The organism is Brevundimonas sp. KM4, from assembly GCF_000964075.1.
Taxonomy (GTDB): Bacteria; Pseudomonadota; Alphaproteobacteria; order Caulobacterales; family Caulobacteraceae; genus Brevundimonas; species Brevundimonas huaxiensis.
The window spans coordinates 1-54,891 of sequence record NZ_JZRG01000010.1 but is presented as its reverse complement, the minus strand read 5'-3'; the positions used below and the strand labels follow the sequence as shown (position 1 = coordinate 54,891).

Genomic DNA, 54,891 nt, shown 5'->3' with positions numbered 1-54,891 from the left:
TGGCGCTGCTGAACGAACCCGAAGCCGACGACGCCCTGCTGGCGCTGGATCGCGCCCTGGCCGAGGCGGTGCGGGCGCGGGTCGCCGCCGGTCCGTGCGACCGAGCCGACGCCTCGGCCATCGCCCTGCGTCAACTGCTAGACGGCGCCTCGGCGGATGAGGCTGCGACGGTCAAGGCGGTGTGGGGCCGGATCGAGGCGGCAACCGGACCCGCGCTGGTCGTCTGTGGCGGCGTGGCCCAAGCCCTGGCCACGGACCGCTACGGCCTGCGGTCGCGACCCTTGTTTGCCGACGAAGCGCTGAAGGCGGCTGAGGCGGGCTCGCGCGCCGTGATCGACCTGTCGCCCGACCGGCCGTGGTGGGGCCGCCTGCTGGCGCGGCCCGAACTGAAGATCGTCGCCGCCCTGCCGGACAACCGGCGCGGACGGCCCCAGGCCTTCGTCGTGTCCAAAGAGACATCCGGCCCTACGGGCGACGACCGCAGCTTCTGGGTCACCGACAGCGGCTGGTCCGAGACCAAGATCGTGGACGCCTTGGGCGACGCGGGACTGATCGCCGATCCGCTGGCGGCGGCGGGCGGGTTGAAGCTGTTTATGCTGACGGGCTATGTGCAGATCGACGACGGGCGGCTGAAGAGCGCGCCCGGCCGAATGAGCGGCGTGATCGGCGCCGCCCCCATCTTCTGAGATCAAGGCTTTCCATGACCGACGCGACCGCGCCACACGGCCCTGCCCCCAAGCCCGGCATCCTCGACATCGCCCCCTATGTCGGCGGCAAGTCGTCCATCGCCGGCGTCGCGGAGCCGATGAAGCTGTCCTCCAACGAGAACATGCTGGGCGCGGGCGAAAAGGCGCGTGCGGCCTATGAGGCGGCGATCAAGAACATTCACATCTATCCCGACGGCCGGGCGACCAAGTTGCGGAATGCGGTGTCGGAACTGCACGGGTTGGAGCCTGAGCGGCTGATCTTCGGCAACGGCTCGGACGAGGTGTTCGCCCTGTTGAACCAGACCTATCTGACGGCGGGCGACAACATCGTCTGCGGCCAGTACGGTTTCCTCGCCTACCGCATCAGCGCCCTGGGTTGCGAGGCCCAAGTCAAGCTGGCGCCCGAGCCGAACTTCAAGGCCGAGGTCGACGCCCTACTGGCCCAGGTCGATGACCGCACCAGGATCGTCTATGTCTCCAATCCGTCCAACCCCACCGGCAGCTACAACACGGGCGAGGAAATGCGCCGCCTTCACGCCGCTCTGCCGGCCCACATCATCCTGGTCGTGGACGAGGCCTATGCGGAATATGTGACCGAGGCCGACTGGGAGACCGCCTTCCCGCTGGCCAAGGATGCCGAGAATATCGTCGTCACCCGCACCTTCTCGAAGATCCACGGCCTGGGCGGCCTGCGCATCGGCTTCGGCTATGCGCCGCTGAAGGTCGCCGAGGCCATCGACCGCATTCGCCTGCCCTTCAACGTCTCGGTGCCGGGGCTGGAAGCCGCAACGGCCGCCCTGTCGGACGAGGCGCACCAGACGGCGTCGCGCGATCTGATCTCTAACTGGAAGCCGCGCCTGACCCAGGCCCTGCGCGGCTTTGGGCTGAACGTCCTGCCCAGCGCCGGCAACTTCGTGCTGGTGCTGTTCGACGGCGCCGAGCGCGCCGCCGCCGCCAACGATTATCTGAACAGCAAGGGCATCATCGTCCGCCCGGTCGGCGGCTACGGCCTGCCCCAGGCTCTGCGCATCACCATCGGCACCGAAGACCAGAACCGCGCCGTCATCGACGCGCTGAGCGAGTTCGCGGCAACCTGATTGAAGGGAAAAAGCGGCAGCCGCATCAGCAGCCGCCGCCTTGCTATCAGCCGCCGAAGCGACGGGCGATGAAGACGCCGGTGCGGACCGCGTCGTCGCTCTGCGACAGGGGGCTGTCGGCCACGTCGCCCAAGCGGCGTTCGTAGTTGAGCAAGGCCCCGGCGCCCCATTTGTCGCCGACCGGGACCAGCAGGACCAGGCTGGCGCCCGCGCCCTGAAGCCCGCCGCCGGGGGAATAGGCGCCGATGCCGTTGGCGGCCGCCTCGGCGGTGCTGACGCCATAGTAGGCGTCGGCCAGTTTGGAATCGCCGCCACGCACATAGGCCGAGGCGTTCAGCAGGCCGACGGACGTCACGCGCTGATGGCCGATCGAGGCGTAGTATTCCGTGCCCTCACTGACGTCGGACACGTCGCGGCTGATCCGGCCGCCGACCACCACATTGCCGGGCAGACGCTTGTAGGCGTAGGCGGCCAGGTCCGCGCCGAAGCCCGGACGATCCAGCGTCAGGCCTTCGATATCATCGGCCGAGAAGCGCGGGCGAAGTTGCAGGCCGGCGCGGAAGTCGTCGGTCTTGATCGCGTTCCAGCCCAGGCCGTCGATCGGGTTCAGGTAGACTAGGTCGCGATAATTGGCCGACACCCACGGGGCTATTGTCGTCTTGGAGCCCGTGTCGCCGTTGGAATCGTTGCGATAGAGAACGCCCGCGCCGAGATCGACGGTCCAATTCTGGGGGGCGGGTCTGATCTGCTCATAGGGTTGCGACTGGGCCAGGGCGGAGCCGGCGACGGCGGCGAAGGCGACGGAGAGCAGAAGGGGACGAAGCATCGGGCGTTTCCATGAATGGCGCCCGAGCGGGGAGGTCAGGCCGGTCCAGAATGCGCAAGCTGGGCCTTTGGCTCCAGCAGCGCCAACGACGCCGTCTCTATGCGACTTTCCAGCAACGCCATCATCGCGCCGCGCTTCAGCTGGGCCGGGATCGGCTCAAGGAATTCGAACACGACCGTCCCGGGATAGCGGCGGAAGCCGTGGGCCGGCCAGTGGACGCCGGAGTTCGTGGCGACGGGCCAGCAGGGGCCTTCCAAGTCGCGATAGATGGCGGCGACGCCGGGCTTGTAGTCGCCGGGCACCCCCGGATCGTTGCGCGTGCCCTCGGGGAAGATGACGATCTGGCGGCCTTCGGACAGGCGGTCGCGCGCCTGTCGCGTCATGTCCTTCAGCGCCTTGGCGTGGCCCGCGCGATCCACGGCGATCATCTTCGACTTCCAGGCGAACCAGCCGAAGAAGGGCAGGGGCATCAGCTCCTTCTTCATCACGAAACAGGCGTCGGGCAGGACGGCCAGCAGGGCCACGATGTCCAGCATCCCCTGGTGTTTGGACGCGATCAGGGCGGCGCCGGACGGGGCGTGCTCCAGCCCGCGCACCTCGACCTTGACCCCCGCGATCCAGCGCAGGCCGAACAGGACGATCTTCGCCCACAGCTTGCACACGCCCTGAACATAGCGATGCGGCAGCAGCAGGACCGGCGACAGGCCGATGGCGATGATCGGCATAGACAGATAGAGCCAGGCGGTGAAGATCAGGGAACGCAGGGTGTTCACTTAGGACGCGGCCTTTTCGTCAGGGGCGGTTTCGGTCTCGGCCGTGACGGCGGCGGGCCGGTCGCGGGTGATGCGACGCACGCCCTCACGGCCCAGGACGGCGAGGTATTTCATATATTCCAGCGTCATCCGCCGCGCGGTCACCGCGGCCCGCCACCAGCGCGCATTGTCCAGCGACGGGGTGGAGATGGCGTAGGGCGTCAGTTTCACGCCCGGCAGCTGGCCCCGGATTTCCACCAGCGATCGCGGCATATGATAGTCGGAGGTGACGACGATCAGGCTGCGATAGCCCTTGGCGCGGGTCCAGGCGGCGATCTCCTGGGCGTTTCCGACAGTGTCCTCGGCCTCGAAGCCCAGGTCGACGCAGCAGTTGAACAGACGGCTGGAGCCGGGCGTCAGCTCGCGCAGCTCCTGACGGCGCACCTCGCGATTGACGCCGGAGATCAGCACCCGCTCGCCCTTGCCCTGTTCCAACAGGCGGATGGCGGTGTTGACCCGCTCGGACGACGGACCGGTCAGGGCCACGATGGCGTCGGCGCGCGCGGGATCGTCGGCCGGCGTCAGCTCGCGCACCCGGTGGGCGAAGGCGAACAGGCCGACCAGCCAGATCAGACCGGCGATGAAGATGACGCTCAACAGTCTCATGCGCCCCCTCCCTGTGTCGGCCGTCCTGAAGCCAGCATTCGCATGGCGGCGAATCTCGCCGCGAGAAAGGCAACCGTAGCCGCGAGCAGCGGGCAAGGCGAGAGCAACGCCAGGTCGCTCCAGCTGATGGGCAGGGCCGCCGTGAGGCCGCCCGATCCGCCGATGAACCGCAGGAGGATCAGAAGGACCGCCGCCAGCCCGGCGCCGATCGCGCCTGCGCCGGCCGCCATCAGGCCGAACCGCCGCTGGAAAAGCCAGGCGATGGCCCCGTCGGTCGCGCCGTTCAGGCTCAGGGTTTCGATCACGCCTTGACCGGCCGCCAGGCCCGCGCGGGTCGCATAGGCGATGGCGGCGGCCGCAGCGAAGGCGACGGCCAGGAAGGCGGCGCCGGCCAGGACCGTGATCATGCCGGCGGACCGCTCGACCTCGCCGCGCCACAGGCTGTGATCGTCCACCGTGGCGTCCAGCCCAGCCTCGGCCAGGGCGCGGCTCAGGGTCACGGCGCTGGCCGGCGCCTGGGCGTTCAGCCGCACCGTTACCAGATGGGGCAGGGGCAGGTCGGGCAGGACCGCGTCGCCCAGCCAGGGGCGCAGCAGATCCTCCGCCGCCTTGCGGCTCAGGGCGGCGGCCTCCTCCACGCCATCCACGCCGGACAGGGTCTCGGCCGCGCGGGCGGCGGCGGTGTCGCCGGTTTCGCCGACGCGGGGACGGACCTGCACGGTGGCCTCGGCGCCCAGCTGTCGGGCCCAGCCGTGCGCGGCGCGGTCGGCGGCCGAGGCGGCGACGGCGGCGAGGCAGGCCAGAAAGCACAGGACCGCGATGACCGTCATCAGCCAGGGCTCGCCGGCCGCGGCGGGCGGCAGCAGGCCGGGCCGGCGGCTGGAGAGGCTGAAGTCTGACAGACGGATCATGCGGCGGCCCGCGAGGGTTCGCTGAGCCGTCCGGCCTCCAGCCTCAAGACGCGCGCGCCCGACCGCTGGGCCAGGGCCTCGTCGTGGCTGGCGATCAGGACGGTGGCGCCCAGCTTGTTCAGCGACTGGAACAGCCGCAGCAGCTTGTCGGCCATGACGGCGTCCACGCTGCCGGTCGGTTCGTCGGCCACGATCAGGCCGGGGCGGGTGATGACGGCGCGGGCGATGGCCAGCCGCTGCTTCTCGCCGCCGGACAGGGCGGGGGGACGGGCCTCCATCCGGCGACCCAGGCCCACCCATTTCAGCATCTCGCGCACGTCGTCGGCGTACTCGGCCTCGGATAAGCCCGTGAGGCGCAGCGGCAGGGCGACATTGTCGAAGGCCGACAGATGATCCAGCAGGCGGAAATCCTGGAACACCACCCCCATCCGCCGCCGAAAGGCCGGGATGTCGCGCCGATCAATGCGCGTGACATCCGATCCGAACAGGCGGAGGGTTCCCGTCCGGGGTTGGTCCGCCAGCGTCAGCAGACGCAGCAACGAGGACTTTCCGGCCCCCGACGGCCCGGTAAGAAAGTGGAAAGAGCCGCGCGGCAAAATGAGGTTAACGTCCCGCAGCACGTCGGGCGCGCCGACATAGCCGAAGCCGACGCCAGACAGGCGAACGGTCTCGGTCATAGCGGCGGGTTCGGCGGGCGAGGACGGCATGGTATGTGTTTCAGGAACAGGGCGCGGCGTCGCGCCTTACGGGAGGGGGCGACAGCCTCGCAGTCAGCCACATGATACTGACCTGCCCCGCCTGCGCCACCAGCTATTTCATCCGTGACGAAGCCATAGGCCCCGAAGGCCGCAAGGTGCGCTGCCAATCGTGCGGCGAAGTCTGGCGCGCGACCCCCGACGAGCCGCTGGAACTGACCCTGACGCCCGAGCCGGTGGTCGCCGCCGTCGCGCCCGCAGCCCCGCCCGAACCTGATCCCGCGCCGGCGGCGGCCAGCCTGGCCGAAACGCCGGCGCCGGAGCTGCCTCGCGCCTTCCGCGCCCGCGCCGATCGCCAGAAGAAGCTGCGCCGCGCCGCCACCCAGGGCGTGATCTGGGCGGGTCTGGCCAGCGTCTTCATCGGCCTGATCGTTTCGGCCTTCCTGTTCCGCGTCGAGATCGTCCAGGCCTTCCCCCGGGCGGCTTCGGCCTACAAATTCTTCGGCGCGCCGGTCAATCCGGTCGGGCTGGACTTCGAGGCCCTGACGGCCAGGGCTGCGCCGAACCATCCCGGCATGGTCGTGGTGTCCGGCGCGATCCGCAATGTGCGCGACGTCGAGATCGTCTCACCGCCGATTCGCGTGGCCCTGCTGGACGCCGCCGGCGCCGAGGTCGGGTTCAAGATCGTAAAGATCGACGCGGCGCCGGTCCTGCCGGGCAAGGTCCAGGGCTTCGCCGCTCTGATCCCCGATCCGGGCGGCCATGGGGCCGGGATCGGCGTCGACTTCGCGCCGGCCAGCCCTTCGCCTGTAAAACCCCAAGCTGAACACGGCGGCCATGAGGCGAAGGCCGCGCCCGCGCACGCGGCGCAGCCCGCTGCCGAAACTTCGCAGGGTCTGCGCTCGGCGACGGCGCCCGGCGCCGAGGCGCCGAACACGGCCGCGCCGATCGACGCGCGACCGGTCGGGGCTGTGGACAAGGGGCATGGTGAGGCGGTATCGCCCTCGCATCATGGCTGATCCCTCCCCGACGCCGACCGTTCTTCTGTCCGAGACCGAGGTGGCGCGCATCGTCGCCGACCTGGCCCAGCGCATCGCGCCCGTCATCGACGACGACACGGTCGCCGCCGTGCTGCTGACCGGCGGCCTGTGGTTCGCCGCCGACCTGACCCGCGCCCTGTCGCGCGTCGGCCGCAACGTCCGTTTCGACGCCCTGTGGCTGGCCTCCTATGGCGACGAGCAGACCAGCCGGGGCCGGATCGACGTCTATGCGCCGTTCCAGCGCCCGATCGCGGGCCGCCGCGTCCTGATCCTGGACGACGTGTTCGACACCGGCCTGTCGCTGGCCGAGGCCGTGCGCATCGCCAAGGACGCCGGCGCATCCGAAGTCCTGACCTGCGTCTTCGCCAGGAAGCCCTGGCCCAAGCCCCGCGCGCCCGAGCCGGACTTCGTCGGTTGGGAGGCGCCCAACCGCTTTCTGGTCGGCTATGGCCTGGATCACGCCGGGACGCTGAGGGGCCTGCCGGACATCTGCGCCCTCGACTGAGTTCAAGGCGCGGCGACAGCGGGGATAATCCGTCCGGGGCTGAATTTCCGCCCGGTTCGGCGTTGACTCTCCGACACCCTTCCGTATATGTCGCCGCTCTTCGCCGCCGGGGCCCTCTCCGGGGGCGTATCTTTTTTTGCGTTTGCGCTGAGGCTTCAACATGTACGCGGTGATCAAGACCGGCGGCAAGCAGTACCGGGTCCAACCGGGCGACACCATCGTCGTCGAAAAGCTCGACGGCGACGCCGGCGCTGAGCTGAAGTTCGACAGCGTCCTGATGCTGGGCGGCGACAAGGGCGTGACCCTGGGCGCCCCCCTGATCGACGGCGCCTTCGTCGGCGCGACCCTGGTCGAGACCCGCAAGGGTGAGAAGATCAAGATCTTCAAGAAGACCCGTCGCCAGGGCTATCGCCGCACGAACGGCCATCGCCAGATGGAATCGGTCCTGCGCATCACCGGCATCGAAGGCGCCGGCGAGACCGCCAAGTGGGAAGGCAAGGTCGATCTGACCACCAAGGCCGAGATCAATCTGCGCGCTCGCAACCTGGCCGCTCGTGACGCTGCGTCCTCGCTGGGTTCGACCGAGACGGTCGTGACCGACGTGGACGGCGCCGAGGTCAAGGGCGTCGTGGTCGAGAGCTCGGCTCCCGCCAAGAAGGCCCCGGCCAAGAAGAAGGCTGCGCCCAAGGCTGAAGCCGCCGGCGACGAAGCCTAAGACATTCACCGGCGCCTCGGCGCCAGACCTGAGTTACGGACGCGCTCAAATAGGCCGAAAGGCCGGTAGCGCACCAAGAAAGTACGGAGCGGCAAGATGGCTCACAAGAAATCCGGTGGTTCGTCGCGTAACGGTCGCGACTCCGAGTCGAAGCGCCTTGGCGTGAAGAAGTATGGCGGCGAGCGCGTGCTGGCCGGCAACATCATCGTGCGCCAACGCGGCACCACCTTCCACGCCGGTGAGAACATGGGCATGGGCCGCGACCACACCCTGTTCGCTCTGACGAACGGCGCTGTGAAATTCACCACCAAACGTGGTGGCCGTTGTTATGTGTCGATCCTCGCGGCCAACGACGACGCCGCTCAGGCGATGGCCGCCGAGTAACGCAGTCTGGACCTTCCCGGATCGCGTTGCTCCTGCCAGCAGCCGATCCGGACCAGGGATTATAATCCGCGGGGAGTCTGGATCACCAGGCTCCCCGTTTGCGTTTCCCCGCCTCGAAGACCGTCCGAGCCCTTCAAGGAGATGGTCGACAATCCGAGGCAACGCCCATGTGCGTCATCGAAACCTCTCCTGTCGTCGAGACCCGGCGCCTGATCCTGCGCGCGCCCGCGCCCCAGGATGCGCCGCGCATCGCCGCCCTGGCCAACGACCTGGACATCGCGCGCATGACCAAGCGGATGCCGCATCCGTTCCAGATGCGCGACGCCGACGACTTCGTGTTGCAGGTCGCCTCGCAGGACCCAAGACGAGCCAACACCTTCGTCATCGACCATGAGGACGTGGGGCCCATCGGCGTCATCGGCCTGTTCGAGGGCGAGGATCGGGTGCCGGAAACCGGCTATTGGATCGGGCGTGAATACTGGGGTCGGGGCTTCGCCACCGAGGCGCTGGACGCCGCCCTGGTCTGGGCCAGCCGCAAGTGGAAGCGCCGGGCTCTGGTCGCCGGGCATTTCGCCGACAATCCGGCCTCTGGCCGCGTGCTGGAAAAGGCGGGCTTCCTCTACACCGGCGAGACGCGCCGGGCGTGGAGCCGGGCGCGTCGTGCCGAGGCCGATACCCGCATGATGGTGTGGCTGGCCTGACGGCCAGCCCGCAGGGTCAGCCGCCCGCCAGGGCGGGGCCATAGACGGCCGCGACGGCGACGGCGCCCACCACCAGCATGGCGCCCGCGCCGGCGATGAAGGTGGCGATGGTCTTGGACCGGCGACGCCGCATGCCGCCCGCCTTGTACTTACGGATGATGACCGACGGCCCTCGCGTAAAGGCCTCGGATCCTATGATGTTGTGTTGGGACAAGAAAAAAGCTCCCCGAACTCTCGCACAGAAGCCGCGATCAGTCCGGGGCGCTCGTGGTCAGAAGATGGCGATCCGCGTTACCGGGGTCGCATCTTCGTGAGACGGGGCGTGCGGGTCACAGGGTGACGGAGACGACCCGGCCGCCGCGCGTCTGCACCGACTGCATCAGCACTAGGGGTGCATCGCCCGAGGTGACCGGCACGATCAGGAACCAGCCGCCGTCGGGCAGACCGTCGAAGCGGAAACGGCCGTTCTCGCACCGCTCGGAGCGGACATAGTTGCGATAGTCGGCGTTGGCGTCGGCGACGGTCCGGGCGCGAACGACCGCGGCGGGCACGGCCGCGCGCTGGGTCGAGCCGTACAGGGTGCGAATGCGCGCGCGCGTATAGGGGGTGTCCGGCGTCAGGCCGACGCTGGCGACGCAGTCGAAGGCCTTGCCGTCCCGGGCGAAGGCGATCTGGCCCTGAATGCTGTTGCGGCCGGGCATTTGGGACCAGCCGAAATCCGCCTCGTTGAAGGCGGCCGGTCCCCCGTACGGCAGGCCGCCGCCGGCGGTGGGCGCACAGGCGGAGAGGGCTGCGGCGGTCAGGGCGAGAGCCAGGCCAGGGGCGGCGAACGAACGGATCGACATGGGGCTTCCTCCGGGATTTCGGGGTCGTGGGGGACGACGTTCCCCACTATCGCACGACAGGCCGGGCGACTTCCACGCTCAAGATTCCCCCTCTGGACCCGGACCCCACAACGCGCGAAACAGGCCCGACAACGCGCCCAGTCGTCGAGGCGCGACAGCTCGGAAACGCCCTGCATGACCGTCACCTTCGCCGATATTCAAGCCGCGCGCACCCGGATCGCCGGCGCGGTCGACCGCACCCCGACCCGCTATTCCAGAAAGCTGTCGCAGCTGACGGGCGCCGAGGTCTGGGTGAAGTTCGACAATCTGCAATTCACCGGCAGCTTCAAGGAGCGCGGCGCCTTGAACCGGCTGCTGATGCTGAGTCCCGAGGAGATGAAGCGCGGCGTGGTGGCCGCCAGCGCCGGCAACCACGCCCAGGCCCTGGCCTATCACGGCGGACGGCTGGGCGTGCCGGTGACCATCGTGATGCCCGAAGGCACGCCCTTCGCCAAGATCAACGGCACCCGCTCGCACGGGGCGACCGTGGTGATCGAGGGGCTGGATTTCACCGGCTCGACCGAGGCGGCCAAGCGGCTGGAGGCCGAGAAGGGCTACGTCTTCGTCTCGGCCTTCGATGACGAAGGCATCGTGGCGGGCCAGGGCGTCTGCGCGATCGAGCTTCTGGAGGATGCGCCCGAGGTCGAGGCCCTGATCATCCCCATCGGCGGCGGCGGGCTGATCGCCGGCTGCGCGATAGCTGCAAAGGCGATGAAGCCGGACATCAAAGTCTTCGGCGTCGAGGCCGCGCGCTATCCCTCGTTCACCGCCAAACGGGCGGGCAAGCCGCCGGTCTGCACCGGACAAACCATCGCCGAGGGTATCGCCATCAAGGCGGTGGGCGACATCCCCTTCGCCCTGGCCGATCCGCTGGTGGACGAGGTCTTCGTCTGCCAGGAAGCCGACTTCGAACGGGCCGTCGCCACCTATGTCACCTATGAGAAGACCGTGTCCGAGGGCGCGGGCGCGGGGGGGCTGGCCGCGCTTCTGGCCTATCCCGACCGGTTCAAGGGGATGAAGGTCGGGCTGGAGCTGTGCGGCGGAAACATCGATGCGCGGATGCTGGCGGTCGTCTTGAACCGCGAGATGGTCCGTGAGCGCAGATTGATCGTCTATCGCATCCTGGGCGACGATCGGCCGGGCATGTTGTCGGCCATGGCGGCGGTGATCGGCGGCCTGGGCGGCAATATCATCGACGTGGTCCACAACCGTCTGGCGCTGGACGTGCCGGCCAAGGGCGCCGAGTTCGACATCATGGTCGAAACGCGCGATAGCGCCCACGCCGACGAGATCGGCGAAGCCTTGAAGGAACGCGGCTATGAACTTCGGATGGGGTAAGGCGGCAATCGTCGCGACCTTCTTGCTGGCGGGCTGCGGCCAGGCCGCGCCGGTCGATCCGAACGCGGGCAAGGTCGAGGCGGCCGCCTTCATGGCCAAGAACGCCAAGGAAGCGGGCGTTCAGACCCTGCCCAGCGGCCTGCAATACAAGGTGGTGCAGGCGGGACCGGCCGACGGCGTCAGCCCCGACCGCAACGACCTGGTCAAGGTCGACTACGAGGGCAAGCTGGTCGACAACAGCGTGTTCGACAGCTCCTTCGCGCGCGGCGCGCCGGCGGTGTTCACGCCCGAGGAAGTGGTCAAGGGTTGGACCGAAGCCTTGCAGATGATGCGCGTCGGCGACGAATGGCTGCTCTATGTCCCGCCCGAGCTGGGCTATGGCGAGCAGGGCAATCCCAAGATCCCCGCCAACTCCGTACTGATCTTCCGCCTGAAACTGCTGGACGTCGCCAAGGTGCCCGGCGGCGGATCGGGCGTCGGCACGGCGATGGGGTGAGGCCGCGTGATCCGTCTCCTCCCCACTTTGTGGGGAGGTGGCGCGGCGCGTCTTCAGCGCCGTGACGGAGGGGTTCTGTGCCGCATCACAGGCGCCTGTGGGACTTCAAGAGCCCCTCCACCACGCTACGCGCGGTCCCCCTCTCCGCTTCGCAGGGAGGAGACCTTAAGCGCGCCGCCACTCCACCAGAACCCGGGAGTCGGTCTCGGTCGTCGCCTCGGCCAGGGCCGCGAACGCGCCAGCCGGCATCAACTGCGACAAGGCCCAGACGGCGGCGCCGCGCACAAGGGCTGAGGGGTCGTCCAGCAGGGCTTTCGTCGGGGCGACGAGGGTCGCGTCGCCCGAGTTGCCGACGGCGTAGAGGACATTCCGCAGGAAGCGGTCGCGGCCGATCCGCTTGACGGGGCTCTTGGTGAACAGGGCGCGGAAGGCGGCGTCGTCCAGCGCCAGCAGGTCGTGCAGACGCGGGCTTTCAAAGGCCGGGCGGGGCGCCAGCCGGATCTCGCGCGCTTCCTGTGCGAACTTGTTCCACGGGCAGACCGCCAGGCAATCGTCGCAGCCATAGAGGCGCGATCCGGTCAGGGTGCGGAACTCGACCGGCCAGGGACCGGCGAACTCGATGGTCAGGTAGGACAGGCAGCGCCGGGCGTCGAGCTGGAACGGGGCGGGAAAGGCCTTGGTCGGACAGGCGTCGAGACAGGCGGTGCAGCGGCCGCAATGTTCGGTCTCGGCCGCGTCGGGCGCGATCTCGGCGGCGGTCAGTATGGTCCCGAGGAACAGCCAGTTGCCGTGGGTGCGGCTGAGCAGATTGGTGTGCTTGCCCTGCCAGCCCAGGCCGGCGCGCTGGGCCAAGGGCTTTTCCATCAGGGGGGCGGTGTCGACGAAGACCTTGATGTCCGCGCCGTTGCGGGCCGCGATCTGGCCCGCCAATTGTTTCAGCCGGCCCTTGATGACCTCGTGATAGTCGTCGCCGCGCGCATAGACCGAGATGTAGCCGGCCGAACGGTCAGCCAGCTGATCCAGCGGGTTCTGCTCCGGGCCGTAGTTCATGCCCAGGACGATGGCGGTCCGGGCCTCGTCCCACATGGCGGTCGGATGCTGGCGGCGAGCCAGCGTCGTCTCCATCCATTCCATGTCGCCATGCCGGCCTTCGTCCACGAAACGCCGCAGCCGCTCGCCCGCCGGCCAGGCGTCGGCCGCCGAGGCGAACCGGCAGACATCGAAGCCCAGCTCGGTCGCGCGCTGGCGGATGAAGGTTTTCAGGCGGTCGGACACGGGGCGGGGATAGCATGAGAGCGCGGACGCGTCTTGAGAGGAGCGACTTGAAGACTGTGCTCGAGTCTGCCTTCGACCCTTAGAGGACCTTCGTCGGCGAGCTTATCAGCAGGTCGGAGGAGCCCGCGTTTTGAAGCTGTCGACATATTCTGCAACCGGCCCGAGACCGACCAAAGCTCGAAATTCGTCGACGCGCTCCGCATCCTCAAGCCGCCAAAGCGTCCACTGACCGGTGCCGTAAGGGCAGGTCATCTGTGTCCCGTATCTCTGAGGTTGATCCCTCGTCATCTGCAGCCGGTCATACATCATGGCGTACTCCGAACCTGCGACTTCCCCGCTAGGCACAAGGTCGGCGAGAATAGGCAGAAAGCGCTCCCACAGCGTCTCATCGCCATGCTGCACAACGAGGAACGCCGACGCGGCTGCGTTGTCGCCGTAGCGACTTTTTCTGAACCAGCCGTCCTCGGGCACCATCGCCAACAACTGCTGCTGGTTTTCGACATCGACCGCCCGTACCTCGGGCCAAAGCGCGCGTCGAACTCGCGCGCGTTCGGGCGGCGGCACGTTCGCCAGAGCCTTCCAAAGACCTTGTCGAGCGGCCTGGTCGATAGCCCCCATGCGCTCCAGGCGTTCTTGATCCGTCTGTGGCGGAGGCAATGCGCTCTGTGCTTCTTTTGCCTCCGCGATGCTGGCGCGTAGCGCGTTCAGGGCCGCTTCAGTTAGGGGATCGGGCGCCGTCGCCTGCGCGACCACAAGCGTAAGCGCTGCAAGATTATGGATCATGACGCCCTCCTTAGAACACCCAATCAGATGGTGCTTAGGATGAGCAGTCAAGGATTGTAAAACTGCGTTTGGTAATGTCCGCTTCCCACCCTAAGCGGTCATCAAGCACGTCGGCTTTGAGTCTAGAAATCCAGGTCCGCATACCACGCCGACGGCGGCACGCCGACGAAGCGGTCGGCGAGCAGGGGGCGGAAGCAGGGGCGGGATTTGACCTTGGAGTACCAGGTCTTCAGGCCGGGCCAGGTCTTCCACTGGATCTCGCCGAAATAGTCCAGCACCGACAGGTGGGCGGCGGCGATCAGATCGGCCTGGGACAGGCGGCGGCCGGCCAGCCAGTCGCGCGCGGCGACCAGGTCCTCCAGCATGGCGAGGTGGGATTTCAGGGCGTCGCGGCCGTCACGCAGGGCGCGGGCTTCGGGCGGGCCCAGCTTGAGCAGGGGTTTTTCCATCCGCTCGTGCAGCAGGACGGCGTCGACCTCGTCCATGAAGCGGCGCTCGAACCAGCCGGTCAGTCGGCGCGCCTCGGCCCGTTCGGCGAGGTCGGCGGGCAGCAGCAGAGGGCCCTTCTGCTGATCCTCTATCCAGCCCAGGATGGCGGGCAGTTCGCACAGCACCAACGGACGGCCGCGATCCATCGTCTGGATCACCGGCGGCAGACCGGACGGGTTGAAGTCATTGACCGGGCAATCGTCTTCCCACGGACGGACCGGCGCATCCGTCCATTCGATCCGCGCCTCTCCCAGCGCCAGTCGCGCGGCGCGCGAGGCGGGCTGGAAGGCGAAGTGGAAGAGAACGCAAGGGTCGGCCATCAGGGGTTGATGCGCCCGGACCCGTTAATGCGCGTTTACTGCATTGAAATTGGACGCAAGGTCAGGACCACGGCCCCTTGGGCGCGGGGCCGGTCGAGGCGGGGGCGGCTTGCGGCTCGGCTGGAGCGGCGGCCGGGAGCGCGGGCTGCGGACGGGCGTGGCCGCGCGGGTCGGCGTGGATCAGGATGTCGGCGGCGGGATACTGGGCCAGCACCCGGTTTTCGGCGGCGACGACGATGGCGTGGGCGGCGTCCAGCGTCTGGTGCGCGTCCAGGTCGACATGCATCTGGATCATCATCACCTGACCGGACATGCGGGTGCGCAGCTGGTGCACGCCAAAGACCTGGGGGTCGGCCAGGACGGCCTTGGTGATGGCGGCGCGGTCGGCCTCGGGCACGGCGCGATCCAGCAGGTGATCGGCGGCGGCCTTCAACATCCCCGTCGCGCCCCAGAACAGCCAGACGGCGACGACGATGCCGGCGGCCGCATCCAGTCCCGGCGCGCCCAGGAAGGCGCCCGAAATCACGCCGATCAGCACCACGACGTTGGCGGCGAGGTCCGCCGCATAGTGGGCGCGGTCGCCGGCGACGGCGAGGGAGCCGGTCTTCTTCAGCGTCTGGGTCTGCATCCACACCAGCCAGGCGGTGATGGCGATGGCCGCGACCATGACCCCCGTGGCCCAAAGGCCGGCGGTGACGGGACGGGGATCGAAGATGCGCTGCACACCCTCCCACGCGATGAAGAGGGCCGAGGCGAAGACCAGTCCGGCCTGGACCAGGGCGGACAGGGCCTCGCCCTTGCCATGGCCATAGCGATGGTTTTCGTCGGCCGGGGCGGCGGCCCAGCGCACGGCGAAGAAGGTGGTCAGGGACGCCGCCAGATCCAGCACCGAATCCGCCAGGGTCGCCAGGATGGAGACCGAGCCTGAAGCGCCGAGCGCAAAGGCCTTCATCGCGATCAGCGCCACCGCGACCCCGACCGACAGGCGGGTGATGCGGCGCGTGGCCAGATGGGCGTCGTCAAGCGAGGCGGGGGCGGGGGCGGGGGTCGTCATTGTCGGCTTCTTCTCGCGCAATCGTGGCTGAAAGCCAACCGCTGGCCCAAACGGGTCGTTCCGTCCGAAACGATCATGCTCTAGGGGGAAGGCATCCGGGCGCGGCGCGTTCCGGGCGCATTGGTTTTCGAGGGTCTCATGTCGGACTGGCTTGCCGCCATCATTCTGGGTCTGGTCGAGGGGCTGACCGAGTTCATTCCCGTCTCGTCCACCGGCCATATGCTGCTCTTGGGCCACTTCATGGGCTTCGAGAGCGCGGGCAAGACGTTCGAGATCGTGATCCAGCTGGGCGCTCTGCTGGCCATCGTCAGCGTCTATTTCAAGAAGCTGTGGACCTTGGCGACGCGCTGGCCCTTCGACGCCGAGGCGCGCCGATTCCTGATCGGGCTGCTGGTCGCCTTCGCGCCGGCCGTCGTGATCGGTTTCCTGGCCTATGACTTCATCAAGACGGTGCTGTTCGAGACGCCCCAGGTGGTGTGCATCGCCCTGATCGTCGGCGGGGTGATCCTGCTGCTGCTGGATCGGATGGACAAGAAGCCCAGGTGGCTGGACGCCGAGGCCTATCCGATGCGCATCTATTTCCTGATCGGCCTGTTCCAGTGCCTGGCCATGATCCCCGGCGTGTCGCGGTCCGGCGCCACCATCGCCGGCGGCTTGCTGCTGAAAACAGACAAGCGGTCGGCGGCCGAGTTCAGCTTCTTTCTGGCCCTGCCCACCATGGGGGCAGCGGTGGCCTATGACCTGCTGAAGAACCACAAGACGCTGGATTTCAGCGACATCGGCCTGATCGCCGTGGGTTTCGTCGTGGCCTTCATCTCGGCCCTGGCGGTGGTGCGGTTCCTGCTGGATTTCGTATCCAAGCGGGGCTTCGGCGTCTTCGCCTGGTGGCGGATCGTGGTCGGCGTCGTTGGGTTGGCGCTGTTGCAGGCGGGGTTCTGAGATCATGACCACGCTATTGTATGGCCGTCCGCCGGTCGTTTTCGATCCGCCCGGCGATGCGATCCAGACCTCGCCCCTGATCCCCGACTCGGCTGCGCTGGAGGCGCAGGAACCGGGCTCGGCCGACAGCGTCATGATCTTCGCCCCGCCCGGCGTGCTGGAGCGGCGCTATGTGCTGGCCCTGGCGCTGAAGGCGCTCAAGGTCGGGGGACGGCTGGACGTCATGGCGCCCAAGGACAAGGGCGGATCGCGCCTGGGCAAGGAGTTGAAGACGTTCGGCGTGGAGGTCGCCGAGACCGCCAAGGCGCACCATCGCCGCTGCATCGTCATTCGACCCGAAACGGTCGAGGGGCTGGACGAGGCCATCGCCGCGGGCGGTCCGCAGATCGTGCCGGGACTGGAAGCCTGGTCTCAGCCCGGCGTATTCGCCTGGGACCGGATCGATCCGGGCTCGGCGCTGCTGGCCGAACATCTGCCGGCGATGAAGGGCGAGGGGGTCGATCTGGGTTGCGGCTATGGCGCGCTGTCGATCGTGGTGCTGCGCTCACCCGCCGTGACCAAGCTGAAGATGGTGGATCTGGATCGCCGCGCCATCCAGGCCGCTCGACGCAATATCGAGGACGACCGCGCCAAGGTGTGGTGGTCGGACGCCCGCATCCTGGAGGGCCAAGGCGACAAGGATTTCGTCGTCAGCAATCCGCCCTTCCACGACGGCGGCGCCGAGGACCGGCGGCTGGGTCAGGCTTTCATCCGCAAGGCGGCGGAACTTCTGAAAAAGGGCGGCGTCGCCTGGGTCGTGGCCAACCGGCACCTGCCGTATGAGGCCGAGCTGAACGCGGCGTTCAAGCGGGTGCGGCTGGTCGCCGAGGCGGGCGGCTACAAGCTGTTCGAGGCGGTGAAGTGACCGCGCTCAAGCAGTCCGAAGGGCGGTAGCGCATGAAGAAAGTCCCGACGTCGAGGGTCGACCGTCTGCTGGGCTCGATGGGCTATGGATCACGCGCCGAGATGGCGCGGATGGCCAAGGCGGGCGGCATCGTGCTGGACGGGGCGGACCTGACGGACGTGTCCAAACGCATTGCCGTGACGCCCGACCTGTCCGGCCGAATGGAGATCGACGGCGAGCCGCTGGACCCCGTGCAGGGTCTGGTGATCCTGCTGAACAAGCCGCTGGGCATGACCTGTTCTCATAAGGAAGAGGGGGCGCTGGTCTATGACATCCTGCCGGGACGGTGGCGGGCGCGCGATCCCGCCATCTCGACCATCGGACGGCTGGACAAGCAGACGACGGGTCTGCTGCTGCTGACCGACGACGGCGATCTTCTGCACCGGGTGATCAGTCCCAAGCGCCATGTGGCCAAGGTTTACCGGGCGGGTCTGGCGCGGCCGCTGACCGGAACGGAAGGCGCGCTGTTCGCCTCGGGCGAGCTGGTGCTGGAGGGCGAGGACAAGCCGTTGGCGCCGGCGGTGCTGGAGGTGGTGTCGCCGACCGAGGCCCTGCTGACGGTGACGGAAGGCCGCTATCATCAGGTGCGCCGGATGTTCGCCGCAGCCGGCAACCATGTCGAGACCCTGCATCGCGAACGGCTGGGCGGGCTGGTCCTACCCGCCGATCTGGCGCCCGGTCAGTGGCGCCTCGCGACGGCGGACGAGGTCGCCTCGATCTTCACGGCGCCCGAGAGCGTGGGTTGAGGCTCTTGACGCCTGCGGGATCGGACGCGCAGGTCGAGGGATGACCACCAAGATCAAGATCTGCGGAGTGACCACGCCCGACACGCTGGACGTCGCCCTGGAGGGCGGGACGGATTTCGTTGGGGCGGTGGTGTTCCCCAAAAGCCCGCGCCATCTGGATCCCCAAACCGCCGCCGCTTTGTTCGAGCGGGCGCGGGGGCGGGCCAAGATCGTGGCGGTGACGGTCGATCCCGACCACGCCCTGCTCCAACAGATCGCCCGGACGCTGAGGCCCGACTTCATCCAGTTGCACGGGTCTGAGACGGCGCAGCGGGCAGAACAGGTGCGGGCGCTTACGGGGGCGGGGGTGATCAAAGCCTTGCCCATCCGCCAGGCGGACGACTTCGCGGCCGCCGATGCGTGGGATGATCATGCCGATCATCTGATGTTCGACGCCAAGCCGCCGGAGGGGTCGGCGCTGCCCGGCGGGGTGGGGCACAGTTTCGACTGGACCCTGTTGGCCGGCCGCGCCTTCCGCCGTCCGTGGTTCCTGGCCGGGGGGTTGAATCCGGACAATGTGGCCGAGGCGCTGAAGATGACGGGCGCGCCCATGGTCGATGTGTCCTCTGGCGTGGAAAGCGCGCCGGGTGTTAAGGACGCCGACCGGATCGCGACCTTCATCCAAAACGCGCGCCGGTCGTAATTGCGACGCCTCTCCGCGTGAAAGTCGAAACCGTGAACGCCCAGACCCCCATCGTGGCCCCCATCCAAGCCGCCGATTCCACCCAGCCGCTGTCGAACGCCTATGCCTGGCCGGACGCGCAGGGTCGTTTCGGTCCGTATGGCGGTCAGTTCGTGGCCGAGACCCTGATGCCGCTGATCCATGAGCTGGACGCGGCCTATAAGGCGGCCAAGGCGGACCCCAGCTTTCAAACCGAGCTGGACGGCTATCTGGAGCATTACGTCGGTCGCGAGAGCCCGCTGTATTTCGCCGAACGCCTGACCGAACATTTCGGCGGGGCCAACATCTGGCTGAAGCGCGAGGACCTGAACCACACGGGCGCGCACAAGATCAATAACTGCATGGGCCAGATCCTGCTGGCCCGCCGCATGGGCAAGACGCGCATCATCGCCGAGACCGGCGCGGGGCAGCACGGCGTCGCCTCGGCGACCGTGTCGGCGCGGTTCGGCCTGCCTTGCACCGTCTATATGGGCGCGGTGGACGTGGAGCGGCAGCAGCCGAACGTCTTCCGCATGCGTCTTCTGGGTTCGGAAGTCTTCTCGGTCACGGCCGGCGCCGCGACCCTGAAGGACGCGATGAACGAGGCGATGCGCGACTGGGTCACCAACGTCTCGGACACCTATTACATCATCGGCACGGCGGCGGGTCCGCACCCATATCCGGCCATGGTGCGCGATTTCCAGTCGGTGATCGGCAAGGAGATCAAGAGCCAGTCGATGGCCCGGATGGGCAAGCTGCCCGAAGCGGTGGTCGCCTGCATCGGCGGCGGGTCCAACGCCATCGGCGCCTTCCACCCCTTCATCGAGGACGAGGGCGTGCGCCTGATCGGCGTCGAAGCGGCCGGCCATGGTCTGGATACGCCGGATCACGCGGCCTCGCTGAAGGGCGGGCGGTCGGGCGTGCTGCATGGCAACCGGACCTATTTGCTTCAGGACGAGGACGGCAACATCGTCGAGGGGCACTCGATCTCGGCCGGGCTGGACTATCCCGGCATCGGGCCGGAACACGCCTGGCTGCACGACATCGGCCGGGCCGAATACCGCTCGGCGACGGACAATGAGGCGCTGGAAGCCTTCCAGCTGTGCTCGAAGCTGGAAGGCATCATTCCGGCGCTGGAGCCCGCCCACGCCCTGGCGCGGACGGGCGAAGTGGCGCGCGAAGTCGGCAAGGGCGGCGACGTCGTTTTGTTGATGTCGGGGCGCGGCGACAAGGACATCTTCCAGGTCGCCAAACATCTGGGAGTGAACCTGTGATCCGTAGCCTTCTTGCGGCGACCGCCGTACTGAGCCTGTCCGCCGTCGTTGCGCAGGCCCAGACGCCTACCCGAACGCCGGCCCCTGCTGCGCCGCAGTCGGCGCAGCAGGGCGGTCCGGCCGACGTCGGGCTGCTGCCCGGCGCCGAGTTGTCGCCCGATTGCGGGGGGCTGAACAATCTGACGGGGCGGGCCTGGTGCGTGACCGCGCATCTGGGCCAGATCGGCGCCCTGGCCGATGCCTATATCGCCGATCTGGAAACCAAGAACTGGCTGGCCGCTGGCGGCGACGATAACCGGGTCGTCTTCATCAAGCGCCGCGAGGCCGGCGGCTGCGACGGGATGCAGATGGTCGCCTTCTACGACACCACCAAGACCGCCGTCGCCGAGTTGCCCGGATATCTGGGCTTCGCCACCATTCCGGGCGACGTGTGCGCGGCTGCCGCGGCCGCGACCCCGCCTGCCGCCGCCGGAACGCCGCAGCAATGACCACCGCCCGTATCGATGCGCGCTTCAAGGCGCTGAAGGCCGAGGGCCGTGCGGCCTTCATTCCCTATGTGATGGGCGGCGATCCGTCGCGCGAAGAGGCGTTGGCGATCCTGAACGGCCTGCCGGCTGCGGGCGCCGACATCATCGAACTGGGCTTTCCGTTCAGCGATCCGATGGCCGAGGGGCCGCCGATCCAGCGGGCGGCGATCCGGGGCATGGCGGCGGGGTTCGGCCTGCGCTCGACGATGGATCTGGCCAGGGAATTCCGTCAGGGCGACGACGCCACGCCCATCGTGCTGATGGGCTATCTGAACCCGATCGAGAGCCTGGGCTATGACGCCTTCGCCGTCGATGCCGCAGACTGCGGCATCGACGGGCTGATCGTCGTGGACTGCCCGCCGGAAGAGGCCGGGCCGCTGATCGAGGCGCTGGACAAGGTGTCGATCTCGCTGATCCGGCTGGCGACGCCGACCTCGGACGACGAGCGGCTGAAGATCGTGGTCCAGGGCACCTCGGGCTTCGTCTACTACGTCGCCGTCGCGGGCGTGACGGGCGTCAAGGAAGCCGACGCGGATGTGGTGGCGCCGGCCGTCGAGCGGGTGCGCAAGGCCTCTGGCCTGCCGGTCGCGGTCGGGTTCGGGGTCAAGACGCCTGAGCGGGCCGCCGAGATCGCCCGTGTCGCCGATGCGGTGGTCGTGGGTTCGGCACTGGTGGACGAGGTGGCGGCGGCGCTGGAGGCGAACGCACCCGTTGCGCCGCGCGTTCTGGCCCGGGTGAAGGCGCTGGGCGATGCGGTTCGATCCGTCGCCGCTAGTGCTTCCGTGGCGGAAACCGTCTAAGAGCGCCGGGATGAACGACAAGACCAAGCCTCAGGAAAAGCGCGGCGGCTGGCTGAGCCGCTTTGCGCCCGGCGTGCGCAAGATCGTGTCGCGCCGCGACACCCCGGACAATCTCTGGGTCAAGGATCCCGACAGCGGCGAGATGCTGTATCGCTCGGACCTGGAGGCCGCCCTTTGGGTGACGCCGTCGGGCCGGCACATGCGCATCGATGCGCCGACACGCCTGAAGGCCACCTTCGACGGCGGCGTCTTCCAGTCCATCGACACGCCGGACGTGCCGGAAGATCCGCTGAAATTCTCGGACGGCAAATCCTACAAGGATCGTCTGAACGCCGCGCGCAAGGCCGCGGGCCGCAAGGACACCATGGCCATCGGCTATGGTTCGGTCGGCGGTCAGGACGCGGTCGTGATCGTCCAGGACTTCACCTTCATGGGCGGGTCGCTGGGCATGGCGGCGGGAGAGGCCTTCATCAAGGCGGCGCGCGAGGCGGTCAGCCGCAAGGTTCCGCTGGTCTGTTTCACCGCCGCCGGCGGCGCGCGGATGCAGGAGGGCGCCCTGTCGCTGATGCAGATGGCGCGCACCACCCTGGCCATCGAAGAGCTGAAGGACGCCAGACTGCCTTACGCCGTGGTCCTGACGGATCCGACGACGGGCGGGGTGACGGCCTCCTACGCCATGCTGGGCGATGTGCATCTGGCCGAACCCGGCGCCCTGATCGGCTTCGCCGGTCCGCGCGTGATCGAGGCGACCATCCGCGAGAAACTGCCGCCCGGCTTCCAGCGCGCCGAATATCTTCAGGAAAAGGGCATGGTGGACCGGGTCGTGACCCGCGCCGACCTGCCGCGCACCCTGGGTCAGATCCTGTCCATGCTGATGGGCGGCACGCGCGCCGCCGCCTGAGACCGCCTGAAGGGCCAGTCGATCGCGGTCGAGGCCCACAGGCACCACCAGACGATGACCGGATGAAACAGCAGGCGCGGGCCGTGATAGGCCCAGCCTAACCCTGCGCCCGACGTCATGAAGTTCACGGCATGCTGGATGTTGGCCGGATAGACGCAGACGGCGTAGGCGGCCAGCGCCCAGCCGGCGGCGATCCGCAGGCGCGGGATCATCAGACCCGCCGCGCCCAGCAGTTCGGCGATCCCTGTCAGGGCCACGACCAGGGCCGGCTGCGGAACCCACGCCGGCGTGATCCGCACGAAGGGGCCGGGGACCATCAGATGCAGCACGCCTGCGCCCAAAAAGACGGCCGCAAGGACGAGGCGCGCCGCGGTTCTGATCTGCGGCCTGGAAGTCATGTCGCGGTTCTCGAAATCAGGGGGTAAAGGAGGCGGATGGATCCCGTCTCCGAACGACTACGCGCGCGACACCCCCAGCGGATCGACCTTTCGTTGGAAAGAATGCGCGCGCTGTGCGCGGCCTTGGGCGATCCGCAGCATAGGCTTCCGCCGGTGATCCATGTGGCGGGCACCAACGGCAAGGGATCGACCGTGGCCCTGATCCGCGCCATCGCCGAGGCGGCGGGGCTGAAGGTGCACGCCTATACCTCGCCTCACCTGGTGCGGTTCAACGAGCGGATCCGGCTGGCTGGAACGCTGATCGAGGACGATCATCTGAACGCGATCCTGGACCGGATCGAGGCGGTCATGGCCGAGACGGACAGCGAGGCCACGGTGTTCGAAAGCACCACCGCCGCCGCCTTCCTGGCCATGTCCGAGACGCCCGCCGACCTGGCCGTCATCGAAGTGGGTCTGGGCGGGGTGCTGGACGCCACAAACGTCATCGAACGGCCGCTGCTCAGCGTCATCGCCCCGGTCGACTACGACCATGCGGAGTTCCTGGGCACGGATCTGGCCGCCATCGCCTCGGAAAAGGCAGGGGTGCTGAAGGCCGGAGCGCCGGCCGTGATCGCGCGCCAGAAGGAAGAGGCGATGGCCGCCATCGAACGGCGCGCCGCCGACGTCCATGCGCGGCTGACCGTTTTGGGCGTAGATTTCGACGCCTGGGCCGAGCGGGGCGGTCTGGCGTTCCAGACGGCCGAACTGTTCATGGACCTGCCCGCGCCGGCCCTGGCAGGCGCGCACCAGATCGACAATGCGGCCCTGGCCGTGGCGGCGGCGGTCGAACTTGACCTGCCCGAGGCTGCGATCGCCGAGGGGCTGAAGCGCGTGCGCTGGCCCGCACGGCTGCAACGGATTTCGGGCGGCCCCTATGGCGCTGCGGCCAAGGCGGCGGAGGCGGAGCTATGGCTGGACGGGGGGCACAATCCGCATGCGGCGCGGGCGCTGGCGGCGTTTCTGGCCGAGCGTCAGGCGCGGGCGCCGCGTCCCCTGGCCCTGATCTGCGGCATGCTGAACAACAAGGATGCGGGCGGCTTCTTCGCCGCGCTGAAGGACAGCCAGGCCACCGTCTTCACCGTCGGCTTTGACGGTGCGGCGGCCGAGCCGACGGCCCTGGCGGCCGTAGCGCGCGGGCATGGGCTAGCGGCGACCCCGGCGGGTTCGGTTGCCGAGGCGTTGGACCTGGCGCTGCGCCTGGGCGCCGGCCGGGTCGCCATCTGCGGATCGCTGTATTTGGCCGGCGAGGTCCTGGGCGCCAGCGAGGAAACCTGGCCGGTCTAGCGCGTCATCCAGGGCTTGGACTTGCCGGCGGCGATGCGGGCGGCCTGTTCGCGCTGGAAGCGACCGCCGCGCGGCGGCTTGGCGCGCGCATCCAGCTTGGCGGTCTTCAGGCGCAGAGCCTTCTGGACCGGGGTCTCGCCGGGGATGTCGTCAGCCGGGTTCGGGGTGTCTTCGTCGCTCATGACGCCATCCTAGCATGAAAAACGCACGCCGGTCGGACCGGCGGGCGCTTGATCTGACAGGGTCGAAAAGGCTCAGGCCTTGACGCCGGCCTCGGCCAGCCATTCGACGATCTTGCCCTTGGGCATGGCGCCGACCTTCATCGAGGCCATCTGGCCGTCCTTGAACAGCATGAGGGTCGGAATACCCTTAACGCCCAGCTTGGACGGGGTAATGGGGCTGTCGTCGATGTTGATCTTGGCCACGGTGACCTGACCGCCCAGTTCGTCGGCGATCTGTTCCAGCGCCGGGCCGATCTGTTTGCAGGGGCCGCACCATTCGGCCCAGAAGTCGACCAGGACAGGGGTCGAGGATTTCAGGACGTCGGCGTCAAAGCTTTCGTCGGTGACTTTTACAGTCGCCATGAATGGCTCCTTGGGCGCTATCGCTCGGCGCGCGGCGCCTCGCTGCATGAGCGCGTGTTGGTGTTGGCCGGATGTGTCCGGGTTCGATGGCAGATGTGGGAGCGAATCGCGGGCAATTCAACTGCTGGCGAGCGCCGCCGCCAGCAAGGTTTCCGGAATGGGCATCAGCTTGGGTCCGTCGGTCCAGACCAGGGCGGCCTCGACCGGGCGGTCGGGATAGAGGCGCTTCAGCACGGCGACATAGACGGCGGCCTGCAGCACATAGGCGGGATCGACCGCCTCGATGGCGTCTGGCGCGGGGCGGTTGGTCTTGTAATCGACGACCAGAACCTTCTCGGGCGTGACCACCAGCCGGTCGATGCGGCCGTTGATAGCGACGCCGGGCGGCAGGTCGGGCGCTGAACCCGTCAGCGCCACCTCGGCGCGGGAGCCGGGACCGAAGACGGGGGCGAAGCGGGCGTCGTCCAGTACCGAGAAGGCGGCGGCGATCATCTCGGCGCGTTGGGCCTCGTCCAGATCGGTCTCGCGGGTCAGCAGGCGACGGGCGGCGTCGGGGCGGTCGGCGGGCGCGATCTCGGGCAGGCGTTCCAGCAGCCGGTGGATCAGGTCGCCGCGCCGGAACCGGCCCAGCGCCGCCCCGCCCGCCTCGGTCCTGGCCAGGGGCGAGGGGGCGGGAATGCGGATCGAACCCTCCATCCGCGACGGCGAGGCGAAGCGGGCGGCGGCGTCGGCCGGCGGCGGCGAGGCGGCCCAGGTTGGCAGGGCGGCGGCGGACCGGATTTCATCGGCGGCGACCGGGCGACGCTCGGGATCGAGGCCATACCGACGCACGCCGTTCTCGACTTCGCGCACCTGATCGCCCAGGCGGTCGAAGGTTTCGGAGAGGATCGACCACCAGCTGCCGGCCTCGGCGCCCCGGCTGGAGGCGCGGCCCATGACGATGACGCGGTCCCGCGCGCGGGTCAGGGCGACATAGAGCAGGCGCAGGGTCTCGTCGTCGGTGCGGGCCTGGCGTGCGGCGCGGGCGTCGGCCGAGGCCGGGCAATCGTCCTTCGCCGAGCCGGGCGCCATCAGCCAGGCCTCGCCTTCGCCCTCCGGCGTGACGGCGGGCATCAGGGACGGACCTTGCGCCTTCGCCTTCATGGTCGTGTCGGGCAGGATGACGATGGGCGCTTCCAGCCCCTTGGCGCCGTGGACGGTCATGACGCGGACCTCGCCGCGCGCGCCCTCCAGTTCGCGCTTCACCTCGACGTCGGCGGCCTCCAGCTGGGCCAGACAGGTCTCCAGATCGATCGCGCCGCGGTTCTCGGCGGCCAGCACCTGGTTCAGGGTCTCGTCGATGGCTTCTTCCGCCTCGCGCCCCAACCGGGCCAGGATGCGGGCGCGGCCGGAGAGCCCTAAGTCGTCCACGCGGTTCAGGGCCTGGGAAAAGAAGGCGAACGGGTCGCCGCCGCGCGCTCCGATGGCGGCCTGAAGCGCGTCGCGGGCGCGGGCCCATTCGGGGCTTTCGTGCGCCCGGTCGCGCAGGTCGCGCCAAAGTTGGCCCGCCTTGCGATTCTCGCGCCCGGCCAGCGCGTAAAGGCCGTCCTCGTCCACATCGCACAGCGGGCTGCGCAGCACCTCTGCCAAGGACAGGTCGTCGTCGGGGAAGAGGGCGAAACGCGCCAGCGAGATCAGGTCGTCGAAGACAATATGGCTGGACAGTTTCAGCCGGTCCGCGCCGGCCACTGGCAGCCCTTCCGTCTTCAGCGCGCGGATGATCTCCTCGAACGTCGCGTCGCGGCGGCGGACCAGGACGATGTAGTCGCCATAGCCGGCCGGGCGCAGGTCGCGGGCGCCACGGTCGAAGACGGCGACGCCGCTTTCGACCTGGCGGCGGATCTCGCGGGCCAGGTCGCGGGCCAGGCGCTTGCGGGCGCTGCCGGTGCTTTCCTGATCGACGGGATCGTCCCAGGCGTCGGTCTCGGGCGCGGGCTCGTCCAGGAACAGGGGCCACAGGTCTATGGCGCCGTGCTGGCCGATGCGGGCGGGCAGGTGTCGTGCGATGTCGCCCTGGGGGCCGGTCAGGGCGCGGGTGCGGTCGGGATCGGCGAAGACGGCGTCGACGAAGGCCAGCACCTCTTCGGTCGAGCGGTAGGAGGTGTTCAGTTCCGGCCCGGCGAAGGGCTCGCCGGCGCCCTCGGCCAAGGCGAGGAAGGCGCCGCGCTCCTGACGCAGCCGTTCGGGCCGGGCGCCCTGGAAGGAGTAGATCGACTGTTTCTCGTCGCCGACGGCGAAGACGGTGCGGCCGGACTTTTCGCCGGAGTAGAACTCGCCGGTCAGGGCGCGGACGATGGCCCATTGTTCGGGGGCGGTGTCCTGGGCCTCGTCGATCAGGACGTGATCGACCCCGCCGTCCAGCTTGTACAGCACCCAGGCGGCCCCGCTTTGGGTCAGCAGGGCGGCGGCGCGCGCGACCAGGTCGGGGAAGTCCAAAGCCCCGCGCTTGGCCTTGGCGGTTTCGTAGAAGGCGGCGTGGGCGCGGGCCAGGGTCAGGACCTTGACCGTATCATCCGCGACCTTGGCCTTGCGCAGGGCCTCGCGCGTGGCGAGGAATTTCGTCTGGAGGTCCAGCAGCCAGCCGACCGCGCCCTGCGGCGCCGATTTGGTGCCCATGCTCTTTCGCGGCTCGCCCGCCTGGGTGCAGAAGACCCCGGCCAAGGCCGCGAACCCGGCATAGGGCGGGGCGGCGACGCTCATGGCGTCGGCGATCTTCTTGTCATTGGCCGAGCCGGTTTCCATGGCCTCGGCCATGCGGTTCCATTCGCCGGGATCGATGAAGGCGACGAAGTCCCGTTCCAGATCTTCCGGGCTGCGGTCGCGCTCTGCGCCGGTCAGGGCCCAGGGATCGGGCGCGGTTCCCGCCTCGGCGCGGTCGATATAGTCCAGTAGATCGGCGCGTTTCGCCTCGATCATCGACAGCAGGGCCTGGAACCGCTGCCAGTCCAGCTCGACGGCGAAATGGCTGTAGGCCTGGCCGATTGGGCCGTCCGGATCGGCGACGGCGGCGCGGGCCAGATCTTCGCGCGCGGCGTGGCTGAGAACGGTCGCGGCCTGGTCTTCCAGCACGGTGAAGCGGGGCGAGACCCCGGCTTCCAGCGGGAACCGGCGCAGCAGCTTTTCGCAAAAGGCGTGGATGGTCTGGATCTTCAGCCCGCCCGGCGTCTCCAGCGCGCGGGCGAACAGCTTGCGCGCGCGGGAAAGCGCGGCGTGATCCATCGCCTGCGGGTCGCCGTCGTCCAAACGGGCCAGTTCGCGCGACAGGGCGGCGTCGTCCAGCACGGCCCAGCCGCCCAACTGGTCGAACAGCCGGGCCTGCATCTCGGCGGCGGCGGCCTTGGTGTAGGTGACGCACAGGATGGCGCCGGGGTCGACCCGATCCAGCAGCAGCCGCGCCACCCGGTTGACCAGGGTGGTGGTCTTGCCCGAACCGGCGTTGGCGGTGACGAAGACGGTCAGGCGCGGATCGGCGGCCAAGATCTGCGGGGCGACGATCTGGGGGGCGATGCTCATTCTTCGTCCCCGTCGCCGATCACCGACCACTCCCAGACGCGGGCCAGATGGTCGTAGTTGCCGCCTTGATTGCCCATGAACTGAGGTGCGGCCCAAGAAATGTAAGGCGTGTTCTCGTCGTCGAAACGAGCGACGCGGCGCTTCAGACCTTCCAGCGCCGCCTGGGCCAGGTCGACGGCCTCGAGGCCCGAGGCGCGGGTGACGACTTCGCCCGCCGTCTTTCGCCCGACCACGCGGACATAGGTCAGTTCGTCGGGCGTGACCGGGCCGTTGGTGTCCTTGAACCCCCCGTCGGCCAGGATGGCGGCGGTCAGGGTCAGCTGGGGGGCGAAGCCGGATTTGACCTGTTTGGCGGACGGCGCCGCCCCGGTCTTGAAGTCCATGACCGCCGCGCCGTCCGACGCCAGCTCGATCCGGTCGGCGAAGGCCTTGACGGTGAAGGGGCCGGCCGGGGCGTCGAAGGTCATCGTCCCCTGCTGTTCCACCAGGATGTCGACGCCGCGCGCCCGACGTCGACGCTCGAACTCGGTCAGCCAGCGGGCGCAGTTGCGGGCCAGCGGCGCCTCGCGCGCCATGGCCGCGTCCTCGAACCCGCGCGCGCCCAGTTCGCGCAGCAGATGGTCGTGCAGGATGGCCTCGCAGTCGTCAGGCAGGGCGTTCGGCCAGTCCAGCGTCAGCCGTTCGATGGCGGCGTGGACGGCGTTGCCGCGAGCCAGCGCTTCGGCGGACGCGCCAGGCCGCTCCATCGCCTCCAGCCCCAGCACCCAAAGAGCGTAGATGGCGTAAGGGTCGCGCACCCAGCGTTCGATGCGGGTGACATAGAGGCTGCGCGGACGGCGATGCACGGGCGGGCGCGGCTCTGGGCGTTTCGCGAACTGGGGCGGGCCGGGCGGGGGGGTGTCCAGGGCGCGGGCCCAGTCCAGCACGGTCGTGGGACGCGGTAACGCCACGCCGGCCCCGCGCGTCAACATCTCAAGCCGCCACAGCCAGCGCGAGCGGACAGCGGGCTGGCCGCCGCGCCGCTCGCTGTGGATCAGGATGACCTCATCGGCGCAGGCGGCTTGGACGAAGTCCTGCGCCGTCTGGCCCAGTCGACGTTCGGGCGGCGGCAGGCCCAGCGCCTTGCGCATCGGGCGCGACAGGAAGGGATCGGTCGGGGCCGCCTGGGGCCAGACGCCTTCCTCCAGCCCGGCCAGGATCATGCGGTCGGCGCGCACCAGCCGCGCCTCGATGGCGCCGAGAATGCGCAGCGATGGGTGGGTCGCCCCGCCGGTCCGCACGACGTTTTCCTTGACCAGGGACGTGACCAGTTCGGCCAGTTCCGCGCGGCGGATGCGGCCGAGCGACGCCCCGCCCTCGATCAGGCCGGACAACAGGGCGGCGGCGGCCTCGCCGTCGGAACCCGCCCAGGCGTTCTGGCCGGCCAGGGTTTCGATCAGCCGGGTCAGGGCCGAGGCGCTGACGTTCAGATCCGCGTCGGGCGCGAAGACGGCAGTCGCGGCCTCGATGGCGGCTTGAAGCTGATCGACCAGACGGGTCGCGGCCGACAGCCGGGCCTGTTTCCACTCGGGCGGGGCCTTGCCACGCCGGTCGGGCTGGACCGCCTCCAGCAGACGGCGATGGATGGCGGCGAAGTCGCGCGGGCGGGGACCGCGCAGGGCGTGTTCTTCCAGCGCGGCGACGGCTGCCGCTTGAGAGGCCTCGCCCAGGTCGAACCGGGCCAGCGGATGTTTGACGACGGCGAGCAGCAGATGCGGCTGGACCGGATCCGCGATCCAGCGGGCGCACAGATCGACCAAGGCGCCGGCGGGCAGACGCGACAGGGGTGCGCCGGCGGACGAATCGGGAATGACGCCCCAGCGTTCCAACCGGGCGGCGACGCGGCGACCCAGGGCTTGATCGGGCGTGACAAGGGCGCAGCTCTTGCCCGGCGTTTCCAAAGTCTCGCGCATCATAAGGGCGATGGCGGCGGCGGCCTCTTCCTCGGCACGGACGGTCAACAGGGACAGGCCCTGCAAGCCCTCGGCGATCGGGTCCCGCGCCTCGCTGCGTGCAACGGCGGCCGAGCGGATGTCGCGGATGGCGCGGCGCCAGTCGTCGGTGGCCTCGGCCGGACGCAGGGCTTCGTTGACAAGCCGCTGGCGCGCCAGTCCGCGCGCCTCGACAGCCGCAGGAACGGTGGGGCGGAACCAGGGGCGGACGCTCTCGCGCGCGATCTCGCAGCGGTCCAGCAGCCGCTTCATCGCGCTTTGCGGATGCTGTTCGTCCAGCCGGTCCCAGACGCCGGCATCTAGTTTCAGGTCGAGGCCGGGCAGGACGACGCAGCCCAGCGGCGCCCTGGCCACGGCCTTCAGCACGTCGCCGGCGGCGGGGACGGTGCCGGTCGAACCGGCGGCGATGACGGGCTGGCGCGGCGGTTCGCGGTCCCACAGCTCGGCGAGGCGGCGCAGCAGGGTCGCGCGACGCCAGGCCGGATCGACCAGGCCCAGTTCGGCCAGACGCTTCGGCCAGGCCTCGACCGCCAGACCCAGAAACTCGGCCGATCGTTCCCAGTGTTCAGCCATTTCGCCATCGACCAGGGTCGCGATCCGCTCGGGGTTCTGAATCTCTTCCAGTTGGCAGGAATCGAGGAAGCCGCCCAGCGCATCGGCCAGATCCAGCGCGCGCATCGGGCTCAGGGACGCATCGAACTGTTCGACGATCAACCGCGCCATCTCGAACCGGCGGGTCAGGGCGGGAATGGCGGGCGGCAGGTCCAAGCCCAGGGCGCCGGGCGTAAACGGCGGCTCGTCCTCCTCCAGATCACCCAGCGGCAGGACCTGGGGCAGCAGGATGGGGCGACCCTGCGACAGCTTGGACAGGGCGCCGGTGAAGGCGCGCGCGGCCCGGCGGTTGGGCAGCAGGATGGTGGCGTCGGACAGGCTTTCGGGCGGCAGATCGCCCAGCCAGGCGAGGACGCCTGCGGCCAGGTCTTCGAGGAACGGCCTGTGCGCCGGGATGGCGTACCAGCGGGGCGTGTCGCCCAGGAATGGGTCGAAGACGCTCACCCTTCTCCCGCCAGTTTCGCCTCGGCGTCATCGCGCGCCTGCGGGTCGCCGACGTGCATCCAGGCGCCGTCCAGGACGCAGCCGAACAGACGTCCCTCGGCGGCGGACTTGCGCCAAAGGGGGCTGAGGGAGAAGGGGCCGTCGGGGCCGTGATCGGCATAGCCCGGCCGGGTGATGTGGACGCCCATATAGGCGAACGGCGCGGACGGGGCGTCGCCGCGGAAGGTCAGCTTTCCGTCGTCGGCCATGAAGAAATCGCCATCGCCCTCGAAGCCGATGGAGCCTTCGCGGCGGGCCAGCAGCAGGGCGGCGTCCATGATCTCGGGATTCCACAGGCGGATCAGATCGGTCAGGGCATCGCCGCGATCGATCCAGACGCTGTCGATATTGGCGACGAACACGGGATTTTCGCCCAACAGGGCGTGGGCCTTCTTCAGACCTCCGCCGGTCTCCAGCAGTTCGGCGCGTTCGTCGGAAATCACGATCTCGGGACCCCGACTTTTAGGGTTTTGGCCGCGCGCGGCCAGATGGCCTTCCAGCCGGTCGGCGAACCAGTGGACGTTGACCACCGCCTTCTCGACCCCGGCCTCGGCCAGCCGGTCCAGCACATGGTCGATCAGGGCGCGGCCCTGCACCTCGACCAGGGCCTTGGGCCGGTCGTCGGTCAGGGGGCGCATCCGGGTGCCTAGGCCGGCGGCCAGCACCATTGCGGTCTTGGGGGCCGTCTTGGGGGCGGTCATGCGCGCACCTCGGCAGGGACGTAGCGATCGAACCAGCGGGCGACGGGCGCCAGAGCCGGCTGGTCCAGATTGGCGTTCAGGTGTCGCCACATGCGCGGCAGGAACTGGCGGTAACGGGGCTTGCCGTCGCGTGCGATCAACCGGGCGAAGATGCCGATGATCCGCGCCTCGTTCAGCGCCGCCAGACCCGCATAGTCGGCCATGAAGGCGGCGCGATCGACGCCGGGGCGCAGCGCGAAATAGCGGTCCAGCGCCTCGGCCTCCAGCGCGGGCGATACGTCGCGGCGGGCGTCTTGCAGCAGGGAGTGAAGGTCCCATGACGGGTGGGCGCGCACCGCGTCCTGGAAGTCGATCATGCCGACGCGGGCGGCGCCGTCGCGCTGGGGCAGCCAGATCAGGTTTTCCGCATGATAGTCGCGGTGGGCCATGACCGAGGCCCCGGCCGCGCCCGAGGCGACGATCGGCGCCCAGGCCGCGCGCCAGTCGGCGACGGCGGCGGTGTCGAAGCGGACCCGATCGTCGAGCTTCGGCAACCATTCGACGAACAGATCGGCCCCGCCCTGAAGCGCCGTCTCGTCATAGGTCAGCAGCGGCCAGTCGCCGCCGGGGCCGTGCAGGGTCTCGGGCGGAGCGCCGGCTTCGTGCAGAACGGCCAGGGCCTCGATGGCGGCCAGATAAAGCGGCGTCTCATCGGCGCCGTCCGCGATCACGCGGGCGAACAGGGCGTCGCCGAAATCCTCCAGCACGGCCAGGCCGTTGGCGGCGTCCAGCGACGGGATTTCGGGAGCGGAAAGGCCCAGGGATTTCAGATGGGCGGCGACGGCGGCGAAGGCCTCGATCCGGCCGGCGGACAGGCGGGCGACGGCGTTCCAGCCGGCGGCGTGACGCTGCTCGGGCGTCCAGCGCGGATCGCACGGCCGGTTTTCGGCGGCGGGCGCCTGATCCATCAGCATCAGGGTTGGGCCGGTCGTCGGCGTCAGCCGCTCATACCGCCGCGTCGAGGCGTCGCCGGGCAGGGGGGCGCGCACGGCGTCGGCCAGGCCGGCGGCCTTCAGGAAGTCGAGACGGAGGGTTTCGCGGTCAGACATGCAGATCCTTCAGCCCCGTCTCCCATCGGCCTACGCCGGAAACGGTCGCAAGCCTTCCTTGCAGAGCCCTATCGACGGGCTCGCGGAGCCCGTCTGCTTGAGGGCGTTCCGAGGCCGCGTCGAGCGTGATCTCGGACAGATGAATGATGAGCTGGTCCGGCCCCAGAAACCGGCCGGGATCGTCGCCAAGACGCTCGGGCCATTCGATGACGGCGCATCCCTCGTCCAGCGCCTCGTCCAAGCCGATCTCGAACGCCTCTTCCGGCCGGGTCAGGCGATAGAGGTCGAAATGGGCGACGGGCGGGTCGCTTTCGTAGAACTGAACCAGGGTGAAGGTCGGGCTGGGCACGTCCTCGTCCGGCGTGGTCAGGGCGCGGATCAGGCCGCGCGCCAGGGTCGACTTGCCCATGCCCAGCGGACCGTAGAGCAGCAGACTGTCGCCCGCCGCCAGCAGGGGGGCGATGGCCTGGCCCAGGGCGGTGGTGGCCTCGGCGTCGGGCAGTTCGATCTTCATGGGAACACCGCGTCACGATCGGCGGCCAGGGTGCGTTCGGTGAAGGTTTTCAGCGCCTCGGTGGCCTTGGCCGCGTCCACGTCCAGCCGCTCGGACGGAATGGGCAAGCCGACATCGACGCCGAACGGCTTGCCTTCCTTGTTCAGCAACTCGTGGAACAGGGTCACGTCGCGCAGCTCCTGCGAGACCTTGTCGAACAGGTGAAACAGCCGGCTGTACGGGCCGGTGACGTGAATGGGTACGACCGGCGCGTCATACTTGCGCGCCATCGAGGCGGCGGTCGGGGCCCATTCGGGATCGGTCAGGACGCCGTTCTTCTCGCGCGCCAGACGGCCGGCGGGGAACATGACGACGCAGCGTTCGGCCTCGAACGCTTCCTTGGCGGCGTTCAGGGTGGCGCGGGTCTTCTCGCGGGTGCGTTTGTCGTGGACCCATTCGACGGGGATGATGGTCTCGTTCAGCCGGGGCGAGACGCGGATGGCGTCGGCGTTGGCGAAAAAGATCATGTCTGTGCGTCGTTGTTTGATCGCGTCGAACACGGCGACCCCGTCGGCGATGCCGGTGGGGTGGTTGCAGACGACGACGCAGCGGCCGGTCGCCGGCAGACGGTCCAGGTTTGTCGTCGTCACCTTCAGCCTCAGCAGGTCCCAGACGTAATCGAAGGTCTCGGTCCCCGACAGGTCGCGGATGGCGTCGGCCATTCGCACCGCCGCCCCATAGCCCAGCACGCCGTAAAGCGCCGGCCGCACGACCGGCCACAACGGCGAGGCGGTCAGGCGCGGCGCGCGTTCGGCGATCAGCACATCGACGATGTGGGGCTGACGGCGGGCAGGAAGGGTGGCGGCGGTCATGAAAGATCGCTTGTCGCCGGTTCGGTCGGAGGGGGCAAGATGCGCGGCGTCCTAGACGCTTGGCGATCGGGCGGGCGGCCCCTATCACTGGAGAAAAGCTGTGGGGAATGAAGACATGACGCGTTCACGCTGGATGGCGGCGGTCGCCTTTGGAAGCCTGATCCTGGCCGCGGCGCCCAGCCTGGCGCAGCAGGCCTCGTCCGCGCCGGCCGCCGCCCCCGCCCCCCAAGCGCCCGCATCGCGCGGCCTGTCGCTGAAAGATCTGGCGATGATGGAGCGGGTCAGCGAGCCGCGCGTCTCGCCGGACGGCCGCCAAATCCTCTACGCCGTGCGCACCACCGACTGGGACGGCAACAAGGGCGTCAACGGCCTGTGGCTGGCGGACGTGTCGGGCGGCGAGCCGCGTCGGCTGGCGATTTCCGAAGGCGGCGCCTCGGGCGCGCGCTGGGCGCCGGACGGCGGTGCGATCTATTTCCTGTCGTCGCGGGGCGGATCGAACCAGGTCTGGCGCACGGATGCGGCCGGCATGGCGGCGGCCCAGGTGACGACCCTGCCTTTCGACGTGTCGGGCTTCCGCATCGCGCCGGACGGCAAGTCGTTGGTCCTGGCCGTCTCGGTCTTCGTCGATTGCGACACCCTGGCCTGCACCAAGACCCGGCTGGACGCCCGAGGCAAGTCGACGCTCCAGACCTATGACCGTCTGCCGCTGCGCGACTTCGACCACTGGGTCGATACGCGCCGCACCCATCTGTTCGTCCAGCCGCTGAACGGGTCGGGTTTGAGTGGCGGCGAACCGCGCGATCTGATGGCGGGCCTGGATGCCGATGTCTCGGCCGGCGATTCCAGCTTCGACATTTCTCCGGACGGCCGGACCCTGGTCTACGGAACCCAGACGCAAGGGGCGGGCGAGGCCTTCACCAGCAACAGCGACGTCTTCCGCGTCAGCCTCGACGGCGGCGCGCCGGTCAATCTGACGGAAGGCAACAAGGGATCGGACGGCAATCCGGTCTTCTCTTCGAACGGTCGCCAGCTGGCCTGGCTGTCGGCGCCGCGCGAAAACGTCGGCGGGGATCAGGCGGCGGTCTGGGTGGCTGACGCCGACGGCTCCGGCGCGAGGAAGCTGACCGACTGGGATCGCGGCGCGGGCGGCCTGCAATGGCGCACCGACGGCCGGTCGCTGCTGGTCTCGGCGGCGGACGAGGGCCAGAACCGGCTGTTCTCGGTCGACGCCCGCACCGGCCGGATTACGCCCCTGACCGGCAACGGCACGGTCGGCGCCTATGAGGAGAAGGCCGGGGTCCTGGCCTACGCCCACGAAAGCTTCGTCGCCCCGACCCAGATCTTTGTTCAGACGCGCGGCGAACCCCGCCAGATCAGCCGCCAGAACGCCGAGGTGCTGGCGCAGCTGGACCTGCCGAAAGGCGAGGCCTTCACCTTCGCCGGTTGGAACAATGAGCCGGTGCAGGGCTGGGTGTTCAAGCCGGCGGGCGCGGTCGAGGGGCGGCGCTATCCGGCGGTCTATCTGATCCACGGCGGCCCGAAATCGCCCTGGACCGAGAACTGGTCCTACCGCTGGAACCCGCAGGTCTATACGGCGGCGGGCTATGCGGTGGTGATGGTCAACTTCCACGGCTCGCCCGGTTACGGCCAGGCCTTCACCGACGCGATCAACGATCACTGGGGCGACCGGCCGCTGGAGGATCTGCAGAAGGGCTGGGCGGCGGCGCTGTCGAACAATCCGTGGATCGACGGCGACCGGGCCTGTGCGCTGGGCGCCTCCTACGGCGGCTATATGGTCAATATGATCGCCGGCAAGTGGAACGGGCCGTGGCGCTGCCTGGTCAACCACGCCGGGGTGTTCGACGTTCCGCAGCTGATGAACGCCATGGATATCGGCAACTTCATCTGGGAGTTCGGCGGACCGAGCTGGGAGCGCAAGGCCGTCTATGACGCCTTCAACCCTGAGACCTACGCCGGCGACTGGAACAAGCCGATGCTGATGCTGCATGGCTCCAAGGACTTCCGCGTGCCGATGGAGCAGGGGCTGGCGACCTTCTCGGCGCTTCAGCGTCAGGGCGTGCCCAGCCGCTTCGTCCATGTGCCGGACGAGAACCACTGGGTGCTGAAGCCCCGCACCTGGGTCGACTGGCAGCAGGAAATCCTGGATTGGGTGGGCCGCTATACGGCGCCGGCGGGCTGAGCGACCCATTGACGCGCCTTGGCAGGGTGCTACGCCTCGCGGCCAGAAAGCTTCGCGAGGAAGATCTTGATGCGTCACCGTTCCCTTCTGTCCGCCGCCTGCGCGGCTGTTGCGCTGATGAGCGCCGCGCCGACCCTGGCCCAGGTGCCGCCCGCGCCGGTTCCGGCCGCGCCCGCGACGCCTGACGCCTTCACCTATCAGGACATGATCTCGGCCAACCGGCTGGGCGATCCGCAGGTGTCGCCGGACGGCCGCTATGTCGTCTATTCGGTCACGACCACCGATGTTCAGGCCAACAGCCGCGCCGGCAGCCTGTGGATCCTGGACCTGAACGCACCGGACACGGCGCCGCGCCGCCTGGCCATCTCGGATCAGGGCGCCAACACCGCGCGCTGGGGCGGGGACGGCAATCTGTACTTCCTGTCGGGCAAGTCGGGCGCGAGCCAGGTCTGGCGCGTGGCCTCGCCCACATCGGCGCCGGTGCAGGTGACCAACCTGCCCACCGACGTGAACGCCTATCGGATCAGTCCGTCGGGCGACAAGGTGGCGGTGTCGCTGGCCGTCTATCCGAACGCGGCCGACCTGAACGCCTCGGTCCAGCAGGGCAAGGCCATCGCCGAGCAGAAGACGACGGGCCAGGTCTATGACCGCATGTTCGTGCGTCACTGGGACACCTGGAACGACCACACCCAGAACCACCTGTTCGTTCAGTCGATCGGCCGTGACGGCAAGGCCACGGGCACGCCGGTCTGGATCACCAAGGGCTTTGACGGCGACACGCCCTCCAAACCCTTCGGCGACGAAAGCGAGTTCGTCTTCACGCCGGCGGGAGACGCCGTGGTCTTCTCGGCGCGTCTCGCCGGTCAGACCGAGCCGTGGAGCACCAACTTCGACCTGTGGAAGACCAACGGCCTGTCGGGCGACGGCACCTTCACCAACCTGACCGACGGCAACGACGCCTGGGACACCGGCCCGGTCTTCTCGCCGGACGGACGGACCCTGGCCTATCGCGCCATGGCGCGGCCGGGCTTCGAGGCCGATCGCTATCAGATCGTGCTGATGGACGTCGAAACGGGCCAGAAGCGCGAGATCGCCTCGAACTGGGATCGCTCGGTCGACACGCTGCAATGGTCGCGCGACGGCCAGACGCTTTACACGACGGCGGGCGACGTCGGCTCGACCAAGCTGTTTTCGGTGGATACGCGCAACGGCGTGGTGACGCCGATCACGGGCGCGGGCCACGTTTCGGCCTTCCAGCAGACGCCGTCGGGCTTCGTCTTCGCCCAGGACAGCCTGCGCGAGCCGGGCGACCTGTATTTCAAGACCTATCTGGGTCGCGAAATGCCGCGTCGTCTGACGCAGTCCAACCCCGCCTTCGCCGCCAAACAGTTCGGCGAGTATGAGCAGTTCAGCTTCGCCGGCTGGAACAACGAGACGGTCCACGGCTATGTCATCAAGCCGGCCGGATACGTGGAGGGCCGCAAATATCCGGTCGCCTTTTTGATCCACGGCGGGCCGCAGGGTTCGTTCGGGGACGGCTGGTCCTATCGCTGGAACCCCGAGACCTATGCGGGCGCGGGCTATGCGGTGGTGATGATCGATTTCCACGGCTCGACCGGCTACGGCCAGGCCTTCACCGACGCGATCAGCCAGCACTGGGGCGACCGCCCGCTGGAAGACCTGCAGAAGGGCTGGGCGGCGGCTCAGGCGAAATACAGCTTCCTGGACGGCGACAACGCCTGTGCGCTGGGCGCCTCCTACGGCGGCTATCTGATCAACTGGATCGCCGGCAACTGGTCCAATGAATTCAAGTGCCTGGTCAACCACGACGGCGTCTTCGACACCTTCGGCATGGGCTATTCCACCGAAGAGCTGTGGTTCACCGAGTGGGAATACGGCGGCACGCCTTGGGACAAGCCCGAGGGCTATCAGAAGTTCAACCCGGCCAACCACGTCGATAACTGGAAGACGCCGATGCTGGTGGTTCAGGGCGACCGCGACTTCCGCATCCCGACCGCCCAGGGCCTGTCGACCTTCACCGCCCTGCAACGGCGCGGCATCGACAGCCGTCTGATCGTCTTCCCTAACGAAAACCACTGGGTGCTGAAGCCGGCCAACAGCCTGCAATGGCACAATGAGGTGTTCGGCTGGCTGAACAAATATCTGACGCCGGCGCAGTAACAGGCGTCCGTTCAGACGACAAAAAAGGGGCGCGGTCCGACGACCGCGCCCCTTTTTCATGCCCTTTTGTTCGGGATCAGAGCGCCGCGCGCTGCATCGGCGCCCCGGCCAGACGGTCATACTGATGCGCGGTCATGCAGCGCGGCGCGGCCCATCGCTGGCCCGACTGATAGGCGGCGACCGCCTGTTGCGCGGTGACGAAGCTCGGCGTCGCGCCGTGGTCGCGTTGATAGGCCGTGCGCGAGGCCACATCGGTTCCGCATACCCTGACGGTTTGCAGCACGGCCGCGCGCTCGGCGGGGCGCGGACTTTGCGCCAGCGCCGGCGTCGTTGCGGTCGCCAGGGCGGCGGCGATCAGGGCGGGGGTCAGAAAACGGGTCATCGGCAATCCTCCACGGCCTGAATTAAGATCAGGACTCTGATGAGTTATGCGCCGATCCTGAGATTTGTAAAGATTATGCGACAACTTCGCGTCAAATCGACGACAAGCTGACCCGGCGGCGCCAAACCGAAGCTGGTGCGTTTCCTCTGGCTGACGGAGACGAGCGATTGTCGAACCCACGGAATTGGCGCACTTTTCGGGCAGACCTGAACCAGCGGGCGTGGGCCCCGGCCGGGGCGCGTTTGCGTACCTGGCGCGACTGGGTGCGCGACAACGATCCCGTCTATGCGGCGGCTCGACGACTGGGGACGGCGGAAAAATGGGCGGCGGGCGTGGTCCTGGTCGTCGTGGCGGCCGTGGTTCTCTTCCTGGCCCTGTTCGACTGGACATGCTGCGCGGGCCCATCGGCCGCTGGGCCTCCGTCAAATACGATCGCGAAATCGCCCTGACCGGCGATCTGGACGTCAATCTGTTCAGTTGGACGCCGTCCGCCGTGGTGCGGGGGCTGAAAATCGGTGGCCCCGACTGGGCGCGCGATCGCGACACGGCCGACGTCGATGAGGTCCAGGCCTCGGTTCGGCTGAGAAAGCTGCTGGCCGGTCAGGTGGAGATGCCCCTGCTGAGCTTCACCCGGCCCAGGGTCGTGCTGATTTCCACCAAGGACGGCCGCAAGAGCTGGCAGCTGAATCCCAACAAGCCCGATGACGGCGAAGGGCTGAACCTGCCGGTCATCCAACAACTGGTGATCAGGGACGGCCAACTGACCTTTGAGGAACAGCGGCGCGGACTGACGCTGGAGGCGGCGGTCAATGCGCGCGAGGCGTCCAGCGGCCAGGCCGGTTTCGCGCTGGACGGGCGGGGCGACGTGCGCGGCGCGCCCATGACCGTCAGGATCGAGGGCGGCCCCTTCATCAACATCCGGCGCGACCGTCCCTATCGGTTCGAGGCGGATGTGACCGGCGCGGACTCGTCCCTGGTCGCCAAGGGGGCGATCACCCGGCCCTTCGATCTGGGGCGGTTTGATGCGACCATGACGATCCAGGGCCGCAATATGTCGGACCTCTATCTGCTGACCGGCGTCGCCCTGCCCAATACGCCGCCGTACCGGCTGTCGGGCGCGCTGAACCGCGATCGGCGGGTCTGGACCTTCAAGGATTTCGACGGACGCGTCGGCGCGTCCGATCTGTCGGGCGAGGTAAAGGTTCAGTCGGGCCAGCGGCTGCGCGTCGACGCCGACCTGACCTCGCGTCGCCTGGACATCGACGATCTGGCCGCTGTCCTGGGCGCGCGGACCCGGACCAATGCGGCGGGCACCGACACCGAGGCGCCGGTCGTGGTCGGCGGCAAGCTGCTGCCGGACGCCAAGCTGCAGACCGAACGGCTGCAGACCATGGACGGCACCCTGTCCTATCGGGCCGGATCGGTGAAGGCGAACGCCTTCGACGTGCGTCAGGTGAACCTGGGCGCCGACCTGAAGGACGGCATCCTGAAGCTGGACCCGATCAGCTTTGACTTCAATCGCGGCGCGCTGAACGGCACGGCGCGGATCGATGCGACCAAGGACACCCCCTACAGCACCGTCGATCTGCGTCTGGCGGGCTATCCGCTGGAGTCCATCATCCCGGCCCGCAACGGCTCGGCGCCCGTCACGGGAAGGGCGCTGGGCCGGGCCAAGCTGGAGGGACCGGGCGCCTCGATTCATGATTTCGCCGCCGCGTCGAAAGGCTCGCTCAGCCTGGTGGTGCCGAACGGCAAGATGCGGGCGGCCTTCGCCGAACTGCTGGGCATCAACGCCAGCGCGGGCCTGCTGAAGCTGTTGAGCGGCGACCAGTCCGAAAGCCAGATCCGCTGCGCCGTCGCCGATTTCAACGTCAGCGGCGGCACGGCGACCGCCCGCACCTTCGTCATCGACACCGATGTGGTGCTGGCCCAGGGCAAGGGCAGCATCAACCTGGGCGCCGAAACGATGAACCTGCGGATCGAGGGGGAATCCAAGAAGCCGCGACTGTTGCGCCTGTGGGCGCCGATCACCGTGTCCGGCCCGCTGACCGCACCCAAGGTTGGGGTCGATGTCGGTTCGGTCGTGTCGCAGGGCGGTCTGGCGGGCCTGCTGGGCGCGGTGGTGGCGCCGGTGACGGCCCTGTTCGCCTTCGTCGATCCGGGGCTGGCCGAGGACGCCGACTGCGGCCGGCTGATCGCCAACGCCCGCTGATCGTTGATGACGACGACCGATCCGGCGATCCGAGCGTATTGTGGGTGATGGAGCCTTTCGCATGACACGCCGTGGACTGTTCGCGCCTGCCCTTGGGCTTCTCGCCGCCGCTTGCTCGCCGCTGAGCCTGCTGAACACCCTGGGACCGAGGGATGGCGGGGTGCGCCGCGTCGCGCGCGACATCCCCTATGGCGACGATCCGCGCCAGCAGATGGATCTCTATGCGCCGACGGCGCCCGGCCCCTATCCGACCCTGGTCTTCTTCTATGGCGGCGGCTGGGATTCGGGCTCGCGCAGCCAGTATGGCTGGGCGGCGCAAGCTTTGGCGGCGCGCGGGTTCGTGGTCGCCCTGCCGGACTACCGCATCGTTCCCCAGGTCGTCTTCCCGGCCTTCATCGAGGACGCCGCCGCCGCCACGGCCAAGGCGGCCGAGGTGGTCGGTCAATATGGCGGCGATCCGGCGCGGCTTGGCGTGCTGGGCCATTCGGCGGGCGCGCATCTGGCGATGATGATCGCTCTGGACCGACGCTATATGGCCGCCGTCGGCCGGCCCGATCTAATCAAGGCGGCCGCGGGTCTCGCGGGCCCCTACGACTTCCTGCCGTTCGACGTGGCGGCGTCGCAGAACGCCTTCGGCCGTGCGCCCGATCCGACCCTGACCCAGCCCGTGACCTTCGTGCGCCGTGACGCCCCGCCGATCTGGCTGGGCCACGGCACGGCCGACACGGTGGTCCACGACGAGGACACGGTCATTCTGGACGAGCGGATGCGCGCGGTTGGCGGGCGCTCGGAGGCCAAGCTTTATCCAGGTCTGGACCACGCCGACCTGATCGCGACCTTCTCGCCCCTGTTCCGCAAGAAGGCGACGGTGCTGGCCGATGTGACGGACTTCTTCCACCGGCAGCTGGGCTGAACCGAAGAAGAATGGTGCGGGCGGCCGGGGTCGAACCGGCACTCCTTTCGGAACTGGATTTTGAGTCCAGCGCGTCTACCAATTCCACCACGCCCGCAGCGGAAGGACCGCCTCATGCCACAGAGGCGAAGGCCGCGTCCAGCCCGAAGCGTTAGGCCGCGACTTCCATATGGCTGTCCGTGCCGCCGGACTGGATGCGGCGAGCGCGGATGTACATTTCGACGCGCTGCATGACGATCAGGCCCATGGCGAAGACCAGGAAGGCGTCGGTGACGGCCAGGGCGTTCAGGTGCCAAGCGGCGGCGTGGCTTTCGATCAGGTCGCGCAGCAGCGACCGACCGGCGAACAGCACGACCAGCAGGATAAGCCCCAGCGGCGAGGCCTGGGCCATCAGGGAGCCGTCCGGCTCCTTTTCGATGGTGACGGTCTTGCCGCGATACCAGCCGGCGACGCCGCCTAGGAGGCCGCCGATGGCCAGAACCGCCCAGGCGCCGGGGCCGAACGGCGCATGGGCCATGTTCGGGTTCTGCGCCGACCCCCAGATGCCCAGGCCGATCAACGGCAGGACGATGGCCGGCATGACCCATAGCAGCTGCGGCTTCAGCACGCGCTTCCGACGATTCTTTAGCAGCACGACCACCAGCATGATCGGGATCATGAGCAGCGGAATCAGTTTTTCAGGCGGCACGTCGTCTCTCCCCAAAGACAGGATGCGGCCTCCCCCGAGGCCGCTGTCGGCACCCTAGCGGCGTCAGTCCGCGCTGGATAGCGGCGCGACTGTCTGTTCGATGGCGCCGAAGATCGAATGATGACGGTCGTCCAGCATTTCGATCCGCACCGTGTCGCCGTGTTTCAGGAAGGGCGTCTCGGCGGCGCCGCGCAGGATCGTCTCGACGGTGCGGACCTCGGCGATGCAGGAATAGCCCAGGCCGCCTTCCGAGACCGGCTTGCCGGGGCCGCCGTCGGCGTCCTTGTTCGACACCGTGCCCGAGCCGATGATGGTCCCGGCGCCCAGCGACCGGGTCTTGGCCAGGTGGGCGATCAGGGTTCCGAAGTCGAAGGTCATGTCGACGCCGGCGTCGGCCTTGCCGAAATCCTGGCCATTCAGTTGCACCGAAAGGGCGCCGTGCAGCTTGCCGTCCTTCCATCGGTCGCCCAGCGCGGCGGGCGTGACCACAACCGGCGACAGGGCGCTGGCGGGCTTGGACTGGACGAAGCCGAACCCCTTTGCCAGTTCGGCCGGGATCAGGTTGCGCAGGCTTACGTCATTGACCAGGCCGATCAGGCGAATGGCGTCGAGCGCCTGTTCGCGCGTCGCGCCCTGCGGCACGTCGCCGACGACCACCACGATCTCGGCCTCCAGGTCGCAGCCCCAAGCCTCGTCGGCCAGCGGGATCGGATCGCGCGGCGACAGGAAGCTGTCGGAGCCGCCCTGATACATCAGGGGGTCGGTCCAGAAGCTCTCGGGCATTTCGGCGCCGCGCGCGCGTCGCACAAGCTCGACGTGGTTCACATAGGCCGAGCCGTCCGCCCACTGATAGGCGCGGGGCAGGGGCGACGCGGCGTCGCGCTCATGGAAGCGGCCGCGCGGCACGGCCTCATGCTCCAGGCTTTCGGCCAAGGCCTCGAGGCGTGGGCCGCAGCGGTCCCAGTCATCCAGCGCCGCCTGCAGCGTCGGGGCGATCAGGAAGGCGTCGGTGAACCAGTTCAGGTCCTGCGAGACGACAACGAGGCGGCCGTCGCGGCCGTGCTTGAGCGAGGCGAGTTTCATGACCAAGGCCTAGACCGGATTTGCGATGTTGGGAACGGCGAAATCAGTCGGCGGCCGTCAGCAGGGCGCGTGCTTCCGCTTCAGTGCGGGCGGCGCGGTCGCGGACCTCGACCTCGACGATGACGCCGCCCTCGGGTTCGACGGCCCACAGATAGCGGCGCTCGACCTCGACCGTGCGGCCGGAGGGGGCGAACCCCTCATAGCTGTCGCCCCAGGGGGTGATCTTCCTGACCTCGACGAAAGGCATGGCGCAGGCGGCGTCCAACTCCTCGTTGGCCATCACGGTCAGTTCGTCATCGGATGCAGGCATGGGGCTCGGTCTGGGAAAAAAGAGAGTCTAATTGGTCTAATTGGTCTGAAATCCACTTTCGTCATCCTCCGACAAGCCGCGCCAGCGGCGCAGATCGGGGGACCCAGCGGCGCACGAGAGCGTGAACCTGTCGCGGCTTCGGCCCCCCGACACAGTGCGGCGGATGGATTTCGCCTTCGGCGCCGCTGGGTCCCCCGGTTCCGCTGCGCGGCCCGGAGGATGACGAAAGAAGAGAGGGGCTCAGGGTTGTTCATCGGCATAGATGGCGACGCGGGCGGGCCTGTCGGAAGACACCGCGCCGCGATACATGCCCGAGGTCGTCATGGCGAAGTAAGGATAGCCTCCTGTCGGCATGACGATCACGCCGCCGAGTCCGCCCAGGGCCTTTGCCTCGGCAAGCTCGGCGTTCGCCGCCGCGATGCGCGCGGGCGCAATGTGAGCCAAACATATCTGGTCAGGAGGGAAGTCTCGACAAGCTGCCTCGGAACCAGTGCGTTCTCGTTCAAATCGTTCATCGTCGCTCAGGCCCTGCCAGAAACCGATGCGCGCGCAGATGTCGCGGGCGACGGTGGCGCGGATGAAATATTCGCCGTCGCCGGTGGCGGACACCGCGCAGCCGTCGGCGTTGGAGGCATAGGTGCCGGCGCCGATGATCGGCACGTCCCCGACCCGGCCCCAGCGTTTGGCGGTCATGCCGCCGGTCGAGGTGGCGGCGGCGAGACGACCCTGGCTGTCCAGCGCCACGGCGCCGACCGTGCCGAACTTCTTCTCGTTCAGGGGTGGGGCGACTTCGGCCTGCGCGCCCGGTAGAGGCGCGCCGGCGGGGCGCTCGGGGATCGGCTGTCCGGCCTCGGTCAGGGCCTTGACCAGCCCCTGCCAGCGCCGCTCGGTGAAGAAGAAGGACGGATCGACCTGCTCCAGCCCGACCGAGGCGGCGAAGGCGTCGGCGCCGGAGCCGATCAGCATGACGTGGGGCGACCGCTCCATCACCGCGCGGGCGGCGGCGACGGGGTGACGCGTCGTGGTCAGGCCGGCGACGGACCCGGCGGTCAGGTCCGATCCGTTCATGACGGCGGCGTCCAATTCGTTACGGCCGGCGGCGGTGAAGACCGCCCCGCGTCCGGCGTTGAACAGGGGATCGTCCTCCATGACCTGAACGGCGGCCTGGACCGCATCCAGCGCCGAGCCGCCGCTTTTCAGCACGGCCGAACCGGCGTCCAGCGCGCCTTTCAGCGCCGCGCGATAGGCCGCGTCCTGCTCGGGCGTCAGGCTGGACCGCTCGATCACGCCTGCCCCGCCGTGGATCGCCAGCGACCATTGCGGCGCGGCATTCTCAGCCTCGACCTGGGCGTGGGCCGAGGAAAAACACAGTGCAAAGAGTGCAATCAGTCCCGAACAGGCGATGCGCATCGTGAACCTCCTCCGCGCCGAAAACACAGTGCAATCGGTGCACTTTACCCCAAGGACGCCGGTCGATCGCAGTGTAACGCCGCGTTCGGGCGTGTCAGGTCGATTAGCCAAAGAAAACTGGAAACGCCGAAAGATCAGAGGGTTGGATCACGGCGATAGGATATTTGCAGATGAGGGACGCAGCCTTGCTGTGCCGCAGGGCCGCTTTCAGACAAACGGATGGGGCGGTAATCAGCCAAGCTCGGGCCTCATCGGCCGAGGGACTCAGTGGCGGCTGCGCGTCTTTTTCAAGCGGTCCACGAGCATCGCTCCGCTAGACGTCAGCAAGCACATTGGCACAATCCACGGCTGATACTGTTCGCCGCTGCTCCCATAATGCACAAGCAAGGCGACGATGATTGTCGCCAGCGTCCAGAGCGAAAGAGTGGCGTAGGCGACAAGTAAGACTGGATCGCGGGTCATCTGAGGCTATCCAAGGTTGCGCCTGAAGTCTGACCAAACTTTCTTGCAGTTGTCCACCCAAAGGCCTGTCCACTCGGAGTAAAACTCCCTCCCCGTAGAGGGCCGATGTCTGGCCCGCCTCACCCTCGGTGGTGCAGCCTTTTCCACACCTGATAGCCGACGATGGGGGCGAAGCCGCAGAGGAGGGCGGCGATCAGGACCATCCAGAAGCCGCCGCCCAGCCAGTATTCGCCGGCCAAGGCCCCGGCGCCGGCCGCCAGGACCGGGCCGAGCCAGGGCAGCCAGGTCGGCGGCCGCATCGTCATTCAGGCGTCGACCTTGATGACGCCGCGACGGATCTGATCCAGCTCGATGGAGTCGAACAGGGCCTGGAAGTTGCCGTTGCCGAAGCCTTCGTTGCCCTTGCGCTGGATGATCTCGAAGAAGATCGGGCCGAAGGTGTCCTGGGTGAAGATCTGCAGCAGCAGGCCTTCCTCGTCCGAACCGTCGATCAGGATGCGGTTCTTGCGCATCCGCTCCACGTCCTCGCCATGGTTGGGCAGGCGTTTGTCGATCAGTTCGAAATAGGTCTCGATTGTGTCCTGGAAGGCGACGCCGCGTTCCTTCATCGCCTCGACCGTCTCGAAGATGTTCTCGGTCGTCAGGGCGATGTGCTGGATGCCCTCGCCGTTGTAGCGACGGATGAACTCCTCGATCTGGGAGTTTTCGTCCTGGCTTTCGTTCAGCGGGATGCGGATGGCGCGGTCGGGCGCGATCATGGCCTGGGAGAACAGGCCCGTCGCCTTGCCCTTGATGTCGAAATACTTCTGCTCCTCGAAGTTGAAGATCGAGTTGTAGAAGCCCGACCAGGTGCGCATCTGGCCGCGCCGGACGTTGTGGGTCAGGTGGTCCAGGATCTCCAGGCCCATCGAGTTCTTGCGCTCGGCCTCTTCCCAGCCCTCGATCTCGTCCCAGGAGTCATAGAGCGAGCCGGCGTCGCCATACTGGTCGATGACGTAGAGCAGCGAGCCGCCGATGCCTTGAAGGATGTAGGGATAGTCGTCGCCCAGCGCGCCGCCGGCGGCGTCCGTCGCGGCGACGGCGCCGCGGGCCAGCGCGCCCTCATAGGCGGCCTTGGCGTCGATGGTGCGGAAAGCCATGCCGTTAGCGGACGGGCCGTGATCCTTGGCGAAGTCGGCGGCCTGGCCCTTGGGCGAGCGTTGCACCAGGAAGCTGATATCGCCCTGTTTCAGGCGCACCACGTCGGTCCTGGGGTTCACGTGCGTCTGGGTGAAGCCCATCAGCTCCAGGCGCGAAATCATCGCCTCGGGCTCGGGACCGGTGAATTCGACGAACTCGAAACCGTCGACGCCGAGGGGGTTTTCCTGGTCGATCTGTTCCGCAGTGGCCTGATCTTGGGCCTGGGTCATGTCGTTCATGGCGCGTCTCCCGCGTAGCTTTTGAGGCGGGCTTAACCGAAAGGGGCCGCCGATTGGCGCGGAACCTAGTCACAGAAGACGACGGAGCCAAGACGAAGCCACGGGGTCGTGATGACGGGCGAGCGTGCGAGTAACGTTAAAGCCAAATTATCAAGAACTCAGGTGCGTCGCGCCCTGAGGTCCGGCATCGCATCCACGGCCCAGAGATCGGGGGCTTTAAGCGGGGCCTTGCAGACCGCCTCGACCGTCTTGCCGTCCGCCAGTGTGTAACGGATGGGCAGGTTTTCGGCGCAACGGGCCTGGACGGCCTGGAAGACCCCCTGACCGTTCGACATCGGGTCCAGATCTTCGATCGCGACGACGACGGGATCGCCGGACAGGGCGCCGCATCGGTCGCCGGAGTCCAGCTTGATCCGGCCGTTGTCCATGGAAAAGCCGCCCTCGCCGCCGCAGTTCTGATCGACCATGTGGAACAGGGCGGCCTGACGGAGGTCGCGCGGACTGGGCCGATTGACCAGGGTGACGCCCAGCGCGGAGAGGCGGGTCTGTATGCCGGTCCAGCGTTCCGGACCCGGACCGTCCAGCAGGACGGCGACAGCAGTGTCTGGTGTTAGGCGGCTGCGAAAGTCCGCCACGCCATAGCCGTCCCCCGCGCGACCGGACTGAAGCATGGCCTTCCAGATGTCGAAGATGTCCGTGCGGCCGTCGGAGGCGCGGCGGCTCTCCAGGTCCGCGATCCACTGCACGACGACGCCGCAGTTGTAGATGGCGTTTCCGGTGCGCAGACGCTGTTCGGCGTCAGGGCGGTCGCCAAGGGCGGCGCGACAACCGTTCAGCCGTCGCGCCAGCGAGGTCTTAAACTGAGCCTCGTCGATCGCTCCCGTTGACAGGGCGGCGATCAATGCGCCGTATTCGGCCCCGCCCTCATGCAGCCAAGGCGCGCTGACGCCGTCCTTAGTCGTCACCGCATGGCTGCTCCACAGGTGCAGCGTCTCGTGCCAGACGAAGGTGGACAACTGTTCGATCACATCGGGCGGGGGCGCGGACCAGTCCGAGCCATGGAAGCGCAGGGAGATGACGCCATTGTCGGTCACATCGCCCCGATATGTCGTCGGACCGGGGCTGTCGGTGGTGACGATCAGGGTCGGCGTATAGGGCAGGTCGCGGCCGAGACGAGCGCCATAGAATCCCTGGGCCGCCAGAAAGCCTTCGCTCATCGCGGTGTGCAGGGATGCAGGAACGGTGTCCCCGACGACGACCACGCCGCCGTCATCCTGCGTCACGGCCGAGGTCGGTCCGACATAGACGTAGCTCTTGATCGCGTCGGACTGAGGCGTGACGGTTTCACCTGCGGTCGCCTTGACGGTCAGTTCGGCGTCCATGTCCTTGAGCGCCAGCGCGGGTCCATAAAGGCTTTGGCCTGACCCCACCCGCACCAGGCCAATATAGACGCGGTCCACCTCGGCCGCGTCAGGCGCGATCAGAATTTCGAAGGCGTCGAACGGCTGGTCGGACTTCACGACGCCGTCCGAAAGGGACAGGCCGGGGGTCTTCACCGTCCAGAGGGTGCGGATAATGTCCTGATCCAGGAAGGCGACCTCGGTGGTCGGTCGGGCCAGCTTCCAGGCCACCAGAACGCCGCCCGGCGCGGTGCGCGCCTCGATCGTCGCGACCTGTTGAGCCGTGGCGGGGGCGGCGCCTGCGAAAGCGAGGCCGAGTGCGGCGACAAGGCCGATCAGATTCGAGGTCAAGTCTTCGGGCTCCCACCACCAAGCGTGAGCATACTGACCAAAACAACTGAGGCGATTTGACGGCCGATACTTTACGGTTGCGTCAGCCCGGCAGCCAGCGCGTGGCCCATTCGGCGCCCATCAGAAGGCCGGTCCCGAGCGCGCCCAGGAGGGTCAGCCACACGGTGGTGACGGCGCAGCCGGCGAGGACGAACAGGCCGTCGCGCTGGATCAGGCCGACCGACAGCAGGGCCAGGGCGATCGACGGGATGGTGTTGGTCAGGGGCATGACGATGGTCACGGTCGCCAGGATCATGAAGACGGCGGCCAGCTTTTCGCCCGGGCCATCGGCGAAGCGGCGCAGGCGGGGGCGCGACAGCCGGTCGATCCAGCCCAGTTTGGTTTCGGCGAAATCGGCCATGGCCTTCAGCCACGATCCCTTGCACCGCAGGTTCAGGAACCAGCGCGGCAGCCACGGCTCCTCGCGCCCGACCAGCATCTGGCCGGCCAGCAGGATGACGATCAGCCCGACCACCTGCGGCACGCCGTAGAGGCCCGGCACCAGGCAGGGGATGGAGAGCAGCAGGATCAAAAGGCCATAGGCGCGCTCGTCCAGCCGGTCGCGGATTTCGTGCAGGGTCAGCCCGGCGTCGCCGCCGTCGTCGGCCAGCCGCCGCAGCAGCCGGGTGACATCATGGCTGACGTCGTCCTGCTGGACCGTGGACGGGGAAGAAGCGGGGGTCGTCATTCAGGCGCTCTAGCAGGTGGACGTGACGGCCGAGGATGACGCAACGCCGCAGGGGTGCTAACGCGCCGTGCCGCCTTAAGGATCGCCATGCTGCGCAAACTCTATGACCGCGTCTTCGACCTGGCGCGCAGCCGCCATGCGACCAAGGCCCTGGCGGTCGTCTCCTTCGCCGAGAGTTCGTTCTTTCCGATCCCGCCCGACGTGATGCTGGCGCCCATGATCCTGGCGCGGCCGCAGAAGGCGTATGTCTACGCCGCCGTCTGCACCGCAGCGTCGGTGCTGGGCGGGATTCTCGGTTATGCGATCGGCTATTTTCTGACCGATCTGGGCCTGGCGATCATGCGGGTGCTGGGCCACTCGGACGGGCTGGAGCAGTTCCGCGCCTGGTTCGATCAGTGGGGTCTGTGGGTCATTCTGATCAAGGGTCTGACGCCCATTCCCTACAAGCTGGTGACCATCGCCTCGGGCCTGGCGGCGTTCAGCTTTCCGATCTTCATCGCCGCGTCGGTCGTGACGCGGGGCGGACGGTTCTTCCTGGAAGCGTGGATCCTGAAACGCTGGGGGCCGGCCATGCTGGCGCAGGTCGAAAAGCGGCTGGCGATGTGGAGCGTGATCGGCCTGGTCGCGCTGGTCGCGTTGATCGTCGTCCTGAAGCTTCTGTAAGTCGACGACGCGTTCGGGGCGGGGTAAGACCGTTTCAAGATGATCGATGTCTATCGCCTTCTGACCCGTTGGTGGACCGCCTTCGCCCTGGCCGCGTCGCTGGCCATGCTGGGCGCGGCCCATGCGTTCGAACGGTTCGGCGGCCTTGCGCCTTGCAACCTGTGTCTGAAGCAGCGCGAGGTCTATTGGGGGGCGGTCGTCGTCGCGGTGCTGGCCACCGGCTGGACCCTGTTCAGCGGCGGACGCCGGGGCACGCCGCGCATCGCCGCCTTCCTGCTGGCGGCCGTCTTCGCCACAGGCGCCATCACGGCCATCTTCCACATGGGCGGCGAATACAAATGGTGGGCGCTGCCTGCGACCTGTTCGTCCGTCGGCGGCTCGGTCGATATGGACAGCCTGACGGCCTTGGCCATGGGCACGGGGCCGGTGACCAAGGTGATCGGCTGCGGCGATGTGGCCTGGAGCTGGCTGGGGCTGTCGATGGCAGGATGGAACGCGATCATCGCCTCGGCGCTTGCGGTGTTCAGCCTGTTGGCGGCGAAACGTCCCAAGGACGCCCGCGCGCCCCGGATCGAAAAGGCCTGATGCGATGAGTCATTCCATTCCCCTCCCTCGTCCTGGCCAAGGCGCCGACAAGGCGCGGATGGACGAAATCCTGCGTGTCGACCACGCCGGGGAATATGCGGCCGTCCTGATCTATCGCGCCCAGAAGGCGGTGTTCGAAGGGCGCAAGGGGCGTGACGGCATCGCCCACGACCTGTCGGAGATGCAGGACCAGGAGGCGGTGCATCTGGCGCGCTTCGAACGGCTGCTGAACGAGCGGCGGGTGCGGCCCACGGTCATGACGCCCCTGTGGCGCATCGCCGCCTCGGCCCTTGGCGCAGGCACGGCCCTGATGGGTGAAATGGCGGCCCACGCCTGCACCGAGGCGGTCGAGAGCGTGATCGAGCAACACTATGCCGACCAGATCGCCGAGATCGGCGACCGCGACCCGGCTCTGGCCGCTGAGTTGAAGCAGTTCCGCGACGAGGAACTGGCCCACCATGACCACGCCATCGAACACGGCAGCCGCGAAGCGCCGGCGTATCGGCTGCTGTCCGGCGTGATCAAGGTCGGCTGCAAGGCGGCGATCAAGATCAGCGAACGGGTTTAGCCTTCTTTCGTCATCCTCCGGCAAGCCGCGCAGCGGCGCAGACCGGGGGACCCAGCGGCGCGCGTGAGCGCGAACCTGTAAAGGCGCGGTTTTCAGCCTGGTGCGATGGACTGATCGCCTTCGGCGCCGCTGGGTCCCCCGGTTCCGCTTCGCGGCCCGGAGGATGACGAAATCAGAAGATCTCGAACAATCCCGCAGCCCCCATGCCGCCGCCGATGCACATGGTGACGACGCCGTATTTGGCGCCGCGACGCTTGCCCTCGATCAGGACGTGGCCGGTCATGCGGGCGCCGGACATGCCGTAGGGGTGGCCGATGGAGATGGCGCCGCCCGAGACGTTCAGACGGTCGTCGGGAATGCCCAGCGTGTCCTGACAATACAGAACCTGGGCGGCAAAGGCCTCGTTCAGCTCCCAGATGCCGATGTCGTCCATCGTGAGGCCGTGGCGCTTCAGCAGTTTGGGCACGGCATAGACCGGGCCGATGCCCATTTCGTCCGGTTCGCAGCCGGCGACGGCCATGCCGCGGTAGGCGCCGAGCGGTTGCAGATTGCGCTTCACCGCCTCGCCGGCCTCCATGACGACGCAGGCCGAGGCGCCGTCCGACAGTTGCGAGGCGTTGCCGGCGGTGATGAACTCGCCCGTCTGGATCTCCTCGCCGCCGCCGAAGACGGGCTTCAGCGCCTTCAGCCCTTCCAGCGTCGTGTCTGGACGGTTGCCCTCGTCCTTGGACAGGGTGACCTCTTTCGATGAGGTCTGGCCGGTGGCCTTGTCCATCACCAGCATGGTGGTGGTCATGGGCACGATCTCGGCGTCGAACTGACCGGCGTCCTGGGCGGCGGCGGTGCGCTGCTGGGATTTCAGCGCATATTCGTCCTGGCGGTCGCGGCTGACGCCGTAGCGGCGCGACACCACCTCGGCCGTCTCCAGCATCGACATATAGATGTGGGGCGACAGCTTCAGCAGCGCCTCGTCCTTCATCCGGTACAGGTTCATATTCTGGTTCTGGACCAGGGAGATGCTTTCCAGCCCGCCGCCGACCGCCATCTTCTGCTGATCGAAGACGACCTGTTTCGCCGCCGTGGCGATACCCATCAGGCCCGAGGCGCACTGACGGTCCAGGCTCATGCCCGGAACGGAAGAGGGCAGGCCGGCGGCGAGCGCGATCTGGCGCGCGACGTTGGTGCCGGTCGAACCCTGCTGCAGGGCCGCCCCCATGATCACGTCCTCGATCTCGGCCGGATCGACGCCGGCGCGCTGGACCGCGTGCTCGACCGCATGGGCGCCGAGCTGCTGCGCCTGGGTGTCGTTGAAGGCGCCGCGATAGGCGCGCCCGATGGGGGTGCGGGCGGTGGAGACGATGACGGCTTCGCGCATGGGCTTTCCTCCTGGGGCTATCGCCCTTTGGGCTACCTAAGCCCATTCTTGTTTGGCCTATCGCGCTTGGCGCTGCTTGAGGCCGTTCCTGTTTGGCCTACGCGCGTTCGCGCTGCTTGAGGCCGGTTTCCTCTGACGCGAAGTTAGGCGCCTCACGTCGCGTCAACGCAAGGCGCCTTATTTTGTCAGCCGCCGTGCGCCTTCTGCGCCTTGGTCAGTTCGATCATGCCTTGGGCGGCGCCCATCTCTGGGACGATCTCGCCGGCGCGGTCCGAAATGGCGTCGAAGCGGGCGGCGACCTGTTCGGGGGCGTTGTCGCCGGTGACGAAGTCGCCTTGCGTCAGGGTGACATAGGCGCGCTCGAATCCGCCGGCGCCGGCGGCCAGGATGGCGCGGCTCGGCGCATCCTGGCTGACCAGGTAAAGCAGGCCGGGCGTGACCAGGGCCGGGGCCAGCGCCTCAAGCGGCAGGGCGGCGCCCAGATCCTCGGTCATGCGGGTGTGGGCGGTGGGCGCCAGGCAGTTGACGCGGATGTCGTTCTTGGCCCCCTCGATCGACAGGGTCTGCATCAGACCGACCAGCGCCATCTTGGCCGCGCCATAGTTCGACTGGCCGAAGTTGCCGTACAGGCCCGAGGACGAGGTCGTCATCACGATCCGGCCGTAGTTCTGCCCGCGCATGATATCCCACACCGCCTTGGTGCAGTTGACCGCGCCCATTAGGTGGACATCGACGACGAAGCGGAAATCCTCGATCTCCATCTTGGCGAAGGTCTTGTCGCGCAGAACGCCGGCGTTGTTCACCAGGATGTCGATCCGGCCCCATTTCGCCATGGCCTGATCGACCATGGTCTGGACCGCGGCGAAGTCCGTCACCGAGGCCGCATTGGCCATGGCCTCGCCGCCGGCCGCCTCGATTTCCGCCACGACCGATTCCGCCGCTGTCGCCGACCCGCCCGAACCGTCGCGCGCCCCGCCCAAGTCGTTGACGACCACCTTGGCCCCGCGCGCCGCCAGAGCGAGCGCGTGTTCGCGCCCCAAGCCGCCCCCGGCCCCCGTTACGATCGCCACCTGTCCGTCAAACCGCATCGCCATAATCGTTTCCCTTCGCAGGCGCCCAATGTGTTGAAACGGCGCCACAGTCGACACAATCGTAGCTCAAGCGCGGAACCGTGCGCCAGCCACGCCGTTCGGTCCCGTGAATGCTGTGCTATTGCGCAGCTTCGCGCATTCACACAGTGAGGAAGCTATGAAGCTCAAACTTCTCGCCTCCGTTGCCGCCGCCGGACTGTTCGCAGCCGGCGCCGCATCGGCGGAACCCAATGGTTGGTATGGCGCCATCGACGCCGGCTACCACATGATCGACGATATCAACGCTGAATCGTCCACGACCGGCGCC

The 54,891-nt window shown here is 68.2% G+C and carries 58 protein-coding genes and 1 tRNA gene (1 of these 59 only partly in view); 26 read left to right on the top strand and 33 right to left on the bottom strand.

Features of this window, described 5'->3' with window-relative positions:
• Together VH88_RS07095 and hisC are read left to right on the top strand one after the other, a co-directional pair.
• Positions 1–686, top strand: the 3' portion of a protein-coding gene (locus VH88_RS07095) for a hypothetical protein (RefSeq protein ID WP_045810634.1). It extends 1 nt beyond the left edge of the window; 686 of the gene's 687 nt are visible here — the last part of the coding sequence; only part of the start codon is in view: it crosses the left edge, with 2 bases visible at positions 1–2; its stop codon occupies positions 684–686.
• A 14-nt stretch (positions 687–700) separates the two neighbouring features.
• Entirely contained in the window at positions 701–1,804 is a 1,104-nt protein-coding gene (hisC, locus tag VH88_RS07090) for a histidinol-phosphate transaminase (RefSeq protein ID WP_045810633.1), read from the top strand.
• Between the two features lie 46 nt (positions 1,805–1,850).
• Here hisC and VH88_RS07085 read toward each other — a convergent pair whose 3' ends face one another.
• From VH88_RS07085 to VH88_RS07065, 5 genes are read right to left on the bottom strand one after another with little or no spacing between them, the layout of a single operon-like run.
• Positions 1,851–2,630 (bottom strand): MipA/OmpV family protein, encoded by a 780-nt coding sequence (locus VH88_RS07085; RefSeq protein WP_045810632.1) that lies wholly within the window; start codon positions 2,628–2,630, stop codon positions 1,851–1,853.
• A 35-nt stretch (positions 2,631–2,665) separates the two neighbouring features.
• Positions 2,666–3,403: a 1-acyl-sn-glycerol-3-phosphate acyltransferase gene (locus VH88_RS07080; RefSeq protein WP_045810631.1), complete on the bottom strand. Its 738-nt coding sequence runs from the start codon at positions 3,401–3,403 to the stop codon at positions 2,666–2,668.
• On the bottom strand, positions 3,404–4,048 hold the full coding sequence (locus VH88_RS07075) for a YdcF family protein (protein WP_039244024.1): 645 nt from the start codon (positions 4,046–4,048) through the stop codon (positions 3,404–3,406).
• Positions 4,045–4,959 carry an ABC transporter permease gene (locus tag VH88_RS07070; RefSeq protein WP_045810630.1) on the bottom strand — a complete coding sequence of 305 codons (915 nt, stop codon included), beginning with the start codon at positions 4,957–4,959 and terminating at the stop codon, positions 4,045–4,047. The genes VH88_RS07075 and VH88_RS07070 overlap by 4 nt, the downstream gene beginning before the upstream one ends.
• On the bottom strand, positions 4,956–5,666 hold the full coding sequence (locus VH88_RS07065) for a cell division ATP-binding protein FtsE (RefSeq protein WP_045810629.1): 711 nt from the start codon (positions 5,664–5,666) through the stop codon (positions 4,956–4,958). Before VH88_RS07065 ends, VH88_RS07070 begins: the two co-directional genes overlap by 4 nt.
• A gap of 71 nt (positions 5,667–5,737) precedes the next feature.
• Here VH88_RS07065 and VH88_RS07060 point away from each other — a divergent pair, with 71 nt between their 5' ends.
• From VH88_RS07060 to VH88_RS07040, 5 genes are all read left to right on the top strand, one after another.
• Entirely contained in the window at positions 5,738–6,673 is a 936-nt protein-coding gene (locus tag VH88_RS07060) for an MJ0042-type zinc finger domain-containing protein (protein ID WP_045810628.1), read from the top strand.
• A complete protein-coding gene (locus VH88_RS07055) occupies positions 6,666–7,199 on the top strand; it encodes a phosphoribosyltransferase (protein WP_045810627.1) in 534 nt (177 codons plus the stop codon). The genes VH88_RS07060 and VH88_RS07055 overlap by 8 nt, the downstream gene beginning before the upstream one ends.
• Positions 7,200–7,359: 160 nt before the next feature.
• Positions 7,360–7,914, top strand: coding sequence for a 50S ribosomal protein L21 (gene rplU, locus VH88_RS07050; protein WP_045810626.1), 555 nt, complete (start codon positions 7,360–7,362; stop codon positions 7,912–7,914).
• A gap of 96 nt (positions 7,915–8,010) precedes the next feature.
• A complete protein-coding gene (gene rpmA / locus VH88_RS07045) occupies positions 8,011–8,298 on the top strand; it encodes a 50S ribosomal protein L27 (RefSeq protein WP_039244031.1) in 288 nt (95 codons plus the stop codon).
• 167 nt (positions 8,299–8,465) lie between these two features.
• Positions 8,466–8,999, top strand: a complete 534-nt coding sequence (locus VH88_RS07040) for a GNAT family N-acetyltransferase (protein ID WP_045810625.1) — start codon at positions 8,466–8,468, stop codon at positions 8,997–8,999.
• A 16-nt stretch (positions 9,000–9,015) separates the two neighbouring features.
• Here the strand turns inward: VH88_RS07040 and VH88_RS07035 are convergent, their stop codons facing one another.
• Together VH88_RS07035 and VH88_RS07030 are read right to left on the bottom strand one after the other, a co-directional pair.
• Complete coding sequence (locus VH88_RS07035) at positions 9,016–9,213, bottom strand: hypothetical protein (protein WP_039244035.1); 198 nt, start codon at positions 9,211–9,213, stop codon at positions 9,016–9,018.
• 115 nt (positions 9,214–9,328) lie between these two features.
• Positions 9,329–9,844: a hypothetical protein gene (locus tag VH88_RS07030; RefSeq protein ID WP_045810624.1), complete on the bottom strand. Its 516-nt coding sequence runs from the start codon at positions 9,842–9,844 to the stop codon at positions 9,329–9,331.
• Between the two features lie 174 nt (positions 9,845–10,018).
• Between VH88_RS07030 and VH88_RS07025 the strand changes: the two genes are divergently transcribed.
• Entirely contained in the window at positions 10,019–11,221 is a 1,203-nt protein-coding gene (locus VH88_RS07025; protein ID WP_045810623.1) for a threonine ammonia-lyase, read from the top strand.
• Entirely contained in the window at positions 11,202–11,717 is a 516-nt protein-coding gene (locus VH88_RS07020) for an FKBP-type peptidyl-prolyl cis-trans isomerase (protein WP_045810622.1), read from the top strand. Before VH88_RS07025 ends, VH88_RS07020 begins: the two co-directional genes overlap by 20 nt.
• Before the next feature lie 165 nt (positions 11,718–11,882).
• Here VH88_RS07020 and queG read toward each other — a convergent pair whose 3' ends face one another.
• The 4 genes from queG to VH88_RS07000 all read right to left on the bottom strand — a co-directional run bounded on the left by queG (position 11,883) and on the right by VH88_RS07000 (position 15,638).
• Entirely contained in the window at positions 11,883–12,992 is a 1,110-nt protein-coding gene (queG, locus tag VH88_RS07015; protein ID WP_045810621.1) for a tRNA epoxyqueuosine(34) reductase QueG, read from the bottom strand.
• Positions 12,993–13,097: 105 nt separating this feature from the next.
• Positions 13,098–13,775: a DUF6624 domain-containing protein gene (locus VH88_RS07010; RefSeq protein WP_045810620.1), complete on the bottom strand. Its 678-nt coding sequence runs from the start codon at positions 13,773–13,775 to the stop codon at positions 13,098–13,100.
• A gap of 122 nt (positions 13,776–13,897) precedes the next feature.
• Positions 13,898–14,584, bottom strand: coding sequence for a glutathione S-transferase family protein (locus VH88_RS07005; protein WP_045810619.1), 687 nt, complete (start codon positions 14,582–14,584; stop codon positions 13,898–13,900).
• A gap of 61 nt (positions 14,585–14,645) precedes the next feature.
• On the bottom strand, positions 14,646–15,638 hold the full coding sequence (locus VH88_RS07000; protein WP_045810618.1) for a cation diffusion facilitator family transporter: 993 nt from the start codon (positions 15,636–15,638) through the stop codon (positions 14,646–14,648).
• Positions 15,639–15,776: 138 nt separating this feature from the next.
• On the opposite strand from VH88_RS07000, the gene VH88_RS06995 reads away from it, so the two are divergent.
• The 8 genes from VH88_RS06995 to accD all read left to right on the top strand — a co-directional run bounded on the left by VH88_RS06995 (position 15,777) and on the right by accD (position 22,468).
• Positions 15,777–16,577 (top strand): undecaprenyl-diphosphate phosphatase, encoded by an 801-nt coding sequence (locus tag VH88_RS06995; RefSeq protein WP_045810696.1) that lies wholly within the window; start codon positions 15,777–15,779, stop codon positions 16,575–16,577.
• A gap of 4 nt (positions 16,578–16,581) precedes the next feature.
• The gene (locus tag VH88_RS06990) at positions 16,582–17,481 is read left to right on the top strand and encodes a class I SAM-dependent methyltransferase (protein ID WP_045810617.1); all 900 of its coding nucleotides are present in this window, start codon (positions 16,582–16,584) and stop codon (positions 17,479–17,481) included.
• 32 nt (positions 17,482–17,513) lie between these two features.
• Positions 17,514–18,266 carry a pseudouridine synthase gene (locus VH88_RS06985; protein WP_045810616.1) on the top strand — a complete coding sequence of 251 codons (753 nt, stop codon included), beginning with the start codon at positions 17,514–17,516 and terminating at the stop codon, positions 18,264–18,266.
• A 40-nt stretch (positions 18,267–18,306) separates the two neighbouring features.
• The gene (locus VH88_RS06980; protein WP_045810615.1) at positions 18,307–18,948 is read left to right on the top strand and encodes a phosphoribosylanthranilate isomerase; all 642 of its coding nucleotides are present in this window, start codon (positions 18,307–18,309) and stop codon (positions 18,946–18,948) included.
• A gap of 89 nt (positions 18,949–19,037) precedes the next feature.
• Entirely contained in the window at positions 19,038–20,240 is a 1,203-nt protein-coding gene (trpB, locus tag VH88_RS06975) for a tryptophan synthase subunit beta (RefSeq protein ID WP_197071017.1), read from the top strand.
• Positions 20,237–20,728 (top strand): hypothetical protein, encoded by a 492-nt coding sequence (locus VH88_RS06970; RefSeq protein ID WP_045810614.1) that lies wholly within the window; start codon positions 20,237–20,239, stop codon positions 20,726–20,728. The genes trpB and VH88_RS06970 overlap by 4 nt, the downstream gene beginning before the upstream one ends.
• On the top strand, positions 20,725–21,567 hold the full coding sequence (gene trpA / locus VH88_RS06965; RefSeq protein ID WP_045810613.1) for a tryptophan synthase subunit alpha: 843 nt from the start codon (positions 20,725–20,727) through the stop codon (positions 21,565–21,567). Before VH88_RS06970 ends, trpA begins: the two co-directional genes overlap by 4 nt.
• 10 nt (positions 21,568–21,577) lie before the next feature.
• Complete coding sequence (gene accD, locus VH88_RS06960) at positions 21,578–22,468, top strand: acetyl-CoA carboxylase, carboxyltransferase subunit beta (protein WP_039246013.1); 891 nt, start codon at positions 21,578–21,580, stop codon at positions 22,466–22,468.
• On the opposite strand, the gene VH88_RS06955 is transcribed toward accD, so the two are convergent.
• Positions 22,423–22,866, bottom strand: a complete 444-nt coding sequence (locus VH88_RS06955; RefSeq protein WP_045810612.1) for a DoxX family protein — start codon at positions 22,864–22,866, stop codon at positions 22,423–22,425. The genes accD and VH88_RS06955 overlap by 46 nt on opposite strands.
• A 36-nt stretch (positions 22,867–22,902) precedes the next feature.
• Here VH88_RS06955 and VH88_RS06950 point away from each other — a divergent pair, with 36 nt between their 5' ends.
• Positions 22,903–24,189, top strand: a complete 1,287-nt coding sequence (locus tag VH88_RS06950) for a folylpolyglutamate synthase/dihydrofolate synthase family protein (protein ID WP_045810611.1) — start codon at positions 22,903–22,905, stop codon at positions 24,187–24,189.
• Here VH88_RS06950 and VH88_RS06945 read toward each other — a convergent pair.
• The 8 genes from VH88_RS06945 to VH88_RS06910 all read right to left on the bottom strand — a co-directional run bounded on the left by VH88_RS06945 (position 24,186) and on the right by VH88_RS06910 (position 34,565).
• Complete coding sequence (locus tag VH88_RS06945) at positions 24,186–24,371, bottom strand: hypothetical protein (RefSeq protein ID WP_017506225.1); 186 nt, start codon at positions 24,369–24,371, stop codon at positions 24,186–24,188. The two genes, VH88_RS06950 and VH88_RS06945, sit on opposite strands and share 4 nt — an antisense overlap.
• A gap of 72 nt (positions 24,372–24,443) precedes the next feature.
• A complete protein-coding gene (gene trxA / locus VH88_RS06940) occupies positions 24,444–24,773 on the bottom strand; it encodes a thioredoxin (RefSeq protein ID WP_045810610.1) in 330 nt (109 codons plus the stop codon).
• Positions 24,774–24,890: 117 nt separating this feature from the next.
• Positions 24,891–28,325, bottom strand: coding sequence for a double-strand break repair helicase AddA (gene addA / locus VH88_RS06935; RefSeq protein WP_045810609.1), 3,435 nt, complete (start codon positions 28,323–28,325; stop codon positions 24,891–24,893).
• Complete coding sequence (gene addB, locus VH88_RS06930; RefSeq protein WP_045810608.1) at positions 28,322–31,372, bottom strand: double-strand break repair protein AddB; 3,051 nt, start codon at positions 31,370–31,372, stop codon at positions 28,322–28,324. Before addB ends, addA begins: the two co-directional genes overlap by 4 nt.
• Positions 31,369–32,079, bottom strand: coding sequence for an N-acetylmuramate alpha-1-phosphate uridylyltransferase MurU (gene murU / locus VH88_RS06925; RefSeq protein WP_045810694.1), 711 nt, complete (start codon positions 32,077–32,079; stop codon positions 31,369–31,371). The genes addB and murU overlap by 4 nt, the downstream gene beginning before the upstream one ends.
• Positions 32,080–32,108: 29 nt before the next feature.
• Entirely contained in the window at positions 32,109–33,200 is a 1,092-nt protein-coding gene (gene amgK, locus VH88_RS06920; protein ID WP_045810607.1) for an N-acetylmuramate/N-acetylglucosamine kinase AmgK, read from the bottom strand.
• Positions 33,193–33,714 carry a tRNA (adenosine(37)-N6)-threonylcarbamoyltransferase complex ATPase subunit type 1 TsaE gene (gene tsaE / locus VH88_RS06915; RefSeq protein ID WP_039246025.1) on the bottom strand — a complete coding sequence of 174 codons (522 nt, stop codon included), beginning with the start codon at positions 33,712–33,714 and terminating at the stop codon, positions 33,193–33,195. Before tsaE ends, amgK begins: the two co-directional genes overlap by 8 nt.
• Positions 33,711–34,565, bottom strand: a complete 855-nt coding sequence (locus VH88_RS06910) for a GNAT family N-acetyltransferase (RefSeq protein WP_045810606.1) — start codon at positions 34,563–34,565, stop codon at positions 33,711–33,713. Before VH88_RS06910 ends, tsaE begins: the two co-directional genes overlap by 4 nt.
• Positions 34,566–34,680: 115 nt before the next feature.
• On the opposite strand from VH88_RS06910, the gene VH88_RS06905 reads away from it, so the two are divergent.
• Positions 34,681–36,765: a S9 family peptidase gene (locus VH88_RS06905; RefSeq protein WP_045810605.1), complete on the top strand. Its 2,085-nt coding sequence runs from the start codon at positions 34,681–34,683 to the stop codon at positions 36,763–36,765.
• 69 nt (positions 36,766–36,834) lie between these two features.
• Positions 36,835–38,946: a S9 family peptidase gene (locus VH88_RS06900; protein ID WP_045810604.1), complete on the top strand. Its 2,112-nt coding sequence runs from the start codon at positions 36,835–36,837 to the stop codon at positions 38,944–38,946.
• Positions 38,947–39,022: 76 nt separating this feature from the next.
• On the opposite strand, the gene VH88_RS06895 is transcribed toward VH88_RS06900, so the two are convergent.
• Complete coding sequence (locus VH88_RS06895; protein ID WP_039246031.1) at positions 39,023–39,328, bottom strand: hypothetical protein; 306 nt, start codon at positions 39,326–39,328, stop codon at positions 39,023–39,025.
• Between the two features lie 242 nt (positions 39,329–39,570).
• Here VH88_RS06895 and VH88_RS16450 point away from each other — a divergent pair, with 242 nt between their 5' ends.
• The 3 genes from VH88_RS16450 (at position 39,571) to VH88_RS06885 (ending at position 42,453) form a co-directional block, all read left to right on the top strand.
• A complete protein-coding gene (locus VH88_RS16450) occupies positions 39,571–39,777 on the top strand; it encodes a hypothetical protein (protein ID WP_231576608.1) in 207 nt (68 codons plus the stop codon).
• On the top strand, positions 39,717–41,540 hold the full coding sequence (locus VH88_RS06890) for an AsmA family protein (RefSeq protein ID WP_231576607.1): 1,824 nt from the start codon (positions 39,717–39,719) through the stop codon (positions 41,538–41,540). The genes VH88_RS16450 and VH88_RS06890 overlap by 61 nt, the downstream gene beginning before the upstream one ends.
• 61 nt (positions 41,541–41,601) lie before the next feature.
• On the top strand, positions 41,602–42,453 hold the full coding sequence (locus VH88_RS06885; protein WP_045810603.1) for an alpha/beta hydrolase: 852 nt from the start codon (positions 41,602–41,604) through the stop codon (positions 42,451–42,453).
• A gap of 12 nt (positions 42,454–42,465) precedes the next feature.
• Here VH88_RS06885 and VH88_RS06880 read toward each other — a convergent pair.
• The 10 genes from VH88_RS06880 to VH88_RS06835 all read right to left on the bottom strand — a co-directional run bounded on the left by VH88_RS06880 (position 42,466) and on the right by VH88_RS06835 (position 50,302).
• Positions 42,466–42,550, bottom strand: a tRNA-Leu gene (locus VH88_RS06880).
• 54 nt (positions 42,551–42,604) lie between these two features.
• Complete coding sequence (locus VH88_RS06875; protein WP_045810602.1) at positions 42,605–43,141, bottom strand: CcdC protein domain-containing protein; 537 nt, start codon at positions 43,139–43,141, stop codon at positions 42,605–42,607.
• A gap of 63 nt (positions 43,142–43,204) precedes the next feature.
• A complete protein-coding gene (locus VH88_RS06870; protein ID WP_045810601.1) occupies positions 43,205–44,224 on the bottom strand; it encodes a fumarylacetoacetate hydrolase family protein in 1,020 nt (339 codons plus the stop codon).
• A 43-nt stretch (positions 44,225–44,267) separates the two neighbouring features.
• On the bottom strand, positions 44,268–44,534 hold the full coding sequence (locus tag VH88_RS06865) for a hypothetical protein (protein ID WP_045810600.1): 267 nt from the start codon (positions 44,532–44,534) through the stop codon (positions 44,268–44,270).
• 240 nt (positions 44,535–44,774) lie between these two features.
• Complete coding sequence (locus tag VH88_RS06860) at positions 44,775–45,944, bottom strand: isoaspartyl peptidase/L-asparaginase family protein (protein ID WP_045810599.1); 1,170 nt, start codon at positions 45,942–45,944, stop codon at positions 44,775–44,777.
• A gap of 264 nt (positions 45,945–46,208) precedes the next feature.
• Positions 46,209–46,406 (bottom strand): hypothetical protein, encoded by a 198-nt coding sequence (locus VH88_RS06855; RefSeq protein WP_045810598.1) that lies wholly within the window; start codon positions 46,404–46,406, stop codon positions 46,209–46,211.
• A 119-nt stretch (positions 46,407–46,525) separates the two neighbouring features.
• On the bottom strand, positions 46,526–46,711 hold the full coding sequence (locus VH88_RS06850; protein WP_045810597.1) for a hypothetical protein: 186 nt from the start codon (positions 46,709–46,711) through the stop codon (positions 46,526–46,528).
• Entirely contained in the window at positions 46,712–47,824 is a 1,113-nt protein-coding gene (hppD, locus tag VH88_RS06845; protein WP_045810596.1) for a 4-hydroxyphenylpyruvate dioxygenase, read from the bottom strand. It lies immediately after the preceding gene.
• Between the two features lie 158 nt (positions 47,825–47,982).
• A complete protein-coding gene (locus VH88_RS06840) occupies positions 47,983–49,575 on the bottom strand; it encodes a hypothetical protein (protein WP_045810595.1) in 1,593 nt (530 codons plus the stop codon).
• 82 nt (positions 49,576–49,657) lie between these two features.
• On the bottom strand, positions 49,658–50,302 hold the full coding sequence (locus VH88_RS06835; protein ID WP_045810594.1) for an exopolysaccharide biosynthesis protein: 645 nt from the start codon (positions 50,300–50,302) through the stop codon (positions 49,658–49,660).
• An 87-nt stretch (positions 50,303–50,389) separates the two neighbouring features.
• On the opposite strand from VH88_RS06835, the gene VH88_RS06830 reads away from it, so the two are divergent.
• Genes VH88_RS06830 through VH88_RS06820 form a run of 3 tightly spaced genes read left to right on the top strand, consistent with a single transcriptional unit; the run spans position 50,390 to position 52,118 of the window.
• Positions 50,390–50,965, top strand: a complete 576-nt coding sequence (locus tag VH88_RS06830) for a YqaA family protein (protein ID WP_045810593.1) — start codon at positions 50,390–50,392, stop codon at positions 50,963–50,965.
• Between the two features lie 39 nt (positions 50,966–51,004).
• Positions 51,005–51,550 (top strand): disulfide bond formation protein B, encoded by a 546-nt coding sequence (locus tag VH88_RS06825; protein WP_039246047.1) that lies wholly within the window; start codon positions 51,005–51,007, stop codon positions 51,548–51,550.
• 4 nt (positions 51,551–51,554) lie between these two features.
• The gene (locus VH88_RS06820) at positions 51,555–52,118 is read left to right on the top strand and encodes a demethoxyubiquinone hydroxylase family protein (RefSeq protein ID WP_045810592.1); all 564 of its coding nucleotides are present in this window, start codon (positions 51,555–51,557) and stop codon (positions 52,116–52,118) included.
• Between the two features lie 172 nt (positions 52,119–52,290).
• Here the strand turns inward: VH88_RS06820 and VH88_RS06815 are convergent, their stop codons facing one another.
• Together VH88_RS06815 and VH88_RS06810 are read right to left on the bottom strand one after the other, a co-directional pair.
• Complete coding sequence (locus tag VH88_RS06815) at positions 52,291–53,493, bottom strand: acetyl-CoA C-acyltransferase (protein ID WP_045810591.1); 1,203 nt, start codon at positions 53,491–53,493, stop codon at positions 52,291–52,293.
• 185 nt (positions 53,494–53,678) lie between these two features.
• Positions 53,679–54,587 carry an SDR family NAD(P)-dependent oxidoreductase gene (locus tag VH88_RS06810; RefSeq protein WP_045810590.1) on the bottom strand — a complete coding sequence of 303 codons (909 nt, stop codon included), beginning with the start codon at positions 54,585–54,587 and terminating at the stop codon, positions 53,679–53,681.
• Positions 54,588–54,891: the final 304 nt, after the last annotated feature.

Excerpts from the sequence above, each read along its gene's own strand:
- hisC (WP_045810633.1), top strand. The coding sequence starts at position 701 with ATGACCGACGCGACCGCGCCACACGGCCCTGCCCCCAAGCCCGGCATC.
- VH88_RS07085 (WP_045810632.1), bottom strand. The coding sequence starts at position 2,630 with ATGCTTCGTCCCCTTCTGCTCTCCGTCGCCTTCGCCGCCGTCGCCGGC.
- VH88_RS07075 (WP_039244024.1), bottom strand. The coding sequence starts at position 4,048 with ATGAGACTGTTGAGCGTCATCTTCATCGCCGGTCTGATCTGGCTGGTC.
- VH88_RS07070 (WP_045810630.1), bottom strand. The coding sequence starts at position 4,959 with ATGATCCGTCTGTCAGACTTCAGCCTCTCCAGCCGCCGGCCCGGCCTG.
- VH88_RS07065 (WP_045810629.1), bottom strand. The coding sequence starts at position 5,666 with ATGCCGTCCTCGCCCGCCGAACCCGCCGCTATGACCGAGACCGTTCGC.
- VH88_RS07060 (WP_045810628.1), top strand. The coding sequence starts at position 5,738 with ATGATACTGACCTGCCCCGCCTGCGCCACCAGCTATTTCATCCGTGAC.
- VH88_RS07055 (WP_045810627.1), top strand. The coding sequence starts at position 6,666 with ATGGCTGATCCCTCCCCGACGCCGACCGTTCTTCTGTCCGAGACCGAG.
- rplU (WP_045810626.1), top strand. The coding sequence starts at position 7,360 with ATGTACGCGGTGATCAAGACCGGCGGCAAGCAGTACCGGGTCCAACCG.
- rpmA (WP_039244031.1), top strand. The coding sequence starts at position 8,011 with ATGGCTCACAAGAAATCCGGTGGTTCGTCGCGTAACGGTCGCGACTCC.
- VH88_RS07040 (WP_045810625.1), top strand. The coding sequence starts at position 8,466 with ATGTGCGTCATCGAAACCTCTCCTGTCGTCGAGACCCGGCGCCTGATC.
- VH88_RS07030 (WP_045810624.1), bottom strand. The coding sequence starts at position 9,844 with ATGTCGATCCGTTCGTTCGCCGCCCCTGGCCTGGCTCTCGCCCTGACC.
- VH88_RS07025 (WP_045810623.1), top strand. The coding sequence starts at position 10,019 with ATGACCGTCACCTTCGCCGATATTCAAGCCGCGCGCACCCGGATCGCC.
- VH88_RS07020 (WP_045810622.1), top strand. The coding sequence starts at position 11,202 with ATGAACTTCGGATGGGGTAAGGCGGCAATCGTCGCGACCTTCTTGCTG.
- VH88_RS07010 (WP_045810620.1), bottom strand. The coding sequence starts at position 13,775 with ATGATCCATAATCTTGCAGCGCTTACGCTTGTGGTCGCGCAGGCGACG.
- VH88_RS07005 (WP_045810619.1), bottom strand. The coding sequence starts at position 14,584 with ATGGCCGACCCTTGCGTTCTCTTCCACTTCGCCTTCCAGCCCGCCTCG.
- VH88_RS07000 (WP_045810618.1), bottom strand. The coding sequence starts at position 15,638 with ATGACGACCCCCGCCCCCGCCCCCGCCTCGCTTGACGACGCCCATCTG.
- VH88_RS06995 (WP_045810696.1), top strand. The coding sequence starts at position 15,777 with ATGTCGGACTGGCTTGCCGCCATCATTCTGGGTCTGGTCGAGGGGCTG.
- VH88_RS06990 (WP_045810617.1), top strand. The coding sequence starts at position 16,582 with ATGACCACGCTATTGTATGGCCGTCCGCCGGTCGTTTTCGATCCGCCC.
- VH88_RS06985 (WP_045810616.1), top strand. The coding sequence starts at position 17,514 with ATGAAGAAAGTCCCGACGTCGAGGGTCGACCGTCTGCTGGGCTCGATG.
- VH88_RS06980 (WP_045810615.1), top strand. The coding sequence starts at position 18,307 with ATGACCACCAAGATCAAGATCTGCGGAGTGACCACGCCCGACACGCTG.
- trpA (WP_045810613.1), top strand. The coding sequence starts at position 20,725 with ATGACCACCGCCCGTATCGATGCGCGCTTCAAGGCGCTGAAGGCCGAG.
- accD (WP_039246013.1), top strand. The coding sequence starts at position 21,578 with ATGAACGACAAGACCAAGCCTCAGGAAAAGCGCGGCGGCTGGCTGAGC.
- VH88_RS06955 (WP_045810612.1), bottom strand. The coding sequence starts at position 22,866 with ATGACTTCCAGGCCGCAGATCAGAACCGCGGCGCGCCTCGTCCTTGCG.
- VH88_RS06950 (WP_045810611.1), top strand. The coding sequence starts at position 22,903 with ATGGATCCCGTCTCCGAACGACTACGCGCGCGACACCCCCAGCGGATC.
- VH88_RS06945 (WP_017506225.1), bottom strand. The coding sequence starts at position 24,371 with ATGAGCGACGAAGACACCCCGAACCCGGCTGACGACATCCCCGGCGAG.
- trxA (WP_045810610.1), bottom strand. The coding sequence starts at position 24,773 with ATGGCGACTGTAAAAGTCACCGACGAAAGCTTTGACGCCGACGTCCTG.
- addA (WP_045810609.1), bottom strand. The coding sequence starts at position 28,325 with ATGAGCATCGCCCCCCAGATCGTCGCCCCGCAGATCTTGGCCGCCGAT.
- murU (WP_045810694.1), bottom strand. The coding sequence starts at position 32,079 with ATGGTGCTGGCCGCCGGCCTAGGCACCCGGATGCGCCCCCTGACCGAC.
- amgK (WP_045810607.1), bottom strand. The coding sequence starts at position 33,200 with ATGTCTGACCGCGAAACCCTCCGTCTCGACTTCCTGAAGGCCGCCGGC.
- tsaE (WP_039246025.1), bottom strand. The coding sequence starts at position 33,714 with ATGAAGATCGAACTGCCCGACGCCGAGGCCACCACCGCCCTGGGCCAG.
- VH88_RS06910 (WP_045810606.1), bottom strand. The coding sequence starts at position 34,565 with ATGACCGCCGCCACCCTTCCTGCCCGCCGTCAGCCCCACATCGTCGAT.
- VH88_RS06905 (WP_045810605.1), top strand. The coding sequence starts at position 34,681 with ATGACGCGTTCACGCTGGATGGCGGCGGTCGCCTTTGGAAGCCTGATC.
- VH88_RS06900 (WP_045810604.1), top strand. The coding sequence starts at position 36,835 with ATGCGTCACCGTTCCCTTCTGTCCGCCGCCTGCGCGGCTGTTGCGCTG.
- VH88_RS06895 (WP_039246031.1), bottom strand. The coding sequence starts at position 39,328 with ATGACCCGTTTTCTGACCCCCGCCCTGATCGCCGCCGCCCTGGCGACC.
- VH88_RS06890 (WP_231576607.1), top strand. The coding sequence starts at position 39,717 with ATGCTGCGCGGGCCCATCGGCCGCTGGGCCTCCGTCAAATACGATCGC.
- VH88_RS06885 (WP_045810603.1), top strand. The coding sequence starts at position 41,602 with ATGACACGCCGTGGACTGTTCGCGCCTGCCCTTGGGCTTCTCGCCGCC.
- VH88_RS06870 (WP_045810601.1), bottom strand. The coding sequence starts at position 44,224 with ATGAAACTCGCCTCGCTCAAGCACGGCCGCGACGGCCGCCTCGTTGTC.
- VH88_RS06865 (WP_045810600.1), bottom strand. The coding sequence starts at position 44,534 with ATGCCTGCATCCGATGACGAACTGACCGTGATGGCCAACGAGGAGTTG.
- VH88_RS06860 (WP_045810599.1), bottom strand. The coding sequence starts at position 45,944 with ATGCGCATCGCCTGTTCGGGACTGATTGCACTCTTTGCACTGTGTTTT.
- VH88_RS06855 (WP_045810598.1), bottom strand. The coding sequence starts at position 46,406 with ATGACCCGCGATCCAGTCTTACTTGTCGCCTACGCCACTCTTTCGCTC.
- VH88_RS06850 (WP_045810597.1), bottom strand. The coding sequence starts at position 46,711 with ATGACGATGCGGCCGCCGACCTGGCTGCCCTGGCTCGGCCCGGTCCTG.
- hppD (WP_045810596.1), bottom strand. The coding sequence starts at position 47,824 with ATGAACGACATGACCCAGGCCCAAGATCAGGCCACTGCGGAACAGATC.
- VH88_RS06835 (WP_045810594.1), bottom strand. The coding sequence starts at position 50,302 with ATGACGACCCCCGCTTCTTCCCCGTCCACGGTCCAGCAGGACGACGTC.
- VH88_RS06830 (WP_045810593.1), top strand. The coding sequence starts at position 50,390 with ATGCTGCGCAAACTCTATGACCGCGTCTTCGACCTGGCGCGCAGCCGC.
- VH88_RS06825 (WP_039246047.1), top strand. The coding sequence starts at position 51,005 with ATGATCGATGTCTATCGCCTTCTGACCCGTTGGTGGACCGCCTTCGCC.
- VH88_RS06820 (WP_045810592.1), top strand. The coding sequence starts at position 51,555 with ATGAGTCATTCCATTCCCCTCCCTCGTCCTGGCCAAGGCGCCGACAAG.
- VH88_RS06815 (WP_045810591.1), bottom strand. The coding sequence starts at position 53,493 with ATGCGCGAAGCCGTCATCGTCTCCACCGCCCGCACCCCCATCGGGCGC.
- VH88_RS06810 (WP_045810590.1), bottom strand. The coding sequence starts at position 54,587 with ATGGCGATGCGGTTTGACGGACAGGTGGCGATCGTAACGGGGGCCGGG.